We start from the raw sequence: 57,149 nt of genomic DNA, 5'->3' as shown, positions 1-57,149 counted from the left end.
CCGTTGGAGCAGCACGGGATCATCTCCAGTCGAGAACGGGGAACGCGGTCATTGCGACCGTATCCAGCTTGCAGTCCCCCGACCGTGGAGAACTCCTGCCAGTGCGACATGGTATTTTCAAGTTGTTAACTCTGTCTTGCCGCATTTGAAACGAGGCGCAGCTGCATGCGGCCGTGGCATAAGGACCGCGGCTGTGGCAGCTTGCGGACATGTCCGCTCCGTCCTCCGCCCCGCCTGCCTCTGCCCCGCGTGCATCGCAGCGCGCCCCCAGCTACACGGCCTTCGGGCTCCGCGCCGAAGCGGAGACGCTGGCGCCGGGCCTGCACATCGTCGCAACCCCGATCGGCAATCTGCGCGACATATCGTTTCGCGCCCTGGCGACGCTTGCCGCCGCCGATGCCGTGCTCGCCGAGGACACGCGCACCAGCAAGACGCTGCTGGCACATTACGGAATCTCGACACCGCTCCTGCCCTATCACGAGCACAATGCCGCGCAGATGCGGCCGAAGATCCTGGCCAAGCTGCGGGAGGGCGGGCGGCTTGCCCTGATCTCCGACGCGGGCACGCCGCTGGTGTCGGACCCCGGCTACAAGCTGGTCGCCGATGTCGTCGCCGAAGGCCTGCCGGTCACCGGCATTCCCGGCCCCTCAGCCGTTCTGGCGGCGCTGGTGCTTGCCGGCCTGCCGACAGACCGGTTCTTCTTCGAAGGTTTCCTGCCGCCGAAATCGGCCGCGCGGCGCGGGCGACTGACCGAGCTGGCGGTCATTCCAGGCACCCTCGTCTTCTTCGAATCGCCGCGCCGCCTCGCCGAGATGCTCGCCGATGCCGGCGCAGTGCTGGGCGCAAGGCCGGCAGCGGTCGCCCGCGAACTGACCAAGTACCACGAAACCGTACAACGCGGGACGCTTGCTGAACTCGCCGCCCATTACGGCGAGGAGGAAGAAGCACGCGGCGAGATCGTCGTGATCATCGGTCCACCCGGAGCCGAGGCTCTGCTTCCAGCGGGAGATGTCATCGATGAGCGCCTGCGCGAGGCCATGGCGCGGCTCTCGCTCAAGGAGGCGGTCGCGCAGGTCGCCGCCGAGACGGGGCAGCCGCGCCGCAAGATTTATGCGCGCGCCCTCGAACTGACCCGCGAGCCTTGAGAGCCAGGGCTCGCAGCCAGAAGGCCAGACGAGCCGGAACGACCGGCCAGCGCGGCGAGCTGCTGGCGATCCTCTGGCTTGCCGCGAAGGGTTACCGGCCCCTCGCCCGGCGCTTCGGCGGCAAGGGCGGCGAGATCGACCTCATCGTGAAGCGCGGACGCACCATCGCCTTCGTCGAGGTCAAGGCCCGGGGCCTGCTCGACGATGCGCTGACCGCGATCACTCCGGAGAAACGCCGGCTGATCGAGGCCCGCATCCGGCAATGGCTCTCGCGCAATGCCTGGGCGATGGACCATCATTTGCGAGCCGATGCCGTCTTCGTCGCGCCCTGGCGTCGGCCGCGCCATGTGCCCGGCGCCTTCGAGCTGATCCTGTGACGCGCAGCCTGCCCCTTGCACAGGCATGGGGCCTGGGCCGATATGAGGCCGCGCAACAGGAACCTTGCCCATGACCCTTGCCGTCGCCATCCAGATGGACCCCATCGAACGCGTCAGGATCGCCGGCGATACCGGCTTCGCCTTGATGCTGGAGGCGCAGCGGCGCGGACACACGCTCCACACCTATACGCCGGACCAGCTTTCGATGCGGGACGGCAAGGTCACCGCGCCGATCAGGCCGGTCGAAGTGCGTGACGTCGACGGAGATCACTTCACCCTCGGAACCGAGGAACGCACCAATCTCTCGACGCTCGATGTCGTGCTGCTGCGGCAGGACCCGCCGTTCGACATGGCCTACATCACCTCCACGCATATGCTGGAGCGCATCCATCCGAAGACGCTGGTCGTCAACGATCCCGCGCAGGTACGCAACGCGCCCGAGAAGATCCTGGTCACGCATTTCCCCGAACTGATGCCGCCGACCCTGATCACCCGCGACAGGGCCGAGATCGAAGCATTTCGCGAAGAGTTCGGCGAGATCGTGATGAAGCCGCTTTACGGCCATGGCGGCGCGACCGTGTTCAAGACCGGGAAGGGCGACCCCAATTTCGGCTCGCTGTTCGATCTCTTCTCCGGGATCTTCAAGGAGGCCTGGGTGGTCCAGCGCTTCATGAAGGAGGTCAGCGCCGGCGACAAACGCATCCTGCTGGTGGACGGCAAGGCGGCAGGCGCGGTCAACCGGGTCCCGGCCGATGGTGACCTGCGCGCCAATATGGTGCGCGGCGGCGCCGCCGCTCCGACGGATCTCTCCAAGCGCGAGCTCGAGATCTGCGAGGCGATTGGTCCGACGCTGCGCGAGCGAGGCCTGATCCTGGTGGGAATCGACGTGATCGGCAACTACCTGACCGAGATCAACGTCACGGCGCCGAYGGGCGTGCGCGCCGTCAAGAAGCTGGGCGGGCCCGATATCGCCGCCCAGGTCTGGGACGCGATCGAGGCGAAGGTGAGAAGCCGAGGCTAGGGCCCCCACCGCATCGGGTCAGGCTCCGGCCTGTCCCGGCCGACAGCGCAGCATCGGGGCTGAAGGCTCAGGCGCTCCTGGCGACCGCCGTCCCGTTCAACGGATTGGCGGCATCCCAGTCGTAKCGCATCGTATCGAAGCGCATCGTCATCGCGTCGACGAGCAGGAGCTTGCCGACCAGCGGCTCCCCGAAGCCGGTGATTGCGCGAATCACCTCCAGCGCCATCAGCGAGCCCATCACGCCGGCGAGCGCGCCAAGCACACCGGCTTCGGCACAGGGTGCGACCGTGCCAGGCGGCGGCGGATTGGGAAAGAGGCAGCGATAGGTCGGGTTCGGCCGCCCGTCCGGCCGCTTCTCATGCGGGCGCAGCGTGGTCAGCGACCCATCGAAGCGGCCAAGGGCCGCGGTGACCAGCGGCTTCTTCTCGTAGAAGCAGGCATCGGCGACGGCGTAACGCGTCTCGAAATTGTCGGTGCCGTCGGCGATCACGTCGTAGAAGGCAACCATGGCGCGGGCGTTGTGCGGGTCGATGCGGGTGACATGCTCCTCGACCGCGACATGCGGGTTGAGCCGCTTGATGAAGCCGGCAGCCGCAACCGCCTTGTTCGCGCCGAGGTCGGCAGTGCTGAAGATGGTCTGGCGCTGCAGGTTGGAAAGCGAGACATGATCGGCGTCGACGATACCGATCATGCCGACACCCGCGGCGGCAAGATACTGGATCAGCGGCGCGCCAAGCCCGCCCGCGCCGATCACGAGTACGCTGGTGGATTTGAGTTTGGCCTGCCCCGGACCGCCGATCTCCGGCAGCACCAGATGGCGCGCATAGCGTTCGATCTCGTCACCGTGCAGGCTCATGCATCAGAGTTAAGCCGAACCGCTGGATTGGGCAATCGTGGCGTTGGCGGGGCCAAGGGAAATGGCCTGCAGCCCGGCTTGGCCGGGCGAGGAAGCCGTGCCATCGTGCGCACAGGCAGGGGCGGAGAAACCGCGCCGCGCGTTCACAGGGGAAGCACATATGCGGGTCAGATCTCTTGCGCTGGCGCTAGCGGGCGTCGCCTTTTCGGCTCTCGCCGCCATGGCGCAAACCGCAATCAAGCCGGCGGTCGTTTATGACAAGGGCGGCAAATTCGACAAATCCTTCAACGAAGCCGCCTTCATCGGCGCCGAGAAATTCAAGAAGGAAACCGGTGTCGAGTTCCGCGATTTCGAGCCGACCAACGAGGCGCAGATCGAGCAGGCCCTGCGGCGCTTCGCACGCGACGGCCATTCCCCGATCATCGCGGTCGGCTTCAGCCAGGCGACCGCCCTGCAAAAGGTGGCAGCCGAATTCCCCGACCTGAAATTCACGATCATCGACATGGTTGTCGACCTGCCGAACGTACAGTCGGTCGTGTTCAAGGAGCATGAGGGCTCCTATCTCGTCGGCCTGCTCGCCGGGATGGCATCCAAGAGCGGCAAGGTCGGGTTCGTCGGCGGCATGGATATCCCGCTGATCCGGAAATTCGCCTGCGGCTATGTCCAGGGCGTCAAGGCGGCGAAGAAGGATGGCGAGGTCTTCCAGAACATGACGGGCTCGACGCCCTCCGCCTGGAACGACCCGGTGAAGGGCGGCGAGCTTGCCAAGTCGCAGATCGACCGCGGCGCCGACGTGATCTACCACGCAGCCGGCGGCACCGGCATCGGCGTGCTGCGCGCGGCGGCGGATGCCGGCAAGCTCGGCATCGGCGTCGATTCCAACCAGAACGCCCTGCAGCCGGGCAAGGTGCTGACCTCGATGCTGAAGCGCGTCGATGTCGCGACCTACGCCTCCTTCAAGGCGGCCCGCGAAGGCAGCTGGAAGCCGGGCATCTCCGTGCTCGGGCTGAAGGAGGACGGCGTCGCCTGGGCGCTCGACGATGCCAACCGGGCCTTGATCACGCCCGAGATGAAAGCCGCCGCCGACAAGGCGCGCGATGACATCATCGCCGGCACGGTGAAGGTGCACGACTATATGTCGGACTCTAAGTGCACGATGTGAGGAACGGGCGCATGCCGCCCTCTCCTTCTCGGGGAGGGCGGCGCTTTGGGGCCGCATCCGGATGAAGATCACCATTCTTGGCTCCGGCGACGCCTTCGGATCGGGCGGGCGTTTCAACACCTGCCTGCTCGTCGAGGCCGTCGGCGAGCGCATGTTGCTCGACTGCGGCTCGTCGAGCATGGTCGCGCTGAACAAGGCGGACGTCGCCCGCAATCCGATCTCGAGCCTGCTGTTCACGCATTTCCACGGCGACCATTTCGGCGCGCTGCCGGCCTTTCTGCTCGATGCGCAATTCGTCTCGCGCCGGAACGAGCCCCTGACCATCGCAGGGCCGGCCGGCATCGAACACCGAGCGTGGCATGCGCTGGAGGCCGATTTCCCCGGCGCCTCGGCCAATCCCTGGCGCTTCCCGATCCGTTTCGTCGAGGTGACGCCGGAAGCACCGGCAATGTTGGCCGGGCTCRCGATCACCGCCTTCCCGATGGTGCATGACGAGCGCGCCGGCCCTTGCCAGGGCTATCGACTGGCACGCGACGGCAAGGTCTTTGCCTTTTCCGGCGATACGGCCTGGAGCGATGAGCTGATCTCCTTGGCCGCCGGAGCCGATGTGCTGCTTGTCGAGTGCTACAATTACGACCGGCCGCTGGCCAACCATCTCGACTACAAGACACTCGCGGCACGGCGCGGCGATCTCGCGACCCCGCGCATCGTGCTGACCCATATGGGGCCGGGCATGCTCGCCCATGACGGCCCGTTGCCGGAAGAGCGGGCCCATGACGGCATGGTGATCGTGCCATGAGCGTTCCCGCCATCGAACTGATCGCGATCAGCAAGCGCTTCGGCCCGGTCCTGGCCAACAAGGACGTCTCGCTTTCCATCGCCGCCGGCTCAATCCACGGCATCGTCGGCGAAAACGGAGCCGGCAAATCGACGCTGATGTCGATCCTCTACGGTTTCTATGAGGCCGATTCCGGCGAGATCAGGGTCGCAGGCCAGCCCTTGCGTATTCGCAGACCGGCGGACGCGATCACGGCCGGCATCGGCATGGTCCATCAGCATTTCATGCTGGTCGAACCACTCAGCGTCGTCGAGAACGTCGTGCTCGGCGCGGAGGGCGGCAAGCTGCTCAAGGGCGGCATCGCCAGGGCACGGGCCGAGCTTGCGCGCCTCTCCCGGGATTATGGCCTCGCCATCGACCCGGACGCCATCGTCGGCGATCTCTCCGTCGGCTTTCAGCAGCGCGTCGAAATCCTGAAGGCGCTCTATCGCGGCGCCGAGATCCTGATCCTCGACGAACCCACCGCCGTGCTGACCCCATCGGAAGCCGACCAGCTCTTTGCGCTGCTGCGATCACTGAAGGCGCAGGGCAAGACGGTGATCCTGATCACCCACAAACTGCGCGAGGTCATGGATGTGACCGACACCGTCTCGGTGATGCGTCGGGGTGAGATGATCGCGCATGTCGAAACCGCCCGGACCTCGCCTCCCGAGCTTGCCGAAGCGATGGTCGGACGGCGCGTGCTGCTGCGGGTGGAGAAGACGGAGCATCCGCGCGGGGCCCCCGTTCTGGAGGCTGCCGGCCTCGGTTTCTATGACGAGCGTGGTTGCGAGAAGCTCAGCGATGTCAGCCTGACGCTGCATGCCGGCGAGATCGTCGGCATCGCCGGCGTCGCCGGCAATGGCCAGAGCGAATTGCTCGAGGTGCTTGCCGGCCTGCTCCAGCCCTCGCGCGKCGTCATCCGGCTCGACGGCGAGATCCTCAACGCCGGCGACCGCACGCCCGCCAATCTGCGCGAACTCGGGGTGATGCATATTCCCGAGGACCGCCACAGGATGGGACTGGTCACCGCCTTTCCCGCGGCCGAGAACAGCATCCTCGGCTACCAGGACGACCCGGCCTTCGGACCAGGCCCCTTCCTCTCGCCGACCAGGATTGCAGCGCACGCGTTTGCCGGCATGACGGCCTATGATGTGCGCCCGGCAGACCCGTCCCTGAAGGCCGCGAAATTCTCGGGCGGCAATCAGCAGAAGATCGTGCTGGCCCGCGAGATCGAGCGCGCACCAAAGGTCCTGCTCGTCGGCCAGCCGACACGCGGCGTCGATATCGGTGCGATCGAGTTCATCCATCGCCGCCTGATTGCGCTGCGCGATGCCGGAGTGGCGATCCTGCTTGTTTCGGTCGAGCTCGAGGAGGTGATGGCGTTGTCCGACAGGATCCTGGCCATGTGCGGCGGCCGGGTCACCGGCGAGCGAGCGGCCGAGGCCACCAATGAGCGCGATCTCGGCCTGCTGATGGCCGGTGTGAACCAGGAAGCCGCATGAGCGCCACGCCGATCGACCTGCCCCGCTGGGCCGATGCCGGGCTGGTTCCGCTGGTCAGCGTCACTGCGGCGCTCCTTGTCGCCGGACTGGTGGTGCTCGGCATCGGCGAGAGCCCCTTGGAAGCCACGGCCCTGCTTCTCAAGGGTGCCCTCGGCAGCATCGAGGGCTTGGGTTTCACGCTCTACTACACCACGAATTTCATCTTCACGGGCCTCGCCGTCGCCGTCGCCTTCCATGCCGGGCTGTTCAACATCGGCGGCGAGGGCCAGGCGACCGTCGCCGGCATCTTCCTCGCGCTGGCTTGCCTCTGGCTCGCGCCGCTGCCCGGCATCCTGCTCGTGCCGCTCGCCATCCTGGCGGGAGCGGCAGGAGGCGCGCTCTATGGTTTCATCCCCGGCTGGCTGCAGGCGACGCKCGGCAGCCACGTCGTCATCACCACGATCATGTTCAATTTCCTGGCGGCGACGCTGAGCGTCTATCTGCTCGTCAACGTGATGGGGAAACCTGGTTCGATGCAGGCCGAAACCCCGGAATTCGCCGGGCACGCCGTGTTGACGCCGATGCACCAGTTGCTCGCGCCGCTCGGGATCAAGCTGCCGGCGACCCCGCTCAACACCGCTTTCCTGCTCGCGCTCGCCGCGCTCGTCGCAATCTGGGCACTGATCTATCGCTCGCGCCTCGGTTACGCGATCCGCACCGTGGGCGCCAATCCACGCGCTGCCGCCTATGCCGGCATTTCGCCCGCCCGGATGACCATGGTCGCGATGGCGCTCTCCGGCGCCCTGGCTGGCGGGCTCGCGGTCAACGAGGCGATGGGTGTGCAGCACCGCCTCCTGATCGATTTCACGGCCGGCTACGGTTTCGTCGGCATCGCCGTCGGGTTGATGGGGCGCGGCCACCCGATCGGCGTCGCGCTCTCAGCCTTCCTGTTCGGCGTGCTCTATCAGGGCGGAGCGGAACTCTCCTTCGACAAGCCGACCATTACGCGGGACATGGTCGTCGTGATCGGCGGCGTGGTCATTCTCTTTGCCGGGGCGCTCGACGGGCTCTTTCGCAAGCTCGTCGCCAACGCCCTCCGACTCGGCCGGGTGGCCTAGCCATGGACTGGCTCACGACCATCGCCGTCATCCTCGATTCCACGATCCGACTGTCGATTCCGCTGCTMTGCGCGGCACTCGCCGGGCTATGGTCCGAACGCTCCGGCGTCGTCGATATCGGGCTGGAAGGGAAGATGCTGGTCGCGGCCTTCGCTTCGGCCGTCGCAGCCTTCGTGACCGGCTCCGCCTGGGCGGGGCTCGGCGCCGGCATCCTGGCCTCGGTCCTGCTCTCGCTCGTCCACGGCTTMGCAGCGATCACCTGGCGCGGCAACCAGATCGTCTCCGGCGTCGCCATCAACATGCTGGCGGCGGGCGTCACCGTGGTGCTCGGCAATGCCTGGTATGGACAGGGAGGACGGACCCCGCCGCTCGAAGGGGCAGCGCGCTTCGGCGATCTCACCCTTCCCTTCGCCAGGGCCATGCGCGAACACGTCCCCGTCCTCGGCCTTCTCTACGACGAGGTCATCTCCGGCCATGGGGCACCGGTCTATCTCGCCATCCTCGCGGTTCCGATCACCGCCTTCGTGCTGAAGCGCACACGCTTCGGCCTGCGGCTGCGCGCCGTCGGCGAGAACCCGGCAGCCGTCGATACCGCGGGCATCTCGGTCGCCGGGCTGCGCTATGGCGCGGTGGTGATCTGCGGCGTGCTTTGTGGGCTGGGCGGCACCTATCTCGCCGTTTCGCAATCGGCCGGTTTCCTGCCGCAAATGACGGCGGGAAAGGGCTTCATCGCGCTCGCCGCCGTGATCTTTGCGAATTGGCGTCCCTGGCCGGCGCTGGGGGCCTGCCTGCTCTTCGGGCTGCTCGATGCCATCGCGATCCGGCTGCAGGGCGTGCTGCTTCCTGGTATCGGACAGGTTCCCGTCCAGGCGATCCAGGCCCTGCCCTATCTTCTCACCGTCATCCTGCTTGCTGGTTTCATCGGCAAGGCCGTGCCACCGAAGGCCTCCGGCCTGCCCTATGTGAAGGAGCGTTGATGAGCGAGTCTGCGCCCAATTTCGACGCCCTCTTCGCCACGGCCAGGCGCGCGCAGATCCGGGCCTATGCGCCCTATTCCGCATTCCGGGTCGGCGCCGCCATCCTCGATGACAACGGCGCGATCCATTCCGGCTGCAATGTCGAGAACGCCTCCTATCCCGTCGGGCTCTGCGCCGAGGCCGGCGCCATCTCCGCGATGATCGCGGCGGGCGGACGGGCGATCCATGCCGTTCTGGTCCTTGGCGACGGCGAGGAGCTGGTCACCCCGTGCGGTGCCTGCCGTCAGCGCATTCGCGAGTTCGCTGCCCCGGAAACACCCATCGCGATTGCGGGCCCCGATGGCGTGCGTGCCCGGTTTTCGCTCGCGGAGCTGTTGCCAGCCTCGTTCGGACCGGCCAATTTGCGCACCTGATTTGCGCAGGCCCGCGCGCATCCGTGCGCAGGCCGACCCCGATACCGAGGCATTGGAATGGCGGCTGACCCGAGTTTCGACAAGGCAGCGGGAACGCTGATCGACCGCGGCGTCGACGGTGGGATCGACTGCGCCTTCGTACTCGGCACCGGGCTCGGCCGCATCGTCGACGATGTGGTCGACCCGGTCGTCATTCCGTTCGCGGAGATCCCGGGATTCCCGCAGGGCCATGTCTCGGGCCATGCCCGCGCCGTCTGCTATGGCACGCTGCACGGCAAGCGCGTCCTGATCTTCCAGGGGCGGGCGCATTTCTACGAAACCGGAGATCCTGCGGTGATGCGCGTGCCGATCGGCATGCTGACAGCCTTCGGCTCGCCGCCACTGGTCCTGACCAATGCATCGGGCTCGCTGAAGCCGGACCTGCGGCCCGGCGGCCTCGCCCTGATTACCGACCACATCAATCTCAACGCGCCGAACCCGCTGATCGGCGATACCGGCGATGGGCGTTTCGTGCCGATGGTCGATGCCTATGATCCGCATCTGCGGGCACGCCTGAAGAAGGCGGCGGCCGCTTCAGGGGTCAATATGGGCGAAGGCGTCTATATGTGGTTCTCGGGGCCGAGCTTCGAGACGCCAGCCGAGATCAGGATGGCGAAGATGCTCGGCGCCGATCTCGTCGGCATGTCGACCGTGCCGGAGGTCATCATCGCGCGCCGGCATGGCGTTCGCGTCGCCGGTATCTCGGTGATCACCAATATGGGCGCGGGTATTCTTGGCGGCGCGCCGAGCCACGGGGAGACCCGTGACGTTGCGGCGGCCGCGTCGACGGGCCTGCGCCGCCTGTTCCGCTCTTTCCTGGCGGAGCTCTAGAGATGGCCGATCTTGAAGCCGCGGCCCGTGCACTGAGTCTCCTCGACCTGACCGATCTCTCGGACCAGGCGAGCGAGGCCGGCACCCTGCGACTTTGCGCGCGCGCCGTCGCTGCGCCTGGCCCCGTTGCCGCCGTCTGCATCTGGCCGCGCTTCGTCGAGATTGCGCGCAAGGCGCTGCGCCATTCGACCGTGAAGATCGCGACCGTGGTCAATTTCCCGGCCGGGGGCAGCAACTGCACGCTGGTTGCCGGAGATGTCGCGGAAGCACTGGGGGACGGCGCCGATGAGATCGACCTCGTCCTGCCCTGGCGCGCCTTCCTCGATGGCGACAGCGACATTGCCCGCGAGATGGTTGCGAGCGCCAAGGACCAGTGTGGCGACAGGCTGCTGAAGGTCATCCTTGAAACCGGCGAATACCCTGATCTCGACGCGGTGAAGCGAGCCTCAATGCTCGCGATTTCGGCCGGGGCCGACTTCATCAAGACCTCGACCGGCAAGACCGCCCATTCCGCCAGCCTGCCGGCGGTCGAGACCATGCTGGCCGTCATCAAGGCAGCCGGACGACCGGTCGGCATCAAGCCCTCAGGCGGCATCAAGACGCTTCCCGACGCAAACGCCTATCTTGCGCTGGCCGACAAGGCGATGGGACCGGATTGGGCGAAGCCCTCCACCTTCCGCATCGGCGCCAGCGGCCYGCACCAGGTCCTCGTCGACATCATCGAGGGCAAGACCGCCGGCGAACGGATCGACGGGGCCTATTGATGCGACTGCCTCAGGAGATCATTGCCGCCAAGCGCGATGGCGGCACGCTTCCCGGCGAGGATATCCGCCAGATCGTCGCCGGGCTGACCGACGGTTCCGTCAGCGAGGGCCAGGCCGCCGCATTTGCCATGGCCGTATTCTTCCGCAACATGAACGCCGAGGAACGCGTTGCCCTGACGCTCGCCATGCGCGATTCCGGCACGGTCCTGAACTGGGACGACCTGCCCGGCCCCGCACTCGACAAACACTCGACCGGCGGCGTCGGCGACACGGTCAGCCTGCCTCTGGCCGCGGTCGTCGCGGCCTGCGGTGGCTATGTGCCGATGATTTCGGGACGTGGCCTCGGCCATACCGGCGGCACGCTCGACAAGCTCGATGCCGTGCCGGGATATGTGACGCAACCGGATATCGCGCTGTTCCGCAAGGTGGTGCGCGAAACCGGCTGCGCCATCATCGGCCAGACCGCCGATCTCGCCCCCGCCGACAAGCGCCTCTATGCCATCCGCGACGTGACCGCGACGGTCGAGACGATCCCGCTGCTGGTGTCCTCGATCCTGTCGAAGAAGCTCGCCGCAGGCCTGCACGGCCTGGCCATGGACGTGAAATTCGGCTCCGGCGCCTTCCTGCCCGACTTCAACAAGGCGCATGACCTCGCAGAGGCGCTCGTCGGCGTCGCCAATGGCGCCGGCCTGCCGACAACCGCGCTGATGACCGACATGGCCGAGCCGCTCGCGTCGGCGGCCGGCAACACGCTCGAAGTCGCCTATGCTCTCGACCACCTGACGGGACGCCGGCGCGAACCGCGCTTCCACGAAGTGACCGTGGCACTGGCCGCCGAGATGCTGCTGCTCGGCAAGCTTGCGCATAACCTCGACGAAGCCCGGGCGAAGATCGAGGCAGCTTTCAGCAGCGGCGCCGCCGCGGAGCGTTTCGCCGAAATGGTCGTCGCGCTTGGTGGCCCGGCCGACCTGCTGGAGAAGCCGACAAAGCATCTCGCGCCCGCCGCGGTCATCCGGGCGGCCTATCCGGCCTCGAGCGGAGCCGTGCGCACCGTCGACACGCGCGGCGTCGGGCTTGCCGTGGTGGCGCTCGGCGGTGGGAGGACGCGGCCGCAGGACGCGATCGACCATGCTGTCGGCCTCGTCGAACTGGCAGGGCTTGGCCAGGATGTCGGGCCGGAACGGCCGCTCGCAATCATCCATGCCCGCGACGAGGCCAGCTTCACCGCGGCCGAGGCCCGGCTGCGGCGAGCCTATACACTCGGCGAGGACGCGGCCGGACACGGTCCGCTGATCGCGCAACGCATCACGGAGACTTCAGGATCATGAGTCTGCTTCTGGCAATGACCGGCTGGCATATCGAGGATTGGCGGGGGCGTTTTGCCGCCCTGCTGCCGGAACTCCCGGTCGTCACGCTCGGCGAGCCCTTCGACCGCCGCGCCGTGCATTACGTCGCGAGCTGGAAGCATCCCGAGGGAAGCCTCGCGGGCCTGCCCAATCTCGCAGCGATCTTCTCGCTCGGCGCCGGCGTTGACCACATCTTCGCCGATAGCCGCCTGCCGCCGGTGCCGATCGCCCGCGTGGTCGATCCTGATCTGACGACGCGCATGAGCGAATACATCGTACTGCACTGCCTGATGCATCTGCGCCAGCAGCGCCGCTACGACCGTCAGCAACTCGCCAAATCCTGGGAAGACGATCGCAACCAGCCGGCGGCCCGCTCGGTGCGTGTCGGCGTCATGGGGCTCGGCGAGCTTGGGCTCGACGCGGTGCGAAAACTGCAGGTCCTCGGCTTCGACGTCGCCGGCTGGAGCCGTTCGCCGAAGAGCGTCGACGGGCTTGTCACCTTCGCCGGGGAAGACGGCATGGCAGCGTTCCTCGCTCGCACCGACATCCTGGTCAGTCTGCTGCCGCTGACACCGGATACGCGCGGGGTCATCAATGCAAAGCTGCTCGGCGGTCTCGCGCAGGGCGGGCGGCTCGGCGGGCCATTCCTGATCAATGCCGGTCGCGGCGGCCTGCAGGTCGAGACCGATATCCTGTCCGCGCTCGAAACCGGCACACTGAGGGGGGCGACACTGGACGTGTTCCAGACCGAGCCATTGCCGGCCGATTCCCCGCTCTGGAGCCATCCGGCCGTGACCGTGACACCGCATAATGCCGCGATGTCAGACCCGGAGGCGATCGCGACCCTGATCGCGGCGCAAATCCGGCGGCTGCAGGCCGGCGAAGCGCTGGAGCATGTCGTCGATCCCGCCCGAGGTTACTGAGCGGCCTGCCGCTCCGTCACGCAAGCGTCACGGCACCGTCGTTGTGCTGAGATGCTGCACGGCCAAGCCGGCGCGGTCTTCTTCCCCGCGCCGGAGTGACCCATGCGCCTTGCCCTCGCCGCAGCCCTGCTGCTGTCCTCGACCATGCTCGCCGGTGCGCAGGACGCGCCGAAGGAATTCCCCGCCAAGCTCGTCGGCCATGCGCTCCTGCCGGCCAACACCATCATCCCGGCCCCGGCCGATGCGCCGGCTGACCTCAAGGTCTCCGGCAAGTTCGTCCAGCCCGGCAAACGCGTCGAGGCCGTCGGCACCGTGATGGGTACGTCGGGCGGCCGCCCGACCGGGCTGTCCACGCCATTTGCCGGTCAGCCGGTGCAGGGCTTCTCCGGCATCCGCTCGCTCGGCAATGGCGAGTTCCTGGTGCTGACCGATAACGGCTTCGGCTCCAAGGTGAACTCGCCCGACGCGATGTTGTTCTTCCATCGCCTCAAGGCCGATTTCAACGGCGGCAAGATCGAACGTCTCGCGACCACCTTCCTGCATGATCCCGGCAAGAAGGTGCCGTTCCGCATCGTCCACGAGGGCACCGAGAAGCGCTATCTGACCGGCGCCGATTTCGATCCCGAATCCATCCAGCCAATCGGCGGCAAGTTCTGGATCGGTGAGGAATTCGGACCCTACCTGATCCGCGTCGACGCCGACGGCAAGGTCGAGGCGGTGTTCGAGACCACGGTCGACGGCAAGCCGGCGCGCTCGCCCGACCATTACGCCGTGACGACGCCCGGCGCCCCGAACCTGCCCGTCGAGTTCAATGTGCGCCGCTCCAAGGGCTATGAGGGCATGGCGGCCTCGCCGGACGGGCGCTTTCTTTACCCGCTGCTCGAAGGCCCGCTCTGGAACGCCGAGACCAAGGGCAATGAGGAAGTCGACGGCAAGGAAGTGCTGCGCATCCTCGAATTCGACGTGCAGAACGAGAAGTGGACCGGCCGCTCCTGGTTCTTCCCGCTCGAGCAGAAGGGGCTCGCCATCGGCGATTTCAACATGATCGACGCCACCACCGCCTTGATCATCGAGCGTGATAATGGCGAAGGCACTGCCGACAAGGGCTGCGCGGCCGGCCAGAAGGGCCCGGACTGCTTCCATGACCTCGCCAAGTTCAAGCGGATCGTGAAGATCGAGATGACCGACGCCAATGTCGGCAAGTCGGTGCGCAAGATCGGCTTCATCGACCTGATGAAGATCGCCGACCCGGACAAGAAGGCGAAGCAGGGTGCCATCGACGGCGTGCTGCCTTTCCCCTTCTTCACCATCGAGAACGTCGATGTCGTCGACCGCGCCAATGGCATCATCGTCGTCGGCAACGACAACAACCTGCCCTTCTCCTCGTCGCGCGACCCGAAGAAGGCCGATGACAACGAACTCGTGCTGCTCTCGGTCAAGGACCTGCTCGCCGCCAAGTGAGCGAGACGGCCCAGCTTGCAACGACTAAGTCGTAGCCAAGTAAGCCTGTCCCGGCGCGCAGCACTCGCAACATCATGGCCGGCCTCGCGCCGGCCATTCTCGTTTCGATCCGGCGAGCTTGAACAGCTGTTCTGGCAACACCACATTTTCCTTAGCAAGCGCCTTCGGGCGCTAGGCATGGTGGTTTGGATGATCGTCACTGATGGAGGTGATCATGTTGACCGCGAATACGGAAGGCAAACGGCCGCAGGACTTGTGCAATCTTCTCCTCGCCGCGTGCCTGTTCATCTCTCCCTGGATCATGCGTTTTACGGGCGACATGATGGCCGCCCGCAACGCCTGGATCATCGGCATCGTGCTCGCCCTTGTGGCGGTCGCGGCGCTCTCGATGTTCAAGGAATGGGAGGAATGGGTGAACCTGGTGCTCGGCGTCTGGCTGATGGCAGCTCCCTGGGTGCTCGGCTTTACCGGCAACTTCAACGCGTTCTGGACCCACACGATCCTCGGCGTGCTGACGGCTGCCGTCTCGGCCTGGGCTGTCTGGGACTACCGGCACGAGCCGCACGCGACGGCCTGAACGGGTCGCGACACCGCGCGATCTCCTGACCCGCCGCTGCGAGGCGGCGGGTTCTCGTGGCCTTCGCTACGCCTGGCCGCGCAGCGCGCCCGGCCCCGGAGTGGCGCCCGCGGGACATTTCCCTGAGATGATCATCGCCAGCACCTCGTCCTGCGTCACATCGCTGGTGCGGGCAGTACCGACAACCCGGCCGTTCTTCATCACGCTGAGCCGGTCGGCGAGATCGAAGACGTCATGCAGGTCATGACTGATCAGGAAGATGCCGATTCCCTGACGCTTCAGTTCAAGGATGAGATCGGCAACCTGTTTCGTCTCCGCAGGCCCGAGCGCTGCCGTCGGCTCGTCCATGATCAGAACCYGGGCGTTGAAGTAAATCGCGCGCGCGATCGCAACCGACTGACGCTGGCCGCCCGAGAGCGCTTTGACCGGCTCCTTGAAGCGCCGGAAATGCGGATTGAGCCGTCCCATCACCTTGCGCGTTTCGGATTCCATCGCGGAATCATCCAGCGTGTGCCAGGGCGTCAGCAGCTCCCGTCCGAGGAAGATATTGGCTGCGGCGTCGACATTGTCGGCCAAAGCCAGGGTCTGGTAGATCGTCTCGATGCCGTAGCGCTTGGCGTCACGCGGATTGGCAATCGCAGCCGGCTCACCGCTGATGCGGATCTCGCCGGCATCGGCCTGGTAGGCTCCCGACAGGATCTTGATCAACGTCGATTTGCCGGCACCGTTGTGACCGAGCAGGCCGACAACCTCGCCGGCCTTGAGGTCGACACTGACAGTGTCGACCGCCTTGATGCCACCGAAGGCGATCGAGATGTCGCGCATCTCGACGAGCGGTGGGGTCTCGATGTCCCGGGCCGTGGCGAGGCTCATGACGTCCCTCCTCCCTCAGCTCAGCTTGCGACGGTAGAGCCCGTCGAGCCAGACGGCCACGACCAGCACCACGCCGACGACGATGTTCTGCAGCGGCGTATCGACGCCGATCAGCACCATGCCCGATTGCAACGACTGCATCACCAGCGCGCCCAGCATCGCACCCGCGATGGTGCCGACGCCACCGGCAAGCGATGTGCCGCCGATCACCGCCGCCGCAATGACATAGAGCTCGTCGAGGGCTCCGGCCGAATTCGTCGCGGCATTGAGGCGGGCCGTGGAGATGCAGGCGGATATGCCGACAAGCACCCCCATCAACCCGAAGACCAGGGTCAGCACCTTGCGGGTGTTGACGCCGGAAAGCTGCGCTGCCTCGGGATTACCGCCGATCGCGAAGACATAGCGGCCGAACCGCAGCCGCTTGGTCAAGAAGCTCATCACGATGCCGACCGCCAGCGCCAACAGCACGGGAACCGCAAGGCCATGGCCGATGGTCAGCCCGCCCTCCGGCCAGACGAGGCCTCTGGCCTCGACCAGGCGGCGCGCAACGCCGGCCGGCAGAGGATAGGCATTGGCGACCATCACGGTGCCGAGCACGGCGCCGCAGCCAAGCGCGGCAATGGCGCCTTCAGCCCAGATCGGCCGCAGGCCGAAACCGAAGCGCCGCCGCCGGCGGCGGGCAAGCACGATCCCGGCAAGGATCAAGGCGCAGATCACCAGACCGATCGCCCAGGATGCACCCGTGCCGATCGCGCCTTCGATGCCGCCACCAAGGGGGCGGAAACGCGTGTCCATCGGCGCGATGGTCTGGCCCTGCGTCACCCACCAGGCTGCGCCACGCCAGACAAGAAGGCCACCGAGCGTGACGATGAAGGAGGGGATGGCGAGATAGGCTATCAACGCACCCTGGAACAGGCCGAGGACGCCGCCGAGCGCAACGGAAACCAGGATGCTGATGAACCATGTGGCGGGATGCTCGAAGCCAAGCAGCTCCGGCAGCAGTCGCGCCTGGACCAGCCCGACCACCATGCCGACGAAGCCGAGCATCGAACCGACCGAGAGGTCGATATTGCGCGTCACGATGACAAGCACCATGCCGCAGGCCATGACGGCGATCGATGCCGTCTGGACCAGCAGATTCCAAAGATTTCGCGGAGTCAGGAAGGCTCCGTCGGAAAGCCAGTTGAAGCCGAGCCAGATCACCCCAAGCGCGGCGACCATGCCGATCATGCGCGGATCGAACTCGATCTCGCGCATGTGGTCGGCCACGCTCCTTGCGCCTGGCCCCGGCACCTTCTCAGAAACCGGGGCTGGAGCGACCTCAGTCACAAGCCTTGACCTTGCCGGCTGCGACGCCCTGGCAGACAGCGGCCTTTGGAGCCCAGCCCGCCTCGATCACCACACCGAGATTGTCCTTCGTCACCGGTACGGGCTTGAGGAAGAGCGCCGTCATCGCCTGCTTGCTCGGGCCCTGGTTCCAGCTTGCCGCACCCGCGATCTCGGTCAGCTTGGCGCCGCCGGCAAGCTTGATCGCGATCTCGGCCGCATTACGCCCGAGCTCGCGTGCATCCTTCCAGATCGTCACCGTCTGCGTCCCGAGCGCGACGCGGTTCAATGCCGCGCGATCGGCGTCCTGGCCGGAAACCGGTACCGAGCCGGCGAGCCCCTGCGCGGCCATTGCCGCAATGGCGCCGCCCGCCGTGCCGTCATTGGCCGCGATCACCGCGTCGACCTTGTTGGCATTGCGGGTCAGGAACTGCTCCATGTTGCGTTGGGCGTTCGCAGGGAGCCAGCCGTCGGTAAAAGCCTCGCCGACATTCTTGATCTTGCCGGAATCGATTGCCGGCTTCAGAATCTCGACGGAGCCCTGATAGAGGAAGCCCGCATTCGGATCGGAGCTCGATCCCTTGATGAAGACGAAGTTTCCTTCCGGCTTCGCCTTCTGGACCTCGCGCGCCATCATGCGACCGACCTCGACATTGTCGAAGGTCAGGTAGAAGGCCTGCGGAATCTCGATCAGCCGGTCATAGCCGACGACTGCAATGCCTTCATTGACCGCCTTCTCGACGGCGGGCCGGATGGCCTGCGCATCCTGGGCCAGGACGATCAGGGCCTTGGCACCACGGGCGATCAGGCTTTCGACATCGGTGAGTTGCTTGGCGGGAGAGGATTGCGCATCGGCCGAGAGATAGGTGCCGCCGACCTTCTCGATCGCCGCCTTGATCGCGGCCTCGTCGGTCTTCCAGCGTTCTTCCTGAAAATTCGACCAGCTGACCCCGACGACCGGGCCCTTCGTCTGGGCAAAGGCAGGCGAGAATCCGCCCGCTGCCGCCAGGGTAACACCGGCGGCAAGCATCATATGTCTGAGCATGGCAATCTCCCGCGATTCCTCTGGCCGTGCGCTCTCTTGGGGGATCGCCTGGTCAGCGTCCGGAGCGCCTCACATTCAGAGGACAGCCTATCGCGAGAAAGGCGTCAAGCCACCCGCTTGTCGGGGGAGTCGCAGAGATCGTTGAGCAGGCAGCGGCCGCATTCGGGGCGCAGTGCCTTGCAGATGTAGCGACCATGCAGGATCAGCCAATGATGGGCATGGCGGCCGAATTCCGGCGGCACCGCCTTCTCCAATCCCATCTCGACTGCAAGCACGGTCTTGCCCGGCGCGATGCGCAGGCGATTGGCGATGCGGAAGACATGGGTGTCGACGGCGTGGGTGATCTCGCCGAAGGCGATGTTGAGCACGACATTGGCGGTCTTGCGCCCGACGCCAGGCAGGCTTTCGAGCGCGGCACGGTCGGCAGGGACCTCGCCACCGAACTCCGCAATCAGCTTCTCGCTGAGCAGGATGACATTCTTCGCCTTGGTGCGGAAGAGGCCGATCGTCCTGACCAGCTCGCGCACCTTGTCCTCGCCGAGCGCCACCATCTTCTGCGGCGTGTCGGCAAGCTCGAAGAGCTTGCGCGTCGCCTTGTTGACGCCCGCATCGGTCGCCTGCGCCGACAGCACGACGGCGACCAGCAAAGTGAAGGCGTTGGTCGCCTCGAGTTCGCCCTTGGGCTCGGGATTGGCGGCCTGGAAGCGCAGAAAGATCTCACGGATGCCCGCCGCGCGGCGCGGTCTCGGTGTCGTGATCTTTGCCAGGCCCTGGGCGCGGCCCGCGGGCCTGTTCCGTTCGCTCATGTGGGCGTTATAATTACGCGATGAGCATCGGCAAGCACGATCGCGATGGATATGCCGGAGAGCGGACGCAGGCCTCGGAGCGGCCGGTCTTCGACGCGACCATTACTCCGCATCGCTCGCTCGGCCGGAACGGCTTTCGCATCGTGATGACGCTCGTCTGCCTCGCCAGCATCGTCTCCTCGATTCCCTTCGTCGTGCTGGGCGCCTGGCCCGTCGCCGGCTTCTTCGGCCTCGACATCCTCGCACTCTTCATCGCCTTCAAGGTCAATTTCAACGCGGCGCGCGCCTTCGAGCGCATCGTGGTGACGCCGCTCGAGGTGCTGCTGCGCAAAGTTTCGCATCACGGCAAGGAGGCTGTCTGGCGCTCCAATCCAGCCTGGACCAAGCTCGAGAGGGAGCGAGACGAGGATTACGGGCTGATGGGGCTCTCGCTGGTCTCGCGTGGCCGCAGCGTATCGGTGGCTGCCGCGCTCTCTCCGCAGGAGCGGGAGGGGTTCGCGGATGCACTCGGCGCCGCGCTCGCCAGGGCAAGGCGGGGTACGGATTTCAGCGCGGCGTGAAGGCCGGCAACCTGCCGCACCCAGCAATCATGGCTCTGCGCCGGTCATCGACCCTTGAAGGAGGCGGCATGAGTGATGACGAGAGGGAGATTCGCACGCTCATCGAGAAATGGCTCACCGCGAGCAAGGCTGGCGATGTGGCATCGGTGCTGGAGCTGATGACGGAGGATGCCATTTTCATGGTTCCGGGGCAGGCCCCGTTCGGCAAGGCGACGTTCGCCGCTATGTCCGACACCATGAGCGACCTCAAGATCGAAGGGAACAGCACGATCCACGAGCTGAAGGTCCTCGGCGACTGGGCTTTCGTGCGCAGTCATCTCGACATGACCGCAACATCTCTCGCCACAGGCTCATCGCGGCACAGGACCGGCTACACGCTGACCCTGTTCAAGAAGGAGCCGGACGGGCGCTGGAAGCTCGCACGGGATGCCAATCTGCTGACCGAGATGGGCTGATCCGAATGTGGCGGAAGCGGCAGGCGATCCACTCCAGACTTGAAGGGCTGTGGCCGGGATACGAGCCGAACACGCCGTCTGAGTCGCGACCTAAGGGCCGTCCGAGAATGTCCGGTGGATCGTCTCGAAGCTGGCAGCGATCTCCACGAAGACATCTGTCAGCGCGGGATCGAAATGGCGCCCTCGGTCGCCAACGATGATCTCGACCGCCTGGGCGTGCGGGAGCGCCGACTTGTACGCCCGCTCGGTGACGAGGGCGTCATAGACATCGGCGATCGCCATCAACCGCCCCGAGAGAGGGATCTCCTCTCCCTTCAATCCTCGTGGATAGCCGCTGCCATCCCATTTCTCGTGATGGCTATGGGCGATCTCCATGGCCAGGCTGAGGAACGAGCTCACTCCGCCGAGATGCCGCTCGGCCTCGGCGATGGCCTGCCGGCCCAACTCGGCATGCGTCTTCATCACGGCGAACTCGTCCGCGTCGAGCTTACCTGGCTTGAGCAGGATGCTGTCGGGGATGCCGACCTTGCCGATATCGTGCAGTGGCGCGGATTTGTAGATAAGATCGACCATATCCGTGTCGAGCACCTGCATGTACAGGCCCCGGTCGCGCGAAGCCCTGGCGAGGGCACGAACATAATGCTGGGTGCGGCGGATGTGGTTTCCCGTCTCGCTGTCCCGGGTCTCCGCCAGCGATGCCATTGCCAGGATGACTGCCTCTTTCGCCCGCACAGCCTCTTCCTTGGCTGCCCGGAGCGAGTTGAGGAGGGCGACATTGGTCATCGCGACAGCAGCGCTGTTGGCGATGCGCTTGAGCACGATGACGCTGGCTTCGGACGGCGGCTGCTTGCTTGCCCAATAGGCTCCGATTGCAGCGACGGGGTCCTCCGGTCGAACCGGAACCATGACGAGGCTGCGTACGAATGTCGGACGATAGGCCGCGTGCGGGATACGGCTGTCGGCATAGATATCGTCGATGACGACGACTTCGCGATGCCCCATCGCCCAGCCGGAAATGCAGGATTCGAAGGGAAAGCGCTGGCCCTTCCAGAGCGGCGCGATCGCATCCTCGTCGGCATAGTAGCATTGGTCGCCTTCGCGCAGGACGAAGGTGATTCCGTCTGCCCCGACAAGCCTTCGCGCGCTGCCCCGCACGATCGCCATGATCTCGTCGAGGCCCCGCGCCATCGACAGGCTCAGGGATAGCTCCTCGAGGTCAGTCAGCGGGACGTCGTAAGGGACGTCCTTGGGCGGAGCCCGCATGTCGCTGCCGAGGTTAAGCAGATGAGGCGGCTCGCTCATGGAACAGCTCGATGATTCGCGACATGACGCTAGGGAACCAAGGCCTACCACAAGATGGAGTACACGCCTTCACGTCGTCTTCGACATATGCAGGAATGTCATTAACAAGCAGTACAATACTGCCCCGACAGGAGCGCAGGTTTCAATTGCGGACCGGTGGCTATCTCAATCTTGCGAGCCAGATCGTGTGCCCGCCGCAGTCCGGGTCCTCGGCGACATGGGACAGGACGTCGAAGCCGTTCTCGTCGAGCAGGGCCCCGTACTCCGCCGGGGCCAGGCTGCCGTGATAGAGCCGCTCACCCTCGAAGGAGCCGATTGCCTCGCCATGCCGGGGCCCGCTGGTGAACATCAGCGCCGCGCCCGGCGCAGCATGCTCTCTGAAGATCGGGAACATCGGTCGCTGGTCTTCGGGGGTGAGATGAAAGAAACTGTCCCAGGCGATCAGCCCGTCGAAGCGGCGCTTCAGTGAAAGCTTGCGCATGTCGCCGATCTGCCAGTCATTGGCCGGGAAGCGTTGCCTGCAGAGATCGATCAGAGGGGCCGAGGCATCGATGCCGGTCACGCGATAGTCACTCTCGATGAAATAGCGCGCAATCGGCTCCGCGGCGCCGCAGCCGATATCGAGAATCGATGCCCCGGCCGGAAGGAGCTGCAGGAAGCGATCAAGCCAGGCCTTTTCGACAAGCGTCCTCGATCGTAGCTCGTCGAAGGCCCGGGCATGGCGCTGGTAGAGGCCGATGATGTCCTGGTCGGGACGGGACATGGTGGCAGACGGCTCGAATCGCGTGGCAAGGCCGCAGAGCTTGCCAGCTTTCGGGTGGAGGCGGCATCCTCCCGGCCCTAGATTCCCGGTCATGATCCATGACACGAGGCTCACGACCATGAACGCTCAGGTCCCGATGAAAACGGCAATGACACCCACCCGATTCTCCAATGCCGTGCTCGCCCGCGCCGCGCAGGCCATGCCGGCAGAGGCGGATTTTCCCGCCGCTGCGCCCGGGTCCGACTACGATACCGTTCGGCGCATCCTGGCCTACATCACGGAGAACTGGCGCGAGCAGCCGACGATCGAGGCGATCGCGGACGCTGCCGGCGCGACCCCGACCGACGTGCACCATCTCTTCCGGCGCTGGTGCGGGCTGACCCCCAAGGCCTTTCTGCAAGCGATCACGCTCGACCATGCCAAGGGCCTGCTCGGGTCATCGGCCAGCGTGCTCGACACGGCGCTGGAGGTTGGGCTCTCGGGGCCCGGCCGACTGCATGACCTCTTCGTCACGCATGAGGCGATGTCGCCCGGCGAGTGGAAGAGCGGCGGCGAAGGCCTGCGCCTCTCCTACGGCTTCCATGAATCCCCCTTCGGCGAAGCACTGATCGTCGTGACGGAACGCGGGCTCGCGGGGCTCGGCTGGGTCTCGACCAGCGTCGATGGCGGCAAGGTCGTTGGCGGCCGGGCGGAGGCCCTGGCCGACATGATGCGGCGTTGGCCGCATGCCGATTATCGCTTCGACCCCGCCTCGACCCGGCCCTATGCAGGCCGGATCTTCGACCCGAAGGCCTGGGCCGCCGAGACGCCATTGCGGGTCGTGCTGATCGGCACGGATTTCGAGGTGCGCGTCTGGGAGACCCTGTTGAAGATCCCGGTCGGCAGGGCGACGACCTATGGCGATGTCGCCTGCCATCTCGGCCGGCCAACGGCGGCAAGGGCGGTCGGCATGGCAGTCGGCAAGAACCCGATCTCCTTCGTCGTGCCCTGCCATCGCGTCATCGGAAAGTCCGGGGCCTTGACCGGCTATCACTGGGGCCTGACGCGCAAGCGCGCCATCCTCGGCTGGGAGGCAGGGCAGACCGGCGGGGTGACGGCCTGAGAGGCAGTTCCCTTACGCCTTCAGATACATGTCCCAGCAGGGCGCCAGCGCGACCAGCCGGCGCCCTTTCAGGGCCTCCGAGAAATGCGCGGCGATGGTCTCGCGCGCCGTCGTCAGAGGGCATTTCGGAACCAGGATGGCGTCGACCTGTTTCAGGCTTTCCAGCGTTGGCGGATCGATCTCCGGCGTGGTCCGGCCGGGATCGACACCGATCGGCACGCCTCGCGGCGGCCTGCGGTCGAGCAGTTGGTTGAACGGATCGGTGAAATCGAGCGTGAAGAGACTGTCGAGCCGGCGCCCATTGGCCGCTTCCCAGGCGCGGATCGCCGTGATGCCCTGCTGCACTTCGAGCAGCCAGGTCGCCTGATAGTCGATCTCCGAATAGAGAATGTAGGAAGGCAGCTCGCCGCGCTCGGCAAGATCGCGATAGCCCGTCTGCTGCGCCGCGTAATGTGCGAGCATGATCACCGCACGTTCGGCGATGTCGGGCTTGACGCTGACCCGACCGAGCGGACCGAGATCGGGCACGGCAAGTGCCTTGTAGTTCACCGCACCGAGGACCGCGCGCGCGCTGCGCTCGACGAAGATCAAGGCCGACGGCAGGGCAACCACCAGGGCCAGGACCGTCACGATCCTGCCGAGCCGGTCGGTGCGACCGCTCCATTCCGCCAGGATCACCAGAAGGACGGGCCAGAGCCCGATGAATTCGAGCGAACCCGTGTTTTGGGTCTCGAACAGGGTCAGCGCCAGCAGAACCGCGGCGAACCATCCCAACGGCGAGGCCAGGAGCCCGTGCAATCGGGCCCGGGAAAGCCTGCCGCCCCCCAGCCAGGCAGCATAGGCAAGCGCGACAAGCAGCAGTAGGCTCGGCCCGACGACATTGAACTTCACCGAAGCGACGGTGAGAAAGCGCGGCAGCAAGGCGCCGGTGTTCAGGCCGAGCAGGGTCAGGATGTCATCGACATAGGCGCGCACGATGCCGGTCACGAAATCGAGCGGCGCGAGCACGGCAATGACCAGCGCCGCGGCGACGGACGCGTCGCGCAGGCGCATCCGTCCGGACAGAACCGCATAGCCGACGAGGAACGTCCCCGACACCGCTCCCGTGACCTTGACCAGGAAGAGGGTGAGCAGCAGCAGGACGACAAGCCCCACTTGCAGGCGGCGCGCCTCGACGAAGAGGAGTGTCGACACGAGCAGGTAAAGCAGGAGGCTGATATGGCGGTTATAGTGCCCGAAGCCATCGAAGCCTGGCATCGGATAGAGGCTGTGCAGGTTGATCGGCAGCGACGCGAACAACAGGAAAGGTAGCAACAGGGCCAGTGCCTGGCCACGCGAGCGCTTCCCGACATGGGCGGCAATCAGCGCCATCATTGGCAAGGCGACCGGCAAGATGCCCCAGTTCGCCAGCAGCATCGGCTGCGCCTGCGGAAACAGGGCGTGGAGCCAGGTCACAAGATAGTAGCCGAGAGGGCCGACAGGGGCGAAAAAGTCAATATTGGGCAGTTGCCCGACCTCGATGCGTTGCGCAGCATCGAGATAGATGTTCGTGTCCCAGTAGTTGGGGCCCAGCGGCAGGCGCAGGGGCAGCATCAGGCCAATGACAACCGCTGCTGCGAACGCGACCAGCCAGATCAGCGGTGCTCCAGCGAGCCGACTTAACATCTGCGCGACGCCAAGCGCGGAGCCGGGCCTTCTGCCCTCTCTCATGTCCCCAACCGTCATGCCCAGATCCTTGGCCTCACAGCCAACATGACAGAGAAACCTTACTCGTATCCTGCACAAGCCATGGCCAATGCACTCTGCGGTCGAGTGAAGGGGGCTCGCGCGCCGGGCGATAATGCGGCGGGTATGTTCACCGCCGAGCGGGATTCAGCGAACGATGACGGTCCGAAGCACAGTGCCGCGGACGACAGCGGCCGACCGCAGACCGCTATCACCCATCTCGGAGAGGACTGATCTCCGCGAAACGGGATGGCAAAGCGAAGCCCAGTCCGAGCGGATCGTCGGCCTCGATAATGAAGGCGCCCTCGCCTGCGAGGTAGCTGAGGCCGCCGACTTCGACGGTGACCGCTCCCTCGGCGGGATAGGCAGCAGGCCCGAGGACACGCCCCGAGAAACGCCCGCCTGTGATACTGCGGAAACTCCGTGTCCGCCCCAGCCCGAGCAGCCCCTTGGCGTGGTCGAGCGCCATGCGGGCGGTCACGCCCGAGCCGGTCGGTGAGCGGTCGATCTGCCGCTCGGCGAAGATGCAGAGGTTGAAACTGGTCTCGCCCGGTCCGGCCTCGTCGGTCACGATCGTCCCGTAGAGAAAGCCAAGATCGGGCTCGGTGGGATGCGTGATCGGCGCGCCGGCCCGCACAATGTCGGTGAGGGCAGCAGCAGCMTCGGTCAACTGCTCGACCGGGGTTTCGAAGAGATCGAGCCCGAAGCGTGAAGCCGGAAGGATGCAGTAGAAGGCTCCGCCATAGGCGATGTCCGTCGTGACGCTTCCGTAGCCGGGCACCTCGACCACACGGTCGCGGGCATGGACGAAGGCCGGCACACTCTCGAAGCGCACCTCCCCGACCTTCCCGTCGGCGACGTCGCAGGCGAGCCGCAGCAGGCCGCAGGGCGCCTCGATGGCAAAGTGCGTGACGGGCTCGACCGCCGGCACCAGGCCGCGCTCGATCGCATAGCGGCCGAGCGCGATGGTGGCGTGGCCACACATCGTCGAGTAGCCCTCGTTATGAGTGAAGAGCACGCCGAAGGCAGCCTCGGGATGACTCGCCTCGACCGGAATGACACCGTACATTCCGGCATGGCCGCGCGGTTCCAGCATCATCGCACGGCGCAGCTGATCGTGGCTGTCGCGCGCCTGTCGACGCTTGTCGAGAATCGTCGCGCCGGTCAGCTCGGGATAGCCGCCCGTAACGATGCGCACCGGCTCGCCGCAGGTGTGGTAGTCGAGATAGCTCAGGCGCATTGGCGCGTTCCCCTCACTCATAGGGTGGTTTGGGTGTGAGACGCGGCGGATCGCAGCCGCGCCGGCCGCAGGTCTCGGCTGCGACCTCTGCCGCGAAACCCATTGCGGATGCGGCAACGCTGTCTGACAATCCGCGCAGTCCTGCTCCGAGCTCGCCCGCCTGCGCGAGCGAAGCGAGAAATGCGCCGATGAAGCTGTCGCCGGCGCCGATCGTGTCGACCAGCTCTGCAACCGGAACGAAGCCGCGGACAGTCCTTTTCCCTGGCCGTTCGAGCGCCGCTCCGCGATCGCCCTCGGTCAGCAGGATCGCTGAAACGCCCCGGTCGAACCAACGGCGCAGCGGCGCAACGTAGCCGCCGGGATAGAGCCAGTCGGCATCGTCCGTACTGAGCCGGATGAGGTCTGACAGCGCCATGCGCTGCTCGATGGCGGCAAGCGCCGCCTCCCGATCCGGCAGCGCCGGCGGCCTGATATTGACGTCATAGCTGGTGCTCAGGCCGGCGGAGCGCGCCTGGCGCAGCAGCGTCAACGCCGCGTCCCCGGATGGGCCGATCGTCGCTCCGAACGAGGTGACATGCAGATGGCCAAAACCCGTGAGGTCGGGCAATGGCGGAGGCTCGGCCAGTGCCGTACCGGCGAGGTGGAAGTGATATCGCGCCCCGCCATCGACCCCAAGCGGGGCAACGACCGCCAACGGTGTGGGAGCATCGCTCTCAGCAACGAAGCGCCGATCGATCGCCTCTGCCACAAGCCGGGCCTGGAAGCGCCGCCCCGTGACGTCGCGCGAGAGCGTCGCGCAATAAGCCACGGAGGTGCCGCAGCGGGCGAGCGCCAGCGCCGTGTTGAAACCGGATCCGCCCAGCACGCACTGATAGCGCTCGCCGCACCCATCCTCCGGCACCAGATCGGCGAGCGCTTCGCCGAAGACGAGGACCGCCCCCTGGTTCACAGAAGCCCGCGCTTCGCCAGATTGCGCATMAGATGCGAGGCGCCGAAGGTCCAGGGTTCGCATTCATCGGTGCGGCGCATGCAATTGACGAGCGCTCCCAGTTCCGGCGCGGCAATCGTGACGATGTCCCCATATTTGTGGGTGAAGCCGCCGCCCGGCGTGTCGCGATCCTTGATTGGAGCAAACATGGTGCCGAGATAGAGCGCCGCGCCATCGGGATACTGATGGTTGCGATTGAGCATCTGCGCAGCAAGATCAGCCGGGTCGCGGCTGATCTTTGCGATCGAGGACGAGCCTTCGAGCCTGAAGCCGTCCTCGCCCTCGACCGTCAGCGTCACGGTTGTCCTGCGGACATGGTCGAGCGAGAAGCCGGCGTCGAAGAAGCGGATGAAGGGACCGACCGCTGCCGCTGCATTGTTGTCCTTGGCCTTGCCGAGCAGCAGCGCCGAACGGCCCTCGACGTCGCGCAGATTGACGTCATTGCCGAGCGTTGCTCCGACGATGGCGCCGGTCGAGGCGACGATCAGCACGATCTCCGGCTCGGGATTGTTCCAGGTCGAGGCCGGGTGCAGGCCGGCATCGACACCGGTGCCGACGGCCGACATCGGCGGCGCCTTGGTGAAGATCTCGGCATCCGGCCCGATACCGACCTCGAGATACTGGCTCCAGGCTCCCTGCTTGATCAGCACGTCCTTGAGATGCATCGCCTCGGGCGAGCCGGGCTTCAGCTTCGAGAGATCGTCACCGATGAGCTTGCCGATCTCCTCGCGGATCGTGGCGGCGGCGGCCGGGTTGCCCCGCGCCTTCTCCTCGATCACGCGCTCCAGCATCGAAACCGCGAAGGTCACTCCGGCGGCCTTGACCGCCTGCAGGTCGAGCGGTGCGAGCAGCCAGGGCTTCGTCGCATCGCGACGCGAAGGCGGCGTGTTTGCAAGGATGTCGGCKAGCGTCCCGATGGGCTGGCCCTTGGCGGCGCGCAGGGCGGCTGCGGGATCGGCCGTCTCGCAGAGATCGCGCATCGTGGCGAAGGCAGCGGTGATATCCACAAGTTMATCACCGCGCAGAACAACGACCGCGGGACCGGCGACGTCCGGGCGCCAGACCCGGCCAGCGAGCGCGGCGGCTGCGGCGTCCGCCGGCAAAGTGTTCCGTGGCGTCAGGGCAAGCTCGGGCATGATCGATCGTCCGTTGGTGGAATTGTCACGTTGAAAGTCGCAGGCGAGAACAGCCGCTTCGCAGCCAATGTGCAAGAGTGCAGGGACGCGGATCAGACATGGCGCACATGTCGTGCGATTGTCATTGAAACGTCACCTGTTCTTCATGCTAGCTTGCGCACCAACGACAAGAGCCGCCCGCACGAGCGGGGCATAAGGGAGAGATAGATGACATCCAGATCGCGCTTGATGATTTCGGCCGCGGTGTTGACGCTGGCCGGTGCGGCTCCGGCCGTCGCGCAGACAGAGATCCAGTGGTGGCATGCGCTGACCGGCGCCAATAACGACGTTGTCGTAAAGCTGGCCGAGGAATTCAACGCCTCCCAGAAGGAATACAAGGTCGTTCCGGCCTATAAGGGCTCCTATCCCGACACGCTGAATGCCGGCGTCGCCGCCTTCCGCGCCGGAACCGCGCCGCACATCCTGCAGGTCTTCGAAGTCGGCACCGGCACGATGATGTCGGCCAAGGGCGCGGTGAAGCCCGTGCACGAACTGATGAAGGAAGCCGGCGAGCCTTTCGATCCCAAGGCTTATTTGCCGGCGATCACCGGCTACTACTCGACCGCCAAGGGCGACATGCTCTCCATGCCGTTCAACTCGTCGAGCATGGTGATGTGGTACAACAAGGACGCCTTCAAGAAGGCGGGCCTGAACCCCGACGCCCCGCCGAAGACCTGGCCAGAAGTCTTCGAGGCCGGGAAGAAGCTGAAGGCCGCCGGATATGACAAGTGCGGCTTCACCAATGCCTGGGCGACCTGGGCCAATATCGAGCAGTTCGGTGCCTGGCACAACATCCCGATCGCGACCAAGGCGAATGGTCTCGATGGTTTCGACACCGTCCTCAACTTCAACAGCCCGCTCTTCCTGAAGCACTGGACCAACCTGGTCGAGCTGCAGAAGGACAAGACCTACGATTACTCCGGCCGCACCAATAACGGTGAAGGCCGCTTCACCTCGGGCGAATGCCCGATCATGCTGACCTCGTCGGGCTTCTTCGGCAACGTCAAGGCCAATGCCAAGTTCGACTGGGCCAACGCCGCGATGCCGTACTATCCGGAAGCGGCCGGGGCACCGCAGAACTCGATCATCGGCGGCGCTTCGCTGTGGGTGATGGGCGGCAAGAAGGCTGACGAATACAAGGGCGTCGCCAAGTTCTTCACCTTCCTGTCCGATGTCGACCGCCAGGTGAAGCTGCACACCGAGTCCGGTTATCTGCCGATCACCAAGGCCGCCTATGCCAAGGTCAAGGACTCGGGCTTCTACAAGGACAAGCCCTATCTCGAGACGCCGCTGCTGGAACTCAACAACAAGGAGCCGACCGAGAATTCGCGCGGCCTGCGCTTCGGCGGCCTGGTCCAGATCCGCGACATCTGGTCGGAAGAGCTCGAAGCGGCGCTGAACGGCCAGAAGACACCGAAGGCTGCGCTTGACGCCGCCGTCGAGCGTGGCAATCAGGCACTGCGTCAGTTCGAACGGACCGCCTCGCGCTGAACCGGCTACGATCCAGAGCCGGGGCATTCCGCCCCGGCTTTTCTCTTGCTTCACGGGCTGCATGCAGAAGAACGCCTATTTCCGGAGCCTGACGATCCCGCTCCTGCTGCTCCTGCCGCAGCTCGCGATCACGGTCGTGTTCTTCTATTGGCCCGCAAGCCAGGCGGTCTGGCAGTCCTTCCTGCTGGAAGACGCCTTCGGGACGTCGACCCAGTTCGTCTGGTTCGAAAACTACCAGAGCCTCTTTTCCGATCCGGGTTACTTCAAGGCGCTGCGCAACACCGCGATCTTCTCGACCTTTGTCTGCGTGTTCTCGCTCTCGATCGCGCTGCTCTTTGCCGTCATGGCCGACCGCCAGATCCGCGGCGCGGAGATCTACAAGACCCTGCTGATCTGGCCCTATGCCGTGGCTCCCGCCATTGCCGGCGTGCTCTGGATCTTCATGTTCGATCCCTCGCTCGGCATGCTCGCGCGTGGACTGCAGAACCTCGGCATCGCCTGGAATCCCCGGCTCAACGGCAATGACGCCATGACGCTGGTCATCCTCGCCGCGACCTGGAAGCAGATCAGCTATAATTTCCTGTTCTTCCTCGCCGGGCTGCAATCGATCCCCAAGAGCGTGATCGAGGCGGCGGTGATCGACGGCGCGCGGCCGATGCGCCGCTTCTGGACCATCATCTTCCCGCTGCTCTCGCCGACGACGTTCTTCCTGCTCGTCGTCAACATCGTCTATGTCTTCTTCGACACCTTCGGCATCATCGACACGGTCACTGGCGGCGGGCCTGCGGGCGCGACCGAGACGCTGGTCTACAAGGTCTATTCCGACGGCAAGGGCGGCTCCAATCTTGGTGGCTCGGCGGCACAATCGGTCATCCTGCTCGTGATGGTCATCGCCATGACGGCGGTGCAGTTCCGCTTCATCGAGCGCAAGGTGAATTACTGATGGCCTCGGTGCTCTGGAAGGAACTGACGGCCGAGGATCTGCGTCACAAGGCGGCGAAGGATGCGATCGTCGTCCTGCCCGTGGCCTCGATGGAACAGCACGGGCCGCACCTGCCGGTCGGCGTCGACACCATCCTGTGCGAGGGCGTCTGCAAGGCCGCGGCCGAGCGCCTGGACGAGGCCGATGTCGTGGTCGCCCCGACGCTCTGGTGCGGCATGGCCGAGCATCACATGGCCTTCGGCGGCACCTTCACCTTCGACATCCCGACCTATCGGTCCGTGCTGCTTTCGCTGCTCAGGAGCATCGAGCGGCATGGCTTCCGCCGGGTCGTGATCGTCAATGGCCATGGCGGCAATATCGCCGCGCTCGGTGCATTCCTGCCGGATTTCGCCCGCGAGACCGGCCTGCGCATCATCGCGACCACCTATTTCGAGCTGGCGCAGACTGCGATGCTGCCCTTCATGCAGGATCAGACCAGCGTGATGCATGCCTGCGAGATCGAGACCTCGATGATGATGGTGCTGGCGCCGGAAACGGTGAAGCAGGAGCGGCTGGGGCAGGCCTTCGGCATGCTCGGCGCGGATCCGCGTGGCCTGATGCGCCCGACCGTCGCGCGCTACCGCCCCTTCCGTGAGATGACGGAGACCGGCGTGATCGGCGATGCGCGGCGCGCGACGCCGAAGAAGGGCGAGGAATTCCTCAACGCCTGCGCCGAGGCGCTCGCGGCCTTGCTGCGCGACGGGGAGGCCTGGCACTGATGGTCGAGAACCGCCGCTTCGGCGACATCGTCGCCTATATCATCCTGACGATCGGCGTGCTGATCGTCGCCTTTCCGGTTTGGCTGACCTTCGTCGCCTCGACCTGGGATGCTGCGACCATCATCAACGGCCAGCTCCCGCTCTATCCTGGCCCGCATTTCTTCGAGAACTACTACCGCATCCTCTTCGTCGGGACCTCGGGCTCGACCCGCGAGCCGGTGGCCGTGATGATGTTCAACTCCTTCGTGATGGCGCTGGCCATCGCGTTCGGCAAGATCTTCATCTCCGTGCTCTCTGCCTACGCAGTCGTCTATTATCGCTTCCCGTTTCGGATGGCGGCATTCTGGATCATCTTCGTCACCCTGATGCTGCCGGTCGAAGTCCGCATCTTCCCGACCTTCAAGGTCGTCTCCGATCTCGGCATGCTCGATACCTACCAGGGCCTCGCCGTGCCGCTGATCGCCTCGGCGACCGGCACATTGCTGTTCCGGCAGTTCTTCATGACGATCCCCGACGAACTGCTCGAGGCCTCGAAGATCGATGGCGCCGGTCCGTTCAAGTTCTTCAAGGATACGGTGGTCCCGCTCTCGCTCACCACGATCGCGGCGCTCTTCGTCATCCAGTTCATCTATGGCTGGAACCAGTATCTCTGGCCGCTGCTGGTCACCACCAAGGATTCGATGCAGACCATCGTCATCGGCATCCGCAAGATGATCACCACGGCCGATGCGCTCACCGAATGGCAGCTCGCCATGGCAACCGCGATGCTGGCGATGCTGCCGCCCGTCTTCGTCGTCATCGCCATGCAGCGGCTCTTCGTGAAGGGCCTGGTGGAAACCGAGAAGTGACATTGCGTACCGGCAGCCCGGCCCGCTGAGCCGATCGCCGATTATCCGTTACCGACCGACCAAGGAACCCAATGGCCCAGGTTACTCTTTCCAGCGTCAAGAAGGTCTATGCCGGCGGCGTCGAGGCCGTGAAGGGCGTCTCTTTCGACATTCCCGATGGCGGCTTCTGCGTGCTGGTCGGCCCCTCCGGCTGCGGCAAGTCCACTTTGCTGCGGATGGTGGCAGGCCTGGAGACGATCTCGTCCGGCGAAGTCTCGATCAGCGGCAGGGTTGTCAACCAGATCGAACCGGCGGACCGGGACATCGCCATGGTGTTCCAGAATTATGCGCTCTATCCGCATATGAGCGTCTACGACAACATGGCCTATGGCCTGCGCAACCGCGGGACGCCGAAGGACGAGATCGAGAAGCGGGTCAAGGAAGCAGCCCGCATCCTCGCGATCGAAGGCCTGCTGGAGCGCCGGCCGCGCCAGCTCTCGGGCGGCCAGCGCCAGCGCGTCGCCATGGGCCGCGCCATCGTGCGCAAGCCCCAGGTCTTCCTGTTCGACGAGCCGCTCTCCAATCTCGACGCGAAACTGCGCGTGCAAATGCGCGTCGAGATCAAGAAGCTGCAGCGGGCGCTCGGCGTCACCGCGATCTATGTCACGCACGATCAGGTCGAGGCGATGACGCTCTCCGACAAGCTCGTTGTGATGAATGGCGGCCAAGTCGAGCAGATCGGCGTCCCGGCCGAGGTCTATCGCAAACCGGCAAGCCGCTTMGTCGCGACCTTCATCGGCTCGCCGCCGATGAACCTGCTGCCGGCAGCCATCGACGGACCCGGCATCGTTGCGCTCGGCGACGCGCTCCTCGAAGCGCGTGACCTCAAGCAGAACCTCGCATCGGGAACGAAGGTCGAGGTGGGCCTGAGGCCGGAGGATATCGAGATCGCGTCCGAGGGCCAGGCCGGGGCCCTGCCCTTCGATGTCGAGTTCATCGAGGAGCTGGGCGCGACCCAGCTCTTCCACGGCAAGCTTGCCGGACAGCCCTTCGTGATGCAGGCCGCAACCGGCGATGTCGCCGCCGAGGCCAAGCGCCTGTGGATTTCGGTCGACCCCGACCGAGTCCACGTCTTCGATGCGCAATCGGGCGTCCGACTCGGGCGCGAATAAGAGGGATAGACCGCGGACGATCTCCAGCGGCCGGAAACAGCCGCTGGATGCGCTGCTCAGCCCGCCGACCGTTCTTTTGCATCGCGCTCGTAGACGGCGAGGAATGCCTTGCCCATCAACGAGCTTTCGCCATCGATGGCTTTCCGGAGCACCGCGCCCCGGATTGCCTGGATCCCTCGATCCTCGGGCGCTGCTGAACTCGCGAACTCGGCAAGATGAACGGCGAGGCGCGTCTGGCCGTCCTCGGCCAGCGCCGCGGCTCGCTCAGCCAGTTTCTCGGCACCACCCGCAAGCCGAGCCAGTTCGGACGCAAGATCAGCGTTCTTCGCCGGCTTCAGGTTTGCGGGGTTTCCGTCAAACCAACCCGCATAGAAATGGTAGATCCCCCGGACCAGAAATTCGGKGTCATCATATTTCGGCACGAGATAGGGCTTCGCCAGATAGGCGGCCGGTACCTTGACCGCGCGCAGCACCTCGTCGAGCGTCGCACTCTTGTTCATCAGCGCCAGGGTATCGCGAACCAGATGCTCAAGCGCTTCGGCCCCGTCGCGCAACACCTGCGCTGCCCGGCCCTCCCCAACAATGACCGGGCCATGTCCGGGGATCAGGATGTCCGGCTTCAGGCGCTCCATCCGGCGCAGGGCGACAGCCCACTCGGCTGCATAGCGCTGGACCTTGCGCGGATTGCCTGCATTCGGGAAAACCCAGATTACGAAGTCCCCGCTCGCCAGCACGCGCCGCCGCGGCAGCCAGACGAATGTGGCATCGTCGGTCTCGCCGCGCCCGTGGATGAGTTCGAGCTGTTCGCCACCGATCGCAAGCGATAGCGTGTCGTCATAGACGTCATCGGGACGCCGCTGGCCTATCGGATAGACATAGTCCGGCTTGTTGAACTGCTGCCCCTGCACGATGCTGTTGAAGCCATGGGAGGCTTCGTATCGCTCCATCCGGCGCGCGACGTTGCGATGAGCCACGATTCTCGGCCGCGGCCTCGCTCTCGCATCGGCCTCCTCGTCGATGACCTTGATGCCGCTGGTGTGGTCGATATGGCCGTGGGTATAGATCACGGTGTGGATGGGGCTGTCGTCCCAGCTGCGGATCGTCGCGAGCGTCTGGGCGGCGGTGTCTGGCTTGGCCGTATCGATCAGGACAAGGCCTTCACTCGTCCGAATGGCCGTGACGCCGCCGCAGAAATAGGTGGTGTGGACGGTGATGATGTTCTCTGCCACCGCAGTGATGGCGCCGGCAGAGACCGCCTCGGTCCATTCTTCCATCTGCGCTGCGCCACTCCAAAGGCGCTCGAACAATGCGTCCTGCCGCATCTGAATTCCTCCGTCGACCAGAGCATGTCGATAGCACCGCTGGGGAGGAATGACAGGCCACGCACGCGCAGTCCTGACGCGCGATGTCAGCTATGGGTGAGGCGCGCGGTTCGCTGTCGCGGCAACGCGCTCCGGGCACGTGCAACCTAAGCCTCGGGCCCGCCCTCGATCTCGCTGGCCCAGGCCAGCGCCGCCTCGTACTCGATCGGTTTGAAGCAGCGGATCTCGACGAAGGGGATGACCGGATTGGCGATCGCCACCAGCGTCTCGATCCAGCCCTTGTCGCTGATCAGGGCCTCACGCGGAAAGCGCCTGAGTTCCGACAGCTTGCTGAACCCATAGCGCAGATCCCTGGCACCCGCCCGGAGCGTGATATCGTGAAAGCCGGTCAGATCGACCAGAACGCCGATCTTCTCGTGCCGGGTCAGCCGTACGTCGATATCGGCGATCACACTGTCATAATCCTCCACGGTCAGCGTGCCGGAGAGGCGGTAGGCCGCGACATGATCGGGCCCAGCGAGGATTTCGAACATGGACGTCATCCTTTCGCTTCAGACAACGCAGCAGGCCCGCCGCGGTTTCKATTGCTGCCATTGCGCGGTCATGCGTCGTGGTTAGTCTCGCCCTCCACAGGAGGAACGCAGCATGAGCGATGAACTCGTCTTCTACACCCACCCGATGTCACGCGGCCGGATCGTGCGCTGGATGCTGGAGGAAGTCGGCCAGCCCTATCGCACCGAGCTGGTCGGCTTCGGCCCGCCGATGAAGGCGGCCGCGTACAAGGCGCTCAATCCGATGGGCAAGGTGCCGGCCCTGAAGCATGGCGACATGATCGTCACCGAATGCGCCGCGATCTGCGCCTATCTCGCGGACGCCTTTCCCCAGGCCGGGCTGGCGCCGGCACCGGGCAGCAAGGAGCGCGGCCCCTATTATCGCTGGCTCTTCTTTGGCGCCGGCCCGACCGAAGCTGCGGTGACCAACAAGATGCTTGGCGTCGAGGTGCCACCGGAGAAGACCGGCTCGGTCGGCTATGGCTGCTTCGCCGATGTCATGGACACATTGGAAAAAGCGGTATCGCAGGGCGAGTATCTGGTCGGCGACAGGTTCAGCGCGGCCGATGTCTATCTCGGCKCGCAGATCGGCTGGGGCCTGCAATTCGGCACGATGGAGCGGCGGCCGGCCTTCGAGGCCTATGCCAAACGACTGCAGGCCCGCCCGGCAGCGATCCGCGCCAATGAGATCGACAATGCGCTGATGCCGCAGCAGCAGCCGGCGGCGGAATAGGCGTCGTTCCACGCTGAGTGCATGCCAAACCCGGCCTCTGGCCGGGTTGTTGCGCAGCGGCGCATCGCCTAATCCTGCGAGAATCGGCCGGCTATCTTGCTGGCCTCTCCCATCTGCGAGACGGGACGTTCCGGGCTGTGCCCGGCAGCAGGCAGAAATGACCGACACATTCGACATTGCCCGGCCGCGCCACGGCATGGGTTTCTATCCCTTCGTGGCGATGATGGCCGCACTGATGGCGACAAACGCGCTTGCGATCGACGCCATGCTGCCGGCCCTGCCCCAAATGGGCGAGACACTCGGCATTGCCGAGCCGAACGACCGGCAGTGGATCGTCACCAGCTATCTGCTCGGCTTTGGTGTGGCCCAGATCATCTACGGCACGCTTTCCGACCGCTTCGGCCGACGGCCCGTGCTGCTGACCGGGCTCAGCATCTATGTCGTCGCCAGTGTGTTCGCTGCCTTCTCCGGCTCCTTCGAGATCATGATGGCGGCGCGCGTGCTGCAGGGCGTCGGAGCAGCCGCGACGCGGGTGCTCGCGGTCTCGATCGTACGGGACTGCTATTCCGGCCGCGACATGGCCCGCGTCATGTCGCTGGCCCTGATCGTCTTCCTGGCCGTACCGATTCTGGCGCCCTCGATCGGCCAGGCGATCCTCTGGGTCGCACCCTGGCGCTGGATCTTCGGCGTTCTGACCGCCTTCGGCGCCATCGTGATGCTCTGGACCGCAATGCGCCTGCCCGAGACGCTGCATGAGGAGGACCGTACGCCGATCAAGTTCGCCAGCATCGTCTCCGCCTTCCGCACGGTGCTGACCTCGCGCATCGGCGTCGGCTACATGCTGGCGATGACCTTCGTTCTCGGCGGCTTGTTCGGCTTCATCAACTCGGCACAGCAGGTCTTTGTCGATGTCTTCCGGGCGCCGGAATGGTTCACCACCATCTTCGCCCTGATCGCCGCATGCATGGCGGTCGCGTCACTGCTGAATTCGCGCATCGTCGGCCGACTCGGCATGCGCCGGGTCTCGCATGGCGCATTGCTCGGCTATATCACGCTGACCAGCCTGCATGCGGTGCTGGCCCTTGCCGGCAAGGAAACGCTCTGGCTCTTCGCCATCATGCAGGGTGGGACGATGTTCTGCTTTGGCCTGCTGGCGCCGAATTTTGGGGCGATGGCGATGGATCCGCTTGGCCATGTCGCGGRTACGGCCTCGTCCGTCCAGGGTTTCATCACCACGGTCGGCGGAGCACTGCTCGGCTTCTATGTCGGCCAGCATTTCAACGGCACGGTCGTGCCGCTGACACTCGGCTTCTCACTCTGCGGGCTCATGGCGCTCGCGGTGGTTCTGGTGGTCGAGAAGGGGCGGCTCTTTCACCCGGCGCCGGGGCGCAGCTAGCGGCCTGCCCTCTGGGCGCGGAACGTCGTTCCAGGCCGGGCACGCGCGGGTCGCAAGCCGCCGGTCCGTCAGGCCCGCTTCGTGCGCTTGGACGCTACGGTCTTGGGCCGTGCAGCCTCGGCGATCGCGGCGGCCTCTGCGTCTGCGGCTTCCTTCGCCAGCCGCAGCGCGCGCAAGCGCGCGGTCTTCTCCGTGACGGCAACCTGGGCGGCGCGCTGCGCATCCAGCCCACGCTGGGCTTCCTGCCGCTTTTGCTCGGCCTTCTCCAAATTCGCCTGGGCCCGGCGCTTGGCTTCGTCGGCCGAGAGTCCTTTGGTCGACATGGCAGTCCACTCCTTCACGATTGCCGCCCGGTTGGCGGCACTCACAGCGACGCGCCCTATCGGTAGCGCGCATCCAGGCGCACTGGACTGCGTCGAGCAGACCCTTGCGCCGGCATCGTCAGGCTGGCCTGAGCTCAGGCTGCCGCCGGTGCAAGACGCGGCGGACGAACAGGCTTGGCCTTGGGCTTCGGCGCTGCGATCAGTCCTTCGCGCTGAGCCTGCTTGCGCGCCAGCTTGCGTGCACGCCGAATGGCTCGGGCTCCTTTCAGAAAAGAAAAAAGGGCCGGGTAATCCCGACCCTTCGTCMAACCGTGCGGCGTATCGTCCTGAAAGGGGGGCGCCAGTACATCCGTGGTCGCCACTCGATTCGGAATGCTACGTTTGCACGGTCATGCAGATCACTCGGCGCGAAGATTGTCCGCGGACATCTTGCCAGAGCGCTTGTCCTGGACGAGCTCGAAGGTGATCTTCTGACCTTCGCGGAGCTCGCGCAGACCAGCACGCTCGACAGCGCTGATGTGGACGAAAGCATCCTGACCGCCATCATCGGGCTGAATGAAGCCGAAACCCTTAGTCGAATTGAACCATTTAACAGTGCCGGTGGCCATGACGAATTCCTTCTCGCAAGGCATTAATTCGCGTGAGACGACGCCTCACACGGTGTTCGATTTTGAGCGGGAAGTTCGTCAGCTAGCGCGCCATTAGCGCGGGGGCCAATTCATTCGGCCTAAGATCGATGCCCCTATATGGGTGATTGTGACCAATTTGTCAATGCAACCTGTCGTCGAAGCAGGACCGCAGCCTTGCGTGCCCCTGTGCGGCCATCGACCCCACCCAGACACAGCGCGAGCTCACGACGCCTCTTCGAGCCCTTCGGGCTGCCGCTGAAGCAGCCGCAGCGKACGCCCTTCACCCGATCAGCCCGACCATGCCAACCACGACCGGCCCCATCAGCGGCAGCAGGACGTTCGAGATCGCATAGGTCACGGTGTAGCCGATCACCGGCGTCGAATTGCCAGCGAGGGAGACCAATGCGCTGATCGACGGGGTGCTGCAGTGCTGGCCAGCGATGGCTCCGAGCAGGATCGGAGCCTCGATCTTCAGCAGGTAATGCCCGATATAGAGAGAAGCCAGGGCCGGCAGTGCGGAGACGAGAATCGCCAGGACCGGCAGCACCAGCCCGTACTGCTTGAGCAGCGCGAAGGCATCGGGCCCGACCGACAGACCGATTGCGGCGATGAAGGTCGCCAGGCCGAAGTCCTTCATGAACTCCGCAGCATGCAGCGGTATCGCGCCATAATGCGGGCGATGCATGTGGAGCCAGCCGAAGACCAGGCCGGAGACGAGCGCACCACCGCCGGTCCCCAGCGTCAGGTTCAGGGCGCCGACCCTGAAGCTCAGTTCTCCCAGCAGGAGACCCGCGACCACTCCCAGCCCGAGCATCACGAAGTCGGTACTCGAAGTCGCCGGGAGCAAGTGGCCGAGCTCCGGGGCCGCCCGCGTGATCGCGTCCTCGGAGCCGTAGAGCGTCAGGACGTCGCCCTGCTCGAGAACGGTGCCCGGCAAAGCCGGAACGATATGCCCGAGCCGCCTGATGCGCGAAATGAAGACACCGCGCCGCTGTTCCGCGCTCGCCAGCCGACGAAGATCCCGAATCCGGCGCCCCATCACCTCGCTACGGACGAGCACGACCTCGCGCTCGACGAGTGGCACGTTGTCGCCTGCCGGCATCGGCACCTCGGCGCCCAATCTCTCGCTGATCGCGATGACGGCGCGGCGGCGGCCGAGCACGAGGACAACATCGTCGGCCTCCAGCACCATGTCCGTGGTTGCCTTGGTAAAACCTTCGCCGCGGCCGACCTGTTCGATGGTCACAACGCCATTGACGCTGTTTTCGAAGGCGCCGACGCTGCTTCCCGCAATCGGCCCGGCATGGAAGCAGCGGGAGACGATCTCGGGCACGCCGTTCTCCTTGCCCGCGTCGTCCTCGGCTCCCAGTTGTTTTGCAAGCGCGGCGGATTCCTCGCGCACGTCGATCCGCAGCAGCAGGGGACCGATCTGCGTCGTGAAGACGACGATCGCCACGAGGCCGAAGAGGTAGGTGACGCTATAGGCCGTCGCCATGTTGGATTGCAGCCGCGCCACTTCGGCTGCCGGCAGGGCCAACCGGGCGATCGCATCCGAAGCCGTCCCGAGCACAGCCGATTCCGTGGCCGAGCCGGCGAAGAGCCCCGACGTGGTGCCGGGATCCAGGCGGAACAAGATGATGGCCGCTGTAAGCAGCAGCAGGACCGTCCCGACCTCGACGAAGGACAGGATTCCGTAGCGCCAGCCACCACGGATATTGTTGAAGAACTGCGGTCCGGCCGTAAACCCGAGAGCGAAGATGAACAGCGCGAACGCCGTGTTCTTCAGGTCCGCGCTGATGGTGACACCAAGTTGCCCAAGGGCCAATGCGACGAAGAGCGTGCCGCAGACACCGCCGATCTGAACGGGGCCAATTCTGATCTTTCCGATCAAATGGCCAAGAGCCAGCGAAATGAACAGTGCAACAACCGGCTGTTCAACAAATGCCACGATGGACCCCAGTTCCAGAGCAGTGGTCGACGGCGACTATTCGCTGCCTGCCCCTGCTCTGCAAGAGCCGCGATCGCCGGTGCGGCACTCGTCTGCGGCACATCGAGGTCGTCCACTCATTGGCCAGTGCCAAGTGAAGTCGCGGCACGTCGGCGATTTGGATTGACTCCAAAGAAAGTTCATCCCTAAATCGTGCACGATCCAAGATGCAGGATAATAGGCATTGAACGGGGCGCGAAAGATCGAACGGGTCGTCCTTGGCGACCAGGTCTATGAGGCGATCAAGGAACGCATCCTCGATCAGGCCTATGCGCCGGGCGAAAAGCTCAATGTCGATGGGCTGGTGCGCGAACTGGCCGTCAGCTCGACGCCGATCCGCGAGGCGCTGACGCGGCTCGTCGCGGAAGGGCTCGTGTCGGCCGTCCCCTTCGTCGGCTTCGCGACCGCGGCGCTGCCCGATCGCAACTATTACGAGGACGTCTACAGCTTTCGGAGCGTGATCGAGCCCTGGGCCGCGGCAGAGGCCGCCAGGCGGCGCCCCGGCGCCGATGTCATCACGGCGCTGCGCGACGCCGTCGCGGTCATGATGGCCGATCCGCCGTCCCGCGAGTATCGCAGCCACCGCGCGTTCACCGAAGCCGATGACCGCTTCCACCGCCTCATCCTGACAGCGGCGGGCAATCAGGTCGCGCTGAAGAGCTATGACGACCTGCGCTTCCATCTGCACATTTCACGGCTCTACCTCAGCCGCGAGCAGGATGTCGGGATCACCCATGCCGAGCATTTCCGCATCATCGATGCGCTCGAGACGGGCGATCCCGAAGCTGCCGCCGAGGCGATGCGACGGCATCTCGAGGGCTCCCATGAGAGGCTGATCAAATAGGCCGCCCGTCAGAGGCAGCTGTGCAAGAACCACCATAACATCCGGGAGGATATGATGTTTCTACGACGCCTTGCCGCTGCGAGCCTGATCGCAGGCAGCTTCCTCGCGACAGCCGCCCAGGCACAGACCCTGCGCTTTGGCCATGCGAACACCACCACCGAGATCGCCGGCGAACTGTTCCAGGAATTCGCCGATCGCGTGAACAAATCGACCGGCGGCGCCGTCACCATCAAGGTCTTCCCGGCCGAGCAGCTCGGCAAGGAAATCGACCTGTTCAAGCAGGTCAAGGAAGGCGCCCTCGACATCTCAGCGCCCTCGATGGCGGCCGCCTCCGCGCTCGTACCCGCCCTCGAGATTCCGAGCGCGCCCTTCCTCTGGAAGGACTGGAGCGAGGCCGAGGCGATCATTCGCTCTGCTGCCTTCGACCCGATCTTCGACGAGCTCCGCGACAAGCATAGCATCGTCCCGGTCAGCCGCATCTGGTACTGGGGCTGGCGCAACATGACGACGCTCGACCGCGCGGTGAAGAAGCCGGAGGACCTGCAGGGCCTCAAGATCCGCGTGCCGGAAAGCCCGGTCTGGGTCGAGATGATCAAGGCCTATGGCGCCTMTCCGACGCCGGTTCCCTTTGGCGAGGTCTACACCGCGCTCCAGCAGAAGACGGTCGACGGCCAGGAAAACCCGATCCCGACGATCTTCTCGCGCAAGTTCTATGAGGTGCAGGGCTATGTCGCGATGACGAAGCACATGCTCCAGAACAACATGATCGTCATCAACAAGGACAGCCTCGCCCGGTTGAAGCCCGAGCATCGCGAGGTCCTGTTCGCCGAAGCCGCCCGCGCCTCGGCCATGAACACCTATCTCCAGCAGAAGCGCGAGGCCTCGATGCTCGAGGACATCCGCAAGTCCGGCCGCTCCAAGATCGTCGAGGATGTCGATCGCGACGCCTTCGCCGCCAGGTCCAAGGTCGTGGCAACCGCGATGGAGGGCCGCTGGGGCAAGGCCCATCTCGACAGCGTGCTCGCCGCCATCGACGCTCAGCGCAAGCGCTGACCGGCATGACCGGGCTCGACCTGATCCGGCGGCTCGACGACTGGTCGAGCCGCCTGGAGAACGCCTTCCTTGCCGCGCTGCACGGCGCGATCGCGACGCTGGTCTGCGCCGCCGTCGTCTTCCGCTACGCGCTGAACGATCCGCTGACCTGGTCCGAGGAACTGATCCTGCTGCTGTTCGGCTGGATGATCTTCCTCGGCATCGCCAACGCCTTCCATGCCCGGACCCACATCATCATCGATGTCGTGGTGCTGTTCGCCCCGCGCTGGCTCTGCACCCTCTTCGGCGTCGTGGCGCTGCTCGCGACAGCGGCGGTTCTCGGCACGCTGACCTGGTTTTCCTGGCGCTATCTCCAGCGCGAACTGCCGAACCTGACGCCGATGCTCGGCATTTCGGCCGGCTGGACGGTGGCGCCGCTCTTCGTCGGGAGCCTGCTGTCGCTACTGCATCTCCTGCGCAACCTGATCGACGAAGGCGTCACCGGCGCACTCTGGTCCGACATCACGACGCGGGACTAGCGGCATGGTCTCCATCCTTCTCCTGACCTTCGCGGTCCTGCTCGTAGTCGGCACGCCGATCTGGGTCGCGATGGCGGGCTCGGCCCTGCTGACGATCTTCATCGAAGGCGTGCCGCYCACCGTCGCCGCCCAGCGCATCGTGGCCGGCGTGCAGTCCTTCCCCCTGCTGGCGATCCCGCTCTTCACGCTCGCCGGCTCCCTGATGAACGCGTCGGGCATCTCCGAGCGGCTCTTCAGCTTCACCAAGGCACTGGTCGGCCATATCCGCGGCGGGCCGGCCCATACGCTGGTCGTCGGCGAGGTCTTTCTCTCCGGCATCTCCGGATCATCCGTCGCCGATACGGCCGCAGCCGCACGGGTCTTCGTGCCGCAGCTCGAACGCATGGGTTATCCACGTGCGTTTGGAGCGGCGCTGTCAGCGGTTGCCGGCACGCTTGGCCCGATCATCCCGCCGTCGATCCTGATGGTGGTCTATGCCTGGCAGGCCAATGTCTCGCTCGGCAGCCTCTTCGTCGCCGGCATCATTCCTGGCCTGGTCATGGCCGGCTGCATCATGGCGACCATCGCCATCCTGGCGCTGCGGCGCGATTTCAAGCCGGCCGGCTCGTTCTCGTTCCCGAATCTCTGGAAGGAGTTCAAATACGCTTCGCTGGCGCTGCTGATGCCGGTGCTGATCATCGTCGGCTTCCGGGCGGGGTTATTCACCGCAACCGAGATCGCCGGCGTCGCCGCCGCCTATTCCCTGGTTGTCGGCATGTTCATCTACCGTTCGATCAAGCTTGCCGACCTCCCGGCGATCCTGATCGGCACGGCGCGCGAGACGGCGGTGGTCATCGCCATCGTCGCCGCGGCCTCGCCCTTCAGCTGGATTCTGGCCATCGAGCAGGCGCCGCAGCTGGTCACCAGCTTCATGACCTCGATCTCGACGGATCCGCTGGTCGTTCTGCTGATCCTGAACATCGCCCTGCTGATTGCCGGCATGTTCATGGAGACGATCGCCATCATGATCATCCTGGTGCCGATCCTGCTGCCGCTGCTGGCCGCGTTGCAGATCGACCTCGTGCATTTCGGGATCGTGCTGCTGGTCAACCTCGTCATCGGCCAGGTGACACCGCCCGTGGGCGTGCTCTGTTTCGTCGCCATGGCGATCACGCGCGTCAAGCTCGGGGCCCTGCTGCGGGAGCTCTGGCCCTTCCTGATCGCGCTCGTCGTGGCGCTCGCCATCATCACCTATGTGCCGGCCCTGAGCCTCTGGCTCCCCCGGATCGCCGGTTTCTGAGAGGATCATCATGACCAGGATTGCAGAGGTTGAGGTCGTCGAATTCTCGTTCAAGAGCAGAAATCTCGGCCGCTCGGCCGAGAATGCCCGGGCGGTCTACAATGTCGGATACAAGCCGAATTCAGAGCTCGAGCTGACCAAGTTTGCGATCGTCATTCGCAGCGATGACGGCGCCGAGGGACAGTATGTCATGCACTGGGGCGGAACCCGGGCCACGATGGCGCAGACGCTCTCGCTTGCGCCCAACCTGCTCGGCCGCAATCCGGACCACCGCGAGGAAATCTGGAACGACATGAAGCGGGAGCTCCGCCAGCATGACGGGATGGGGATCGGACCGATCGACATCGCGCTCTGGGACCTGGCGGGAAAGCGCTTCGGCGCTTCTGTGTCGCAATTGCTCGGCGGCTTCCGCACGCGGCTCAAGACCTATGCCTCGACCTATCACGGCGACCGCAATGGCGGGCTCGACAGCAAGGAGGCCTTCTCCGACTTCGCCGAGGCCTGTTACGCACTGGGCTACCGCGCCTTCAAGCTCCATGGCTGGCATGAGGGCGACGCGCGCGAGGAGGCGGCAAACGTCCTGCATGTCGCCAGGACGGTCGGTGATCGCATGACTTTGATGCTCGACCCGGCCAATGAGCTCAGAACCTTCGCCGACGCACTCTATGTCGGGCGGGCCTGCGACGAGGGGGGCTATTTCTGGTACGAGGACCCGATGCGTGACTGTGGCGTCYCCGCGTTCGCCCACAAGAAGCTGCGCGAGATGCTKAAAACGCCGATCCTGCAGACCGAGTATCTGCGCGGCTTCGAGCCCAAGGCCGATTTCCTGATCAATGGCGGCACCGACATGCTGCGCTCCGATCCGGAATACGATCTCGGCATCACCGGCGCGATGAAGATCGCCCATCTCGCCGAGGCCTTTGGCGTCGATGTCGAGATCCATGCCTGCGGGCCTGCGCATCGCCACTGCATGGCCGCGACTCGTAACACCAATTTCTATGAGCTTGCGCTGGTCGGCCCGGATTGCCCCAACGCCGTGCCACCGGTCTACACCTGCGGGTACAGCGACCAGCTCGACGGTGTCGACAAAGATGGCTGTTTTCCCGTGCCCACGGGGCCAGGCCTCGGCGTGAGCTATGACTGGGATTACATCCGTGCCCATCAGACGGGGCGGGAGCTGTTCAAGCTCTAGATGCGTATTGGGAGGGCCGGCCTTTTTCGGGCTGGCCCTGGTCCTTTCTACCGCCGCCTTGGGGCGACGGGCATGCCGGGAATCGTCTTCAGTCCGGATAGAGAGATAGAGATTCGCATTGGCTCGGGAGGTGACGCCGCCGATCGCCCTCCCGCAGAAGGCGGAGATCAAGCCGTCTTGAGGTTCACCGCCGAGGACTTGCCGGTCTTGCGATCGGCCTCGAGATCGTAGCTGATCTTCTGGCCTTCGTTCAGGCCGCGCAGGCCCGAGCGCTCGACAGCGCTGATATGGACGAAAATATCGCTTCCGCCCGCGTCAGGGGTGATGAAACCATAGCCCTTGGTCTCGTTGAACCATTTCACGGTACCCGTGCTCACGTGCTATCCCTTCAGTCACTATTCAGGTTGGCTCATGCCAGCCCGGGAACCACTGTAGGGTCGAAAATACGCATGTGGCAATGATGCCGTTAAAAACCGCGTCGGCGCCCGCAAAACGCCCCAATGCTCAGGAGCGTCCGCCGTCGACGGAAAGCACCTGGCCGCTGATCCAGCCGGCCTGTTCGCTCAAGAAAAACAGCGTGGCATTGGCGATGTCCTCGGGCGTACCGAGGCGTCGGGTGTGGATGCTCTCGACCAGTTTCTTCTGGCCGGCCTCGCCATAGCTTTGCCATTGCCGTTCCGTTGCCGGATTGGAGCGCACGAAGCCGGGCGCGACGGAGTTCACCGTAATGCCATGCGGGCCGAGCTCCCAGGCGAGCTGCTTCGTCAGCCCGACCAGCGCGTGCTTGGCACTGGCATAGGCCTGGATGCCGGTGAGGCTCGGGCGCAATCCCGCACCGGACGAGATGGTGACGATGCGGCCATAGCCGGCCTGCTTCATCACCGGTGCTGCGGCTTGCGTCAGGAAGAAGGCGGCATCGACATTGGCGGCGAAAATGCTGCGCCAGTCCGCCTCGGGAATCTCCTCGATCGGCCGCCCGACCTGGCCGCGCACCCCGCCCGCCGCATGGACGAGCAGGTCGAGCGAGTCGTTTTCGGCCGAGATCGTGCCAAGCAGATCGCGCGCTGCGTCCGGCGTCGCGAGATCGACGGCATGAAACCTGGCCCCGATCTCGGCTGCGGTCTTCGCGACCCCCTCGGCATCGATATCGGCGAGATGCACCCTAGCCCCGGACCGAGCCAGGGCGGTTGCGATGGCTCGGCCGATGCCCTGGGCAGCGCCTGTGACGAGGGCTACGCGATTGTCGAAGCGGAGTTGCATTGGTCGATCAGCACCTTCAGCGTATCGAACGAGAGTGGGCGCTCGCCGTCCTCGACCTCGTGGATCAGTCTCACCAGCGTCTCGATCGTCGGGGTCGGAATGCCGGCCTCGCGCCCGAGGCGCGCGATGATGCCGATTTGGGGATCGACCTCGGTCTTGCGCTTGCGCACGGCAAGGTCGCGCCAGATCCCGGAATGCGTCTTGGCCGTCTTCGAGGTGTAGTCGGCGAGCCAGGCGATCGCGGCGATCTGCGGATATTCCGGCCGGCCCGGCGCGAAGACCATCGGATCGAACTCGCCGAAGCCGAGCGAGGAGACGCCACGCGCCGCCGCGACCGCACCGACCTCCCGCCCGAGTTCGAGCCAGACGGCGAGCCGCTTCGGATCGGCGAAATTCGCCGACATCGAATCATCCGTCAGCGCCGTGGCAAACAGCATCGCCCCGTAGGCGAGCTTGCCCCACAGATAACCCCAGATATTGCTGGTCAAAATCGAGTCGGGCTCGAAGAGCAGCATCAGCTTGTGCATTTCGAGGGCGCGCGGCGTCATCGCGCCATCGATCTCGCCCACGACGACAGCACCGCGGTTGCCGTAGAGAATCTCGCCCGGCCCGTGCCAGTCCGCGCCGAAATTGACGAAGCAGCCCATGGTCCGGGCCTCGCCGACGTGCCTGGCAATGGCCAGTTCGTTGAGGCCGTTCTGGGCAGAGAGCACGAAACCGTCCTCGGCCAGATGCGGGGCGAGCGCGTCGAGTGCCGTTTGCGTGGCGCCCGCCTTCACCGCGAGCACGATGCGCTTGTAGGTTCCTGTCAGCTCCGCCGGCGTCACCGCGGGCACGACCTGGCGAAATTCCTCGATCGGCCCGCTGATCGCGAGGCCCGTCGTCCGGCAGGCTTCGACATGTTCGGGGACGACATCGACGAGCAGGACAGGAATGCCCGCGMGCGCCCAATAGGCTCCAAGCGTGCCGCCGATCGCGCCCGCACCCCAGATGACGATCGGCTCAGGCGTGCTCACGCAGCCGCCTCGAGCTGACCGGCGACTTCGACATCGCGATGGGTCGCGACATGGATGAAGCCATCGGGCGTCACCCAGCCACGATACATGCCCGCGGAATTATAGGGCGCGACGATGCTGCCATCGGCACCAATCGCGACCAGGCCAGCCCCGATCCTGTGCTCGGTGAGCTCGGCTATCGCCCGGGCGGTCGCCTCCTCGAGGCTCAGGCCGGCATAGGCCATCAGCGAGGCGATCTCGTGCCCGACGCAGTAGCGGATGAAATATTCGCCCTTGCCCGTACCCGAGACCGCGCAACGCCCGTCGCGCGCATAGGTACCGGCACCGATGATCGGCGAGTCGCCGACACGGCCGGCCGGCTTGTTGGTGTAGCCGCCCGTGGAGGTCGCAGCAGCGAGATGGCCCTGGGCATCCAGCGCGACCGCACCGACCGTGCCGTGCTTCTCGGCCTCGCTTGCTTCGGACATGGTGCCGACAAGCTCGCGGATCTTCATCGAGGACAGATTCTTGCGGCGCCGCTCGGTCGAGAAATACTCGTTTTCGACCATGTCGAGCCCCTCCGACTCGGCGAAGCTGTCCGCGGCCGTGCCGGCCAGGAAAAGCGGATCGCCGCGGCGCATCAGCACCTTGGCGGCGCCGATCGGGTTCCGGATGCGCTTGACGCCGCAAAGGGCGCCGGCGGCCAGCGTCTCGCCATCCATGATGGAGGCGTCGAGCTCATGCTCGCCATCCGCGTTGAACGCGGCCCCGTGGCCGGCATTGAAATGCGGCGAATTCTCCATCACCAGCACCGCGGCCTCGACCGCATCGACGGCCGAGCCGCCCTTGCTGAGAACGGCCCAGCCGGCGCGGAGCGAGGCGGCGAGATCCGCCTTGGCCTCGGTCCACTCCGTTTCGGTCATCTCGGCCTTGGGCAAGGTGCCACAACCGCCATGAATGGCCAGGGCAATAGGTGAGATTGTCATGGGTAATCCTGGTGCGTTTCCCTCTCTCCCGCAGTGGGAGAGGTCGAACCGTGTAGTCGGGAAAGGGGAGAGCAGGCGGCGGGGCACATACCCCACCTACTGGCCTTGCGGCTAGTCTCTCCACGCATGCCCGATACTCGTTCGGCGCGTTTTTATACCGGTTCCTGCATATTTGCAGGAACCGGGCGAGCGAGGCCGAAGCCTCATTTCTTGGCGGGCTTGATGTCCATGGCGAGCGTGTCTTCATCCACGCGCGGCTTGATCACGACCTTGTCCTTCTGCATGGCCCAGGCCGAGCCGACGGCGACGATCGGCAGACGTGGCCGGTCCTGTGCGACGATGGCGTTGGCATCGGAGAGGAACTTGTTGCGCTTGGCCTCATCCATCTCCACCGCCGCATCCTCGATCAGCTTGTCGAGCGCGGCGTTCTTGTAGCCCAGCACGTTGAAGGCGCCGAGCTTCTTGGCCGGATCGTTCGAGTGCACCACCGAGGAAAGCGTGTAGTTTGACTCACCGGTCAGCGTGCCCCAGCCGGACATCGACATCGAGAAATCACCGCGCAGGCGGGCCGGGAAGAAGACCGCGCCCGGCTGGGCATTGGCATTCACGTCGATGCCGATCCGCGCCAGCATCTGGGCGATGGACGTGCCGACCTGACGGTCGCCGGGAAGGCGGTCATTGGTGAACGAGAAGGCGACCTTGAAGCCGTTGGCGTAACCGGCCTCCTCCATCAGCTTCTTGGCCTTGGCGAGGTCAGGCTTCAGCGCCGGCAGCGACTTATTGTAACCCGCGATATCCGGCGTCACGAGCTGGTTCACCGGCGAGCCGAGACCTTCCATCGCAATCTCCGCCAGGGCCGGGCGATCGATGGCGAGATCGATCGCCTCGCGCACCTTGACGTCCTGGAGCGGGTTCTTCGGCAGCGGTGAGCCATCCTTGGCGCTGACCTGCGGGGACTTGTCCCGCATGTCGAGCTCCATGTTGAAGACATAGACCGTGTCGACCGTCGTGACCGCGAGCTTGGAGTCGCGTTTCAGGGTCGGCACGTCGGATGCCGGCGCCCGCACGATGATATCGACCTGCCCGGCCTTGAGCTGGGCGACGCGGGCGGCGTCGTTCGGCAGCTCCTTGCGCAGCACGCGGGCCCAAGGCTCCTTCTCGCCCCAATAGCCGTCGAAGCGCTCCAGCACGAGCTGGTCCTTCGGCGTCCAGGACACKAACTTGTAGGGGCCGGTACCGACCGCTGCCTTGCCGGTATTGAAGGCCTCGTTGGCGTTGTCCTTGGTCAGTCCGGCCGCCGCCTTGTGGGAGACGATGAAGAGGCGGATGAAGTCGTTCGGCAAGTTCGGGGCCGGCCCGTCGGTGACGATATGGACCGTCAGCGGATCGATGATCTTCACCTCCTTGACGCGGCGCACATAGATCGTGGTCGGGTTCGGCCCGGCGACCACGGGGATGCGCTCGATCGAGAATTTCACATCCTCGGCGGTGAAGTCGGAACCGTCATGGAACTTGACGCCCGGGCGCAGCTTGAACTCCCAGACCGAAGGCTCGATCGCCTTCCAGCTCGTCGCAAGCCGCGGCTCGATCTGCAGCTTGTCGCCCGACCAGGTCAGCGTGTCGAAGACATGCTTCAGCGCTTCGGCATGGGTGCCGGTCGCGGTGAAGTGCGGATCGATCGATTCCGGGCCGGCGCGAACGCCGATTGTAAGCGTCTGCGCTAGGGCGACCCCGGAGACGGAGGCGCTGAGTGCGGCCGCGAGTCCGAAGATGCGGRCGGTGGTGGCAAGCTTCATGACGAATTCCCCTGTTTTGTTTCGGTAAAGGCCGACATGTCGGCCCTCCCGCTGGTTTATTATGTGGCCTCGGCGGTGGCAGTCGGCCCACGCAACGAGGCGCCGTGGTGTCACTTGATTAGGCGATCCTGACTCGACTGTTGTTCTCAATTGGCGCGGTACGGCAGTGAAGACCCACCACCATCCCGCAACTCTTTGGAAGAACGCTTCGCCCGACCCGGTCTATGACTGGGGCTCGAGATCCGCCGGCCACACCGGAGAGGCAATGACGAGCTTGTCCATCAATTCGCAAAGCTGGCGCTGCTCGGCCTCGGTCAAGGCCGAGAGCATGGCGCTCTGCTGCTTCACCATCAGCGGCATGGTCTCCTCGAAAATGGCGCGTCCTGCAGGCGTCAGGCGCAGCACGAAGCTGCGCAGGTCGTCCCGGTCCGTCTCGCGCTTGAGCAGGCGCCGGGTCAGCAGCTTCTGGATGGCGCGGCTGAGCGTGTTCTTCGGCAAACCGGACGAGGCCACGATGTTCTTTGCAGCCACACCCTCCTTCAGGCCGACCGCGTAGAGCGCGACGAATTCCGGGCGGACCAGGCCGTAGCGGGTCTCTATCCAGCGATAGACCGGATCGTTGAAGCGGAAGGCGACGAAGTTCAACCGGAACGACAGCCAGCAGGGATTGTCCCAGAGCTTGGTGACGGTGAGCGGGTCGAGATCGCGCAACGCCGCTTCGCGCTCATGGTCGAGACGCGAGAGTGATGTGGGGGCGCGGCGCATGATGAGCTCCCGTTTAGTTCCAAATGGAACTTGACGACGTTCTGACTGGGAGTCAAGGATGGCGCACTGCCAGAGAAAAGCAAGGAACGGGCCGTGCGTGTCGCCGAGATGAATTGGATGCAGATCGAAGCGCAGGCCCAGCGGGATGACCGCTGTGTGCTGCCGCTCGGCTGTGTCGAGCAGCACGCCTATCTGAGCCTCGCCACCGACGCGATCCTGGCAGAGAAAGTGGCAGGCGATGCGGCCGAGCCGCTGAACGTACCCGTCTTCCCGGTGCTGGCCTATGGCATGACGCCAGGCTTCGTCGCCTTCCCCGGCACCGTCTCGCTGCGGATGAGCACCTATGTCGCGCTGATCGAGGATATGCTGGAGGGCTTCTACCGCTCCGGCTTCCGCCGCATCGTGCTGGTCAACGGCCATGGCGGCAATGCACCCGTGATGACCTTCTGCACGGAATGGATGGGCCGCCGCCCCGATGCCAGCGTCAAGCTGCATGATTGGTGGGCAGGGCCGCGCTTCCAGGCGGCGGTGAAGGCGGTCGATCCCGCTGCCTCGCATGCCTCCTGGATGGAGAACTTCCCCTGGACCCGGCTCGACGGCGTCGCCATGCCGGATGCAGTGAAGCCGCCCTTCGATCGCGCGCTCTACCAGGCCTCGAACCCGGCGAAGAAGCGCGAGATCCTGGGCGACGGAAATTTCCACGGGCGCTACCAGCGCTCCGACAACGAGATGCTCAGCCTCTGGCAGGTAGGCGTCGAGGAGACGCGGGCGGTGATCGCGGAGAACTGGCCGTGACCGCAGGCGCCAGGCGCTTCGTCAGATGCTAGGGCACATCCTCGGGCGCATCGTCCAGGCTCTGCTGGTGATGCTCGTCATGTCGGCGCTGGTTTTCGTCGGCGTCTACGCCATCGGCAACCCGATCGACGTGTTGATCGGGCCCGATGTCAGCCAGGAGATGAGACTCGAGACGATTGCCCGCTACGGGCTCGATCGACCGCTCTGGGAACAGTATTTCACCTTCCTTGGTCGTGTGCTCCACGGCGATTTCGGCCGTTCCTTCGTCTTCGGCATGCCGGTGCTGGAACTTATCCTGTCGCGCCTGCCCGCGACGCTGGAGCTGACGCTGGCTGCCGTATTCGGAGCGGCCCTGATCGGCGTGCCGGCCGGCATCTATGCCGGCTACAAGCCCGACAGCCTGCTCGCCAAGATCATCATGGCGATCTCGATCCTCGGCTTCTCCGTACCGACCTTCTGGATCGGCCTGGTTCTKATCATCACCTTCGCAGTCGAGCTGCAATGGCTGCCTGCCGGTGGCCGCGGCGAGACCGCTTCGCTTTTCGGCGTCGAGTGGAGTTTTCTGACGTTGAACGGGCTCAGCCATCTGCTGCTGCCGGCCCTTAACCTCGCCTTCTTCAAGCTCGCCCTGATGACGCGGCTGGCCCGGGCCGGGACGCGCGAGGTGATGCTGACCGATACGGTGAAATTTGCCCGAGCCGCCGGACTTTCGGAATGGACCGTCCTGCGCCGGCATGTGCTGCGCCTGATCGCGATCCCGATCGTCACCGTCTTCGGCCTCGAATTCGCCTCGACGCTGGCCTTCGCGGTCGTCACCGAGACGATCTTTTCCTGGCCCGGTATCGGCAAGCTGATCATCGACTCCATCACGTCGCTCGACCGGCCGGTCATGGTCGCCTATCTGATGCTCGTCGCCTTCGTCTTCATCACCATCAATTTCCTGGTCGATCTGACCTATGTCGCGCTCGATCCGCGCCTGAGAAAGGCGCGCGCGTAATGAAGCAGGCTTCGCCCCTCGCCCGATTCTGGAACGAGTTCCGCGAGAGCAAGGTGGCGCTCGCAGCCCTCGTCGTCGTCGTGCTGATGATCGGCGTGGCGCTCCTTGCGCCCTGGATCGCGCCGCAGGATCCCTATGATCTCGCCAATCTCACCCTGTCAGATGCGCGCCGGCCGCCGGGCTATGTCGGCTCCGGCGGCTTCACCCATCTGCTCGGCACCGACGCGCAGGGCCGCGACCTGTTCTCGGCCATCCTCTACGGCCTGCGCATCTCGCTGCAGATGGGGTTGATCGCCGGTTCGCTCGCCTTCACGGTCGGCGTCACGCTCGGCATCACCGCCGCCTATCTCGGCGGCCGCTGGGAAGCGTTCATCATGCGCATCATCGATCTCCAGCTTGCCTTCCCGGCGATCCTGCTCGCGCTGGTGATTTCGGCCGTGCTCGGCCAGGGCAAATTCCAGCTCATCGCGGCGCTGGCAGCCGCGCAATATGCCTATTTTGCCCGCACGGCCCATGGCGCAGCCGCGGCCGAGCGCGGCAAGGACTATGTCGAGGCCGCCTTCTCGACGCCGCTGCCGGCCCGCCGGGTGGTCTGGCGCCATATCCTGCCGAACTGCCTGCCGCCCCTGATCGTGGTCGCGACGGTGCAGGTGGCGAGCGCCATCGCGCTCGAAGCGACGCTTTCCTTTCTCGGTGTCGGCCTGCCGGTGACAGAGCCCTCGCTCGGCATGCTGATCTCCAACGGCTTCCAGTACATGATGTCGGGCCGCTACTGGATCTCGATCTATCCCGGCGTCGCGCTGATCATCCTGATCGTCGCAATCAACCTCGTCGGCGACCAGATCCGCTACCAGGTCAACCCGAGGCTCAGGCGATGAGTGGCTCGGCCGAGGCAGTGCCGCTGCTCGAGGTCCGTGACCTCGCGACGCATTTCCACACCCGTGCCGGCGTCGTGAAAGCCGTCGACGGCGTCTCCTTCTCACTGAAGCGCGGCGAGGTCATGGGCCTCGTCGGCGAATCCGGCTCCGGCAAGAGCATCACGGGTTTCTCGATCATCGGCCTGATCGACCCGCCAGGAAAAATCGAGAGCGGCTCGATCCGGCTCGAAGGGCGCGAATTGATCGGATTGCCGTCCCGCGACCTGCGCGCAATTCGCGGCAAGATCATCTCGATGGTCTTCCAGGACCCGCTGATGACGCTGAACCCGGTCCTGACGATCGGCGCCCAGATCCTGCTGGCGCTGGAGGCGCATGAGAAGGTTTCGGCAGAAGAAGGGCGCAGGCGCGCCATCGCGGCGCTTGCCCAGGTCCGGATTCCAGAGCCCGAGGCGAAGGTCGATTTCTACCCGCATCAGTTCTCCGGCGGCATGCGCCAGCGCGTCGCCATCGCCATCGCTCTGCTGCACCGGCCAAAGCTGATCATCTGCGACGAACCGACCACGGCGCTCGATGTCTCGATCCAKGCCGAGATCCTGGCCGAAATGAAGGAGCTGGTGGCGGAGCTCGGCACGGCACTGATCTGGATCAGCCATGATCTGGCGACRGTCGCCTCGATCGCCAGCCGCGTCTGCGTGATGCGCTACGGCAGGATCGTCGAGACCGGGCCTGTGCTCGACGTGCTGACCAGGCCGCAGCATCCCTACACCCAGTCGCTACTCGATTCGCTGCCGTCCCGCGCCAAGCCGGGCACTTTCCTCGCCCGGGGCGGCGGTGTCCCCGATGCATCGCCGCCGGCACGCACCTCCGGTGCCTCACCGTCGCGTGGATCGAAGGCGGACGCCTCCTATTTCGTCATTCAGGACGTCAGCAAGCTGTTCCAGACCCCGCCCGGCATCCTGCGCCTGCTCGGCCAGAAGCTTGGACTGTCGCAACCGGGCCGTGGGGTCCAGGCCGTCGATTCCGTCAGCCTGACCGTCCCGCGGGGGGAGGCACTCGGCCTCGTCGGCGAATCGGGCTCGGGCAAATCGACGCTCGGGCGTATTGCGGCCGGCATCTATGCGCCGAACTCCGGCACGGTGCGGCTGGAGGGCGAGCCGGTGATGGGCGGCGGCGCGCGGCCGCACAAGAACACCACCCGGATCCAGACCATCTTCCAGGACCCCTTCGCCTCGCTGAATCCGCGTATGAGCATCGGCGACAGTATTGCCGAGGGGCCGATCACGCATGGCATCGTCACCAGGGCGGGGGCGGCCGAATATGTCCGGCAATGGCTCGCCGCCGTCGGGCTCGATCCCGCCTTCGCCAGCCGCTATCCGCATCAATTCTCCGGCGGCCAGCGCCAGCGCGTCGCGATCGCGCGTGCGCTCGCCATGCAGCCTGATGTCGTGGTCTGCGACGAGCCGGTCGCCTCGCTCGACGTCTCGATCCAGGCACAGATCATCAACCTGCTGATGCGGTTGCAGACCGAGTTGAACCTGACCCTGATCTTCATCTCGCACGACCTCTCGGTAGTGCGCCATCTCTGCGACCGGGTCGCGATCATGTATCGCGGCAAGATCGTCGAGGAGGGGCCAGCGGGCCAGATCTACGACAATCCGCGCCACGACTACACACGCAGGCTCCTGGCCGCCGTGCCGGTCCTGCCGACCGCCCCGCCAGCCTGAAGGACATCCGCCATGACCGAACCTGCTCTCGAACCCTGGCAATGGCCCGAGGAGGTCTGGCGCGACAAGGTCGAGCGCGTGCGCGCAGGCCGCAACCTGAAGCCCACGAAATGGAAGAACGGCGCGCGCTGCGCCGTCGCCCTCTCCTTCGACGTCGATCATGAGACGAACGAATTGCGCGATGGCGGCAAATCGGTCGGCCGCCTCTCCTGGGGCCAGTATGGCAACCGCGTCGGCATGCCGCGCATCCTCAGCCTGATGGCGAAGGAACAGATCCAGGCGACCTTCTTCGTGCCGGCGGTAACCGCCCTGCTCTATCCCGACGAGCAACGCCGCGTCATAGCGGAAGGCCACGAGATCGGCCTGCATGGCTGGATCCATGAGGTCAACACCGCCGTGCCGCCCGCGGCCGAACGCGAACTGCATCTGCGCTCAGCCGATACGCTGGAGAAGATCACCGGCGTCAGGCCGGTCGGCATGCGCACGCCGTCCTGGGATTTTTCGGAAGTGACCCTGAGCATCGAGCGCGAACTCGGCCTGCTCTACGATTCCTCGCTCTTTGCCGATGACGACCCCTACGAGATCATCGAGAAGGGCGAGCCGACGGGCATGGTCGAGCTTCCGGTCGAATGGATCCGCGACGATGCGGTCTATTTCAACATGAACCGCTTCCAGGCGCTGCGGCCCTACACGGCGCCGGAAGCCGTATTCGACATCTTCCGCCGCGAATTCGACCGCGCCCATGAGGAAGGCGGGCTCTTCCTGCTGACCATGCATCCCCATGTCATCACCTACCGCTCGCGCATCTGGATCCTCGAGGAGCTGATCCGGCATGCCAAGGCGAAGGGCGATTGCTGGTTTGCCAGCCACGCCGAGATCGCGCGCTATGTAAAGGCCGAGGCCGGGCTTTAGCCCGCACAGCTCGGGTCGGGCGGGGAGGAACCCTGCCCGATTTCGGCCGTTTTCGGTTCATGGCGGGTTCAGTGCGCACGCGCGCTGATAGCCCGAGCCACTGAAACGGAAACGGAACTCATGACGCGCACGAAAAACTGGCTTCTGATCGGTACTGTCCTTCCCGGCCTGACCCTGTCGCATGGCGGCTTCGCGGTCGAACCGGCGCAGGCACCGATGAGATTAGCGCAGGCTCCTGCGCCGTCGGACGAAGAGCCCGGACAGCCGCGCCGGCCTCGYCCCCCGGGAGCCTCAGCCGCGCCCGGCGAGGCGCGCCCGCCTGGGGCCGAACGCCCGCGGCCCGCTCCCGGAG

58 protein-coding genes and 2 pseudogenes (1 of these 60 running past the window's edge) are annotated in these 57,149 nt (G+C 65.3%); 36 read left to right on the top strand and 24 right to left on the bottom strand.

Annotated features, from left to right (window positions below):
• On the bottom strand, positions 1-15 hold the start of the coding sequence (locus AC1DJT_RS02340; protein ID WP_441506312.1) for a penicillin-binding protein activator. It extends 1,197 nt beyond the left edge of the window; the window shows 15 of its 1,212 coding nt (coding positions 1-15); its start codon is at positions 13-15; its stop codon lies off the left edge, out of view.
• A gap of 194 nt (positions 16-209) precedes the next feature.
• Between AC1DJT_RS02340 and rsmI the strand changes: the two genes are divergently transcribed.
• The 3 genes from rsmI (at position 210) to gshB (ending at position 2,543) form a co-directional block, all read left to right on the top strand.
• A complete protein-coding gene (gene rsmI / locus AC1DJT_RS02335; protein ID WP_441490441.1) occupies positions 210-1,145 on the top strand; it encodes a 16S rRNA (cytidine(1402)-2'-O)-methyltransferase in 936 nt (311 codons plus the stop codon).
• Positions 1,142-1,522 carry a YraN family protein gene (locus AC1DJT_RS02330; protein WP_069877958.1) on the top strand — a complete coding sequence of 127 codons (381 nt, stop codon included), beginning with the start codon at positions 1,142-1,144 and terminating at the stop codon, positions 1,520-1,522. Before rsmI ends, AC1DJT_RS02330 begins: the two co-directional genes overlap by 4 nt.
• Positions 1,523-1,592: 70 nt before the next feature.
• Positions 1,593-2,543: a glutathione synthase gene (gene gshB / locus AC1DJT_RS02325; RefSeq protein WP_476833453.1), complete on the top strand. Its 951-nt coding sequence runs from the start codon at positions 1,593-1,595 to the stop codon at positions 2,541-2,543.
• A gap of 67 nt (positions 2,544-2,610) precedes the next feature.
• Here the strand turns inward: gshB and AC1DJT_RS02320 are convergent, their stop codons facing one another.
• On the bottom strand, positions 2,611-3,399 hold the full coding sequence (locus AC1DJT_RS02320) for a HesA/MoeB/ThiF family protein (RefSeq protein WP_113518359.1): 789 nt from the start codon (positions 3,397-3,399) through the stop codon (positions 2,611-2,613).
• A gap of 160 nt (positions 3,400-3,559) precedes the next feature.
• On the opposite strand from AC1DJT_RS02320, the gene AC1DJT_RS02315 reads away from it, so the two are divergent.
• The 12 genes from AC1DJT_RS02315 (at position 3,560) to AC1DJT_RS02260 (ending at position 15,311) form a co-directional block, all read left to right on the top strand.
• Entirely contained in the window at positions 3,560-4,561 is a 1,002-nt protein-coding gene (locus AC1DJT_RS02315; protein ID WP_113518360.1) for a BMP family lipoprotein, read from the top strand.
• Positions 4,562-4,622: 61 nt separating this feature from the next.
• Positions 4,623-5,360 (top strand): MBL fold metallo-hydrolase, encoded by a 738-nt coding sequence (locus AC1DJT_RS02310; protein WP_476833452.1) that lies wholly within the window; start codon positions 4,623-4,625, stop codon positions 5,358-5,360.
• Positions 5,357-6,883, top strand: a complete 1,527-nt coding sequence (locus AC1DJT_RS02305; RefSeq protein WP_476833451.1) for an ABC transporter ATP-binding protein — start codon at positions 5,357-5,359, stop codon at positions 6,881-6,883. The genes AC1DJT_RS02310 and AC1DJT_RS02305 overlap by 4 nt, the downstream gene beginning before the upstream one ends.
• Positions 6,880-7,980 (top strand): ABC transporter permease, encoded by a 1,101-nt coding sequence (locus AC1DJT_RS02300; protein WP_476833450.1) that lies wholly within the window; start codon positions 6,880-6,882, stop codon positions 7,978-7,980. The genes AC1DJT_RS02305 and AC1DJT_RS02300 overlap by 4 nt, the downstream gene beginning before the upstream one ends.
• Before the next feature lie 2 nt (positions 7,981-7,982).
• Positions 7,983-8,957 carry an ABC transporter permease gene (locus AC1DJT_RS02295; protein WP_476833449.1) on the top strand — a complete coding sequence of 325 codons (975 nt, stop codon included), beginning with the start codon at positions 7,983-7,985 and terminating at the stop codon, positions 8,955-8,957.
• Positions 8,957-9,370 (top strand): cytidine deaminase, encoded by a 414-nt coding sequence (locus AC1DJT_RS02290; RefSeq protein ID WP_441490447.1) that lies wholly within the window; start codon positions 8,957-8,959, stop codon positions 9,368-9,370. Before AC1DJT_RS02295 ends, AC1DJT_RS02290 begins: the two co-directional genes overlap by 1 nt.
• 57 nt (positions 9,371-9,427) lie before the next feature.
• Positions 9,428-10,240, top strand: coding sequence for a purine-nucleoside phosphorylase (locus AC1DJT_RS02285; RefSeq protein ID WP_476767929.1), 813 nt, complete (start codon positions 9,428-9,430; stop codon positions 10,238-10,240).
• A 2-nt stretch (positions 10,241-10,242) separates the two neighbouring features.
• Positions 10,243-11,004 (top strand): deoxyribose-phosphate aldolase, encoded by a 762-nt coding sequence (gene deoC, locus AC1DJT_RS02280; protein WP_476833448.1) that lies wholly within the window; start codon positions 10,243-10,245, stop codon positions 11,002-11,004.
• Positions 11,004-12,332 carry a thymidine phosphorylase gene (gene deoA, locus AC1DJT_RS02275; protein WP_476833447.1) on the top strand — a complete coding sequence of 443 codons (1,329 nt, stop codon included), beginning with the start codon at positions 11,004-11,006 and terminating at the stop codon, positions 12,330-12,332. The genes deoC and deoA overlap by 1 nt, the downstream gene beginning before the upstream one ends.
• Positions 12,329-13,273, top strand: a complete 945-nt coding sequence (locus AC1DJT_RS02270; protein WP_476767932.1) for a 2-hydroxyacid dehydrogenase — start codon at positions 12,329-12,331, stop codon at positions 13,271-13,273. The genes deoA and AC1DJT_RS02270 overlap by 4 nt, the downstream gene beginning before the upstream one ends.
• 102 nt (positions 13,274-13,375) lie before the next feature.
• Positions 13,376-14,734: an esterase-like activity of phytase family protein gene (locus AC1DJT_RS02265; protein ID WP_476767933.1), complete on the top strand. Its 1,359-nt coding sequence runs from the start codon at positions 13,376-13,378 to the stop codon at positions 14,732-14,734.
• A 214-nt stretch (positions 14,735-14,948) separates the two neighbouring features.
• Positions 14,949-15,311 (top strand): SPW repeat protein, encoded by a 363-nt coding sequence (locus tag AC1DJT_RS02260; RefSeq protein WP_441506323.1) that lies wholly within the window; start codon positions 14,949-14,951, stop codon positions 15,309-15,311.
• A 66-nt stretch (positions 15,312-15,377) separates the two neighbouring features.
• Here AC1DJT_RS02260 and AC1DJT_RS02255 read toward each other — a convergent pair whose 3' ends face one another.
• The 4 genes from AC1DJT_RS02255 to nth form a co-directional block, all read right to left on the bottom strand.
• A complete protein-coding gene (locus AC1DJT_RS02255; RefSeq protein ID WP_476833446.1) occupies positions 15,378-16,184 on the bottom strand; it encodes an ATP-binding cassette domain-containing protein in 807 nt (268 codons plus the stop codon).
• 15 nt (positions 16,185-16,199) lie between these two features.
• Complete coding sequence (locus AC1DJT_RS02250; protein ID WP_441506423.1) at positions 16,200-17,441, bottom strand: sugar ABC transporter permease; 1,242 nt, start codon at positions 17,439-17,441, stop codon at positions 16,200-16,202.
• A gap of 64 nt (positions 17,442-17,505) precedes the next feature.
• Positions 17,506-18,555, bottom strand: a complete 1,050-nt coding sequence (gene xylF, locus AC1DJT_RS02245; protein ID WP_441490455.1) for a D-xylose ABC transporter substrate-binding protein — start codon at positions 18,553-18,555, stop codon at positions 17,506-17,508.
• A 104-nt stretch (positions 18,556-18,659) separates the two neighbouring features.
• Positions 18,660-19,361: an endonuclease III gene (gene nth / locus AC1DJT_RS02240; RefSeq protein WP_476767935.1), complete on the bottom strand. Its 702-nt coding sequence runs from the start codon at positions 19,359-19,361 to the stop codon at positions 18,660-18,662.
• Between the two features lie 20 nt (positions 19,362-19,381).
• Here nth and AC1DJT_RS02235 point away from each other — a divergent pair, with 20 nt between their 5' ends.
• Positions 19,382-19,921 carry a DUF2244 domain-containing protein gene (locus tag AC1DJT_RS02235; RefSeq protein WP_476767936.1) on the top strand — a complete coding sequence of 180 codons (540 nt, stop codon included), beginning with the start codon at positions 19,382-19,384 and terminating at the stop codon, positions 19,919-19,921.
• A gap of 68 nt (positions 19,922-19,989) precedes the next feature.
• Positions 19,990-20,376: a YybH family protein gene (locus AC1DJT_RS02230; RefSeq protein ID WP_476767937.1), complete on the top strand. Its 387-nt coding sequence runs from the start codon at positions 19,990-19,992 to the stop codon at positions 20,374-20,376.
• Between the two features lie 90 nt (positions 20,377-20,466).
• Here the strand turns inward: AC1DJT_RS02230 and AC1DJT_RS02225 are convergent, their stop codons facing one another.
• Together AC1DJT_RS02225 and AC1DJT_RS02220 are read right to left on the bottom strand one after the other, a co-directional pair.
• Complete coding sequence (locus AC1DJT_RS02225; RefSeq protein WP_476767938.1) at positions 20,467-21,678, bottom strand: HD-GYP domain-containing protein; 1,212 nt, start codon at positions 21,676-21,678, stop codon at positions 20,467-20,469.
• Positions 21,679-21,838: 160 nt separating this feature from the next.
• Complete coding sequence (locus AC1DJT_RS02220; protein WP_476767939.1) at positions 21,839-22,441, bottom strand: class I SAM-dependent DNA methyltransferase; 603 nt, start codon at positions 22,439-22,441, stop codon at positions 21,839-21,841.
• A gap of 199 nt (positions 22,442-22,640) precedes the next feature.
• Here AC1DJT_RS02220 and AC1DJT_RS02215 point away from each other — a divergent pair, with 199 nt between their 5' ends.
• A complete protein-coding gene (locus AC1DJT_RS02215) occupies positions 22,641-23,543 on the top strand; it encodes a methylated-DNA--[protein]-cysteine S-methyltransferase (protein WP_441490505.1) in 903 nt (300 codons plus the stop codon).
• 12 nt (positions 23,544-23,555) lie between these two features.
• Here the strand turns inward: AC1DJT_RS02215 and AC1DJT_RS02210 are convergent, their stop codons facing one another.
• From AC1DJT_RS02210 to AC1DJT_RS02195, 4 genes are all read right to left on the bottom strand, one after another.
• Complete coding sequence (locus tag AC1DJT_RS02210) at positions 23,556-25,328, bottom strand: hypothetical protein (RefSeq protein WP_476833445.1); 1,773 nt, start codon at positions 25,326-25,328, stop codon at positions 23,556-23,558.
• 151 nt (positions 25,329-25,479) lie between these two features.
• A complete protein-coding gene (locus tag AC1DJT_RS02205) occupies positions 25,480-26,508 on the bottom strand; it encodes a proline racemase family protein (protein ID WP_476833444.1) in 1,029 nt (342 codons plus the stop codon).
• Positions 26,509-26,521: 13 nt separating this feature from the next.
• Positions 26,522-27,457, bottom strand: a complete 936-nt coding sequence (locus AC1DJT_RS02200; RefSeq protein ID WP_476833443.1) for a PfkB family carbohydrate kinase — start codon at positions 27,455-27,457, stop codon at positions 26,522-26,524.
• Positions 27,454-28,632, bottom strand: a complete 1,179-nt coding sequence (locus AC1DJT_RS02195; protein ID WP_476833442.1) for a fumarylacetoacetate hydrolase family protein — start codon at positions 28,630-28,632, stop codon at positions 27,454-27,456. The genes AC1DJT_RS02200 and AC1DJT_RS02195 overlap by 4 nt, the downstream gene beginning before the upstream one ends.
• 228 nt (positions 28,633-28,860) lie before the next feature.
• Here AC1DJT_RS02195 and ugpB point away from each other — a divergent pair, with 228 nt between their 5' ends.
• From ugpB to AC1DJT_RS02170, 5 genes are all read left to right on the top strand, one after another.
• Positions 28,861-30,162, top strand: a complete 1,302-nt coding sequence (gene ugpB, locus AC1DJT_RS02190) for a sn-glycerol-3-phosphate ABC transporter substrate-binding protein UgpB (RefSeq protein ID WP_441490506.1) — start codon at positions 28,861-28,863, stop codon at positions 30,160-30,162.
• Between the two features lie 61 nt (positions 30,163-30,223).
• Positions 30,224-31,105, top strand: coding sequence for a sn-glycerol-3-phosphate ABC transporter permease UgpA (gene ugpA / locus AC1DJT_RS02185; protein ID WP_441490465.1), 882 nt, complete (start codon positions 30,224-30,226; stop codon positions 31,103-31,105).
• The gene (locus tag AC1DJT_RS02180; protein WP_069877983.1) at positions 31,105-31,863 is read left to right on the top strand and encodes a creatininase family protein; all 759 of its coding nucleotides are present in this window, start codon (positions 31,105-31,107) and stop codon (positions 31,861-31,863) included. Before ugpA ends, AC1DJT_RS02180 begins: the two co-directional genes overlap by 1 nt.
• Positions 31,863-32,711: a sn-glycerol-3-phosphate ABC transporter permease UgpE gene (gene ugpE, locus AC1DJT_RS02175; protein WP_441490466.1), complete on the top strand. Its 849-nt coding sequence runs from the start codon at positions 31,863-31,865 to the stop codon at positions 32,709-32,711. The genes AC1DJT_RS02180 and ugpE overlap by 1 nt, the downstream gene beginning before the upstream one ends.
• Before the next feature lie 71 nt (positions 32,712-32,782).
• Positions 32,783-33,862 carry a sn-glycerol-3-phosphate import ATP-binding protein UgpC gene (locus tag AC1DJT_RS02170; protein ID WP_476833441.1) on the top strand — a complete coding sequence of 360 codons (1,080 nt, stop codon included), beginning with the start codon at positions 32,783-32,785 and terminating at the stop codon, positions 33,860-33,862.
• A 56-nt stretch (positions 33,863-33,918) separates the two neighbouring features.
• Here the strand turns inward: AC1DJT_RS02170 and AC1DJT_RS02165 are convergent, their stop codons facing one another.
• The gene (locus AC1DJT_RS02165) at positions 33,919-35,184 is read right to left on the bottom strand and encodes an alkyl sulfatase dimerization domain-containing protein (protein ID WP_476833440.1); all 1,266 of its coding nucleotides are present in this window, start codon (positions 35,182-35,184) and stop codon (positions 33,919-33,921) included.
• A 146-nt stretch (positions 35,185-35,330) separates the two neighbouring features.
• On the bottom strand, positions 35,331-35,717 hold the full coding sequence (locus AC1DJT_RS02160) for a SpoIIAA family protein (protein ID WP_476767944.1): 387 nt from the start codon (positions 35,715-35,717) through the stop codon (positions 35,331-35,333).
• Positions 35,718-35,829: 112 nt separating this feature from the next.
• On the opposite strand from AC1DJT_RS02160, the gene AC1DJT_RS02155 reads away from it, so the two are divergent.
• Together AC1DJT_RS02155 and AC1DJT_RS02150 are read left to right on the top strand one after the other, a co-directional pair.
• Positions 35,830-36,468, top strand: a complete 639-nt coding sequence (locus AC1DJT_RS02155; protein ID WP_476833439.1) for a glutathione S-transferase family protein — start codon at positions 35,830-35,832, stop codon at positions 36,466-36,468.
• A gap of 157 nt (positions 36,469-36,625) precedes the next feature.
• Positions 36,626-37,864 carry a multidrug effflux MFS transporter gene (locus AC1DJT_RS02150; protein WP_476833438.1) on the top strand — a complete coding sequence of 413 codons (1,239 nt, stop codon included), beginning with the start codon at positions 36,626-36,628 and terminating at the stop codon, positions 37,862-37,864.
• A 68-nt stretch (positions 37,865-37,932) separates the two neighbouring features.
• On the opposite strand, the gene AC1DJT_RS02145 is transcribed toward AC1DJT_RS02150, so the two are convergent.
• From AC1DJT_RS02145 to aspT, 4 genes and pseudogenes are all read right to left on the bottom strand, one after another.
• Complete coding sequence (locus tag AC1DJT_RS02145; RefSeq protein ID WP_052513594.1) at positions 37,933-38,187, bottom strand: hypothetical protein; 255 nt, start codon at positions 38,185-38,187, stop codon at positions 37,933-37,935.
• Between the two features lie 134 nt (positions 38,188-38,321).
• A pseudogene (locus AC1DJT_RS02140) lies at positions 38,322-38,447 on the bottom strand (30S ribosomal protein S21); the annotation flags it as partial.
• 138 nt (positions 38,448-38,585) lie between these two features.
• Complete coding sequence (locus AC1DJT_RS02135) at positions 38,586-38,795, bottom strand: cold-shock protein (RefSeq protein ID WP_043234255.1); 210 nt, start codon at positions 38,793-38,795, stop codon at positions 38,586-38,588.
• Between the two features lie 301 nt (positions 38,796-39,096).
• A complete protein-coding gene (gene aspT / locus AC1DJT_RS02130; RefSeq protein WP_441490473.1) occupies positions 39,097-40,764 on the bottom strand; it encodes an aspartate-alanine antiporter in 1,668 nt (555 codons plus the stop codon).
• 223 nt (positions 40,765-40,987) lie between these two features.
• Here aspT and AC1DJT_RS02125 point away from each other — a divergent pair, with 223 nt between their 5' ends.
• Genes AC1DJT_RS02125 through AC1DJT_RS02105 form a run of 5 tightly spaced genes read left to right on the top strand, consistent with a single transcriptional unit; the run spans position 40,988 to position 45,689 of the window.
• Positions 40,988-41,647, top strand: a complete 660-nt coding sequence (locus AC1DJT_RS02125) for a GntR family transcriptional regulator (RefSeq protein WP_476767946.1) — start codon at positions 40,988-40,990, stop codon at positions 41,645-41,647.
• 54 nt (positions 41,648-41,701) lie between these two features.
• Positions 41,702-42,700, top strand: a complete 999-nt coding sequence (locus AC1DJT_RS02120) for a TRAP transporter substrate-binding protein (protein WP_476833437.1) — start codon at positions 41,702-41,704, stop codon at positions 42,698-42,700.
• A gap of 5 nt (positions 42,701-42,705) precedes the next feature.
• Entirely contained in the window at positions 42,706-43,218 is a 513-nt protein-coding gene (locus AC1DJT_RS02115) for a TRAP transporter small permease (RefSeq protein ID WP_441490476.1), read from the top strand.
• A gap of 4 nt (positions 43,219-43,222) precedes the next feature.
• On the top strand, positions 43,223-44,497 hold the full coding sequence (locus AC1DJT_RS02110) for a TRAP transporter large permease (RefSeq protein ID WP_476833436.1): 1,275 nt from the start codon (positions 43,223-43,225) through the stop codon (positions 44,495-44,497).
• 10 nt (positions 44,498-44,507) lie between these two features.
• Positions 44,508-45,689, top strand: coding sequence for an enolase C-terminal domain-like protein (locus AC1DJT_RS02105; protein WP_476833435.1), 1,182 nt, complete (start codon positions 44,508-44,510; stop codon positions 45,687-45,689).
• Positions 45,690-45,856: 167 nt separating this feature from the next.
• Here the strand turns inward: AC1DJT_RS02105 and AC1DJT_RS02100 are convergent, their stop codons facing one another.
• The 6 genes from AC1DJT_RS02100 to AC1DJT_RS02075 form a co-directional block, all read right to left on the bottom strand.
• Positions 45,857-46,066, bottom strand: a complete 210-nt coding sequence (locus AC1DJT_RS02100; protein ID WP_043234173.1) for a cold-shock protein — start codon at positions 46,064-46,066, stop codon at positions 45,857-45,859.
• A gap of 127 nt (positions 46,067-46,193) precedes the next feature.
• The gene (locus AC1DJT_RS02095; protein ID WP_476776759.1) at positions 46,194-46,949 is read right to left on the bottom strand and encodes an SDR family NAD(P)-dependent oxidoreductase; all 756 of its coding nucleotides are present in this window, start codon (positions 46,947-46,949) and stop codon (positions 46,194-46,196) included.
• Entirely contained in the window at positions 46,922-47,965 is a 1,044-nt protein-coding gene (locus AC1DJT_RS02090) for a ketopantoate reductase family protein (protein ID WP_476833434.1), read from the bottom strand. The genes AC1DJT_RS02095 and AC1DJT_RS02090 overlap by 28 nt, the downstream gene beginning before the upstream one ends.
• Positions 47,962-48,924, bottom strand: a complete 963-nt coding sequence (locus AC1DJT_RS02085; protein WP_441490507.1) for an isoaspartyl peptidase/L-asparaginase family protein — start codon at positions 48,922-48,924, stop codon at positions 47,962-47,964. The genes AC1DJT_RS02090 and AC1DJT_RS02085 overlap by 4 nt, the downstream gene beginning before the upstream one ends.
• A 209-nt stretch (positions 48,925-49,133) precedes the next feature.
• Positions 49,134-50,726: an ABC transporter substrate-binding protein gene (locus AC1DJT_RS02080; protein ID WP_476833433.1), complete on the bottom strand. Its 1,593-nt coding sequence runs from the start codon at positions 50,724-50,726 to the stop codon at positions 49,134-49,136.
• A 222-nt stretch (positions 50,727-50,948) separates the two neighbouring features.
• Positions 50,949-51,491: a MarR family winged helix-turn-helix transcriptional regulator gene (locus tag AC1DJT_RS02075; RefSeq protein ID WP_441490482.1), complete on the bottom strand. Its 543-nt coding sequence runs from the start codon at positions 51,489-51,491 to the stop codon at positions 50,949-50,951.
• A 93-nt stretch (positions 51,492-51,584) separates the two neighbouring features.
• Here AC1DJT_RS02075 and AC1DJT_RS02070 point away from each other — a divergent pair, with 93 nt between their 5' ends.
• The 6 genes and pseudogenes from AC1DJT_RS02070 to AC1DJT_RS02045 all read left to right on the top strand — a co-directional run.
• The gene (locus AC1DJT_RS02070) at positions 51,585-52,286 is read left to right on the top strand and encodes a creatininase family protein (RefSeq protein ID WP_069878003.1); all 702 of its coding nucleotides are present in this window, start codon (positions 51,585-51,587) and stop codon (positions 52,284-52,286) included.
• Between the two features lie 25 nt (positions 52,287-52,311).
• The gene (locus AC1DJT_RS02065) at positions 52,312-53,283 is read left to right on the top strand and encodes an ABC transporter permease (protein WP_069878004.1); all 972 of its coding nucleotides are present in this window, start codon (positions 52,312-52,314) and stop codon (positions 53,281-53,283) included.
• Positions 53,283-54,161 (top strand): ABC transporter permease, encoded by an 879-nt coding sequence (locus AC1DJT_RS02060; protein ID WP_476833432.1) that lies wholly within the window; start codon positions 53,283-53,285, stop codon positions 54,159-54,161. The genes AC1DJT_RS02065 and AC1DJT_RS02060 overlap by 1 nt, the downstream gene beginning before the upstream one ends.
• Positions 54,158-55,885 carry a dipeptide ABC transporter ATP-binding protein gene (locus AC1DJT_RS02055; RefSeq protein WP_476833431.1) on the top strand — a complete coding sequence of 576 codons (1,728 nt, stop codon included), beginning with the start codon at positions 54,158-54,160 and terminating at the stop codon, positions 55,883-55,885. Before AC1DJT_RS02060 ends, AC1DJT_RS02055 begins: the two co-directional genes overlap by 4 nt.
• A 12-nt stretch (positions 55,886-55,897) precedes the next feature.
• On the top strand, positions 55,898-56,797 hold the full coding sequence (locus tag AC1DJT_RS02050) for a polysaccharide deacetylase family protein (RefSeq protein WP_441490486.1): 900 nt from the start codon (positions 55,898-55,900) through the stop codon (positions 56,795-56,797).
• A gap of 120 nt (positions 56,798-56,917) precedes the next feature.
• A pseudogene (locus tag AC1DJT_RS02045) lies at positions 56,918-57,149 on the top strand (hypothetical protein); the annotation flags it as partial.

It is taken from the genome of Allobosea sp. 05T422_2, from assembly GCF_056396265.1.
This window is presented reverse-complemented; position numbering and strand designations above follow the sequence as displayed.

Bases quoted from the DNA above. Each gene is read 5' to 3' on its own strand.
- rsmI (WP_441490441.1), top strand. From the start codon at position 210: ATGTCCGCTCCGTCCTCCGCCCCGCCTGCCTCTGCCCCGCGTGCATCG.
- AC1DJT_RS02315 (WP_113518360.1), top strand. From the start codon at position 3,560: ATGCGGGTCAGATCTCTTGCGCTGGCGCTAGCGGGCGTCGCCTTTTCG.
- AC1DJT_RS02290 (WP_441490447.1), top strand. From the start codon at position 8,957: ATGAGCGAGTCTGCGCCCAATTTCGACGCCCTCTTCGCCACGGCCAGG.
- AC1DJT_RS02285 (WP_476767929.1), top strand. From the start codon at position 9,428: ATGGCGGCTGACCCGAGTTTCGACAAGGCAGCGGGAACGCTGATCGAC.
- deoA (WP_476833447.1), top strand. From the start codon at position 11,004: ATGCGACTGCCTCAGGAGATCATTGCCGCCAAGCGCGATGGCGGCACG.
- AC1DJT_RS02270 (WP_476767932.1), top strand. From the start codon at position 12,329: ATGAGTCTGCTTCTGGCAATGACCGGCTGGCATATCGAGGATTGGCGG.
- AC1DJT_RS02265 (WP_476767933.1), top strand. From the start codon at position 13,376: ATGCGCCTTGCCCTCGCCGCAGCCCTGCTGCTGTCCTCGACCATGCTC.
- AC1DJT_RS02260 (WP_441506323.1), top strand. From the start codon at position 14,949: ATGTTGACCGCGAATACGGAAGGCAAACGGCCGCAGGACTTGTGCAAT.
- AC1DJT_RS02250 (WP_441506423.1), bottom strand. From the start codon at position 17,441: ATGCGCGAGATCGAGTTCGATCCGCGCATGATCGGCATGGTCGCCGCG.
- xylF (WP_441490455.1), bottom strand. From the start codon at position 18,555: ATGCTCAGACATATGATGCTTGCCGCCGGTGTTACCCTGGCGGCAGCG.
- nth (WP_476767935.1), bottom strand. From the start codon at position 19,361: ATGAGCGAACGGAACAGGCCCGCGGGCCGCGCCCAGGGCCTGGCAAAG.
- AC1DJT_RS02235 (WP_476767936.1), top strand. From the start codon at position 19,382: ATGAGCATCGGCAAGCACGATCGCGATGGATATGCCGGAGAGCGGACG.
- AC1DJT_RS02230 (WP_476767937.1), top strand. From the start codon at position 19,990: ATGAGTGATGACGAGAGGGAGATTCGCACGCTCATCGAGAAATGGCTC.
- AC1DJT_RS02225 (WP_476767938.1), bottom strand. From the start codon at position 21,678: ATGAGCGAGCCGCCTCATCTGCTTAACCTCGGCAGCGACATGCGGGCT.
- AC1DJT_RS02220 (WP_476767939.1), bottom strand. From the start codon at position 22,441: ATGTCCCGTCCCGACCAGGACATCATCGGCCTCTACCAGCGCCATGCC.
- AC1DJT_RS02215 (WP_441490505.1), top strand. From the start codon at position 22,641: ATGCCGGCAGAGGCGGATTTTCCCGCCGCTGCGCCCGGGTCCGACTAC.
- ugpB (WP_441490506.1), top strand. From the start codon at position 28,861: ATGATTTCGGCCGCGGTGTTGACGCTGGCCGGTGCGGCTCCGGCCGTC.
- ugpA (WP_441490465.1), top strand. From the start codon at position 30,224: ATGCAGAAGAACGCCTATTTCCGGAGCCTGACGATCCCGCTCCTGCTG.
- AC1DJT_RS02180 (WP_069877983.1), top strand. From the start codon at position 31,105: ATGGCCTCGGTGCTCTGGAAGGAACTGACGGCCGAGGATCTGCGTCAC.
- ugpE (WP_441490466.1), top strand. From the start codon at position 31,863: ATGGTCGAGAACCGCCGCTTCGGCGACATCGTCGCCTATATCATCCTG.
- AC1DJT_RS02160 (WP_476767944.1), bottom strand. From the start codon at position 35,717: ATGTTCGAAATCCTCGCTGGGCCCGATCATGTCGCGGCCTACCGCCTC.
- AC1DJT_RS02145 (WP_052513594.1), bottom strand. From the start codon at position 38,187: ATGTCGACCAAAGGACTCTCGGCCGACGAAGCCAAGCGCCGGGCCCAG.
- AC1DJT_RS02135 (WP_043234255.1), bottom strand. From the start codon at position 38,795: ATGGCCACCGGCACTGTTAAATGGTTCAATTCGACTAAGGGTTTCGGC.
- AC1DJT_RS02115 (WP_441490476.1), top strand. From the start codon at position 42,706: ATGACCGGGCTCGACCTGATCCGGCGGCTCGACGACTGGTCGAGCCGC.
- AC1DJT_RS02095 (WP_476776759.1), bottom strand. From the start codon at position 46,949: ATGCAACTCCGCTTCGACAATCGCGTAGCCCTCGTCACAGGCGCTGCC.
- AC1DJT_RS02075 (WP_441490482.1), bottom strand. From the start codon at position 51,491: ATGCGCCGCGCCCCCACATCACTCTCGCGTCTCGACCATGAGCGCGAA.
- AC1DJT_RS02060 (WP_476833432.1), top strand. From the start codon at position 53,283: ATGAAGCAGGCTTCGCCCCTCGCCCGATTCTGGAACGAGTTCCGCGAG.
- AC1DJT_RS02050 (WP_441490486.1), top strand. From the start codon at position 55,898: ATGACCGAACCTGCTCTCGAACCCTGGCAATGGCCCGAGGAGGTCTGG.